57 protein-coding genes and 2 pseudogenes (1 of these 59 only partly in view) are annotated in these 56,490 nt (G+C 59.0%); 16 read left to right on the top strand and 43 right to left on the bottom strand.

What is annotated here, in order from left to right; translation table 11 throughout:
• The 8 genes from rem to GGQ66_RS15675 form a co-directional block, all read right to left on the bottom strand.
• Nucleotides 1-268: the 5' end (the start) of a transcriptional activator Rem gene (rem, locus tag GGQ66_RS15710; RefSeq protein WP_183793681.1), read on the bottom strand. 404 nt of this gene lie to the left of the window's left edge; the window shows 268 of its 672 coding nt (coding positions 1-268); it begins with the start codon at nt 266-268; its stop codon lies off the left edge, out of view.
• Nucleotides 269-550: 282 nt separating this feature from the next.
• On the bottom strand, nt 551-1,117 hold the full coding sequence (locus GGQ66_RS15705; RefSeq protein WP_370686364.1) for a transglycosylase SLT domain-containing protein: 567 nt from the start codon (nt 1,115-1,117) through the stop codon (nt 551-553).
• Complete coding sequence (gene fliK / locus GGQ66_RS15700; protein WP_183793679.1) at nt 1,053-2,579, bottom strand: flagellar hook-length control protein FliK; 1,527 nt, start codon at nt 2,577-2,579, stop codon at nt 1,053-1,055. Before fliK ends, GGQ66_RS15705 begins: the two co-directional genes overlap by 65 nt.
• Nucleotides 2,576-3,835 (bottom strand): chemotaxis protein MotC, encoded by a 1,260-nt coding sequence (gene motC, locus GGQ66_RS15695; RefSeq protein WP_183793678.1) that lies wholly within the window; start codon nt 3,833-3,835, stop codon nt 2,576-2,578. The genes fliK and motC overlap by 4 nt, the downstream gene beginning before the upstream one ends.
• A 5-nt stretch (nt 3,836-3,840) precedes the next feature.
• The gene (locus GGQ66_RS15690) at nt 3,841-5,037 is read right to left on the bottom strand and encodes a MotB family protein (protein ID WP_183793677.1); all 1,197 of its coding nucleotides are present in this window, start codon (nt 5,035-5,037) and stop codon (nt 3,841-3,843) included.
• Entirely contained in the window at nt 5,034-5,666 is a 633-nt protein-coding gene (locus GGQ66_RS15685; RefSeq protein ID WP_183793676.1) for a hypothetical protein, read from the bottom strand. The genes GGQ66_RS15690 and GGQ66_RS15685 overlap by 4 nt, the downstream gene beginning before the upstream one ends.
• Nucleotides 5,667-5,872: 206 nt before the next feature.
• Nucleotides 5,873-6,841 (bottom strand): flagellin N-terminal helical domain-containing protein, encoded by a 969-nt coding sequence (locus tag GGQ66_RS15680; protein ID WP_183793675.1) that lies wholly within the window; start codon nt 6,839-6,841, stop codon nt 5,873-5,875.
• Between the two features lie 235 nt (nt 6,842-7,076).
• Complete coding sequence (locus GGQ66_RS15675) at nt 7,077-7,952, bottom strand: flagellin N-terminal helical domain-containing protein (protein WP_183793674.1); 876 nt, start codon at nt 7,950-7,952, stop codon at nt 7,077-7,079.
• Between the two features lie 255 nt (nt 7,953-8,207).
• Here GGQ66_RS15675 and GGQ66_RS15670 point away from each other — a divergent pair, with 255 nt between their 5' ends.
• The 3 genes from GGQ66_RS15670 (at nt 8,208) to GGQ66_RS15660 (ending at nt 10,693) form a co-directional block, all read left to right on the top strand.
• Entirely contained in the window at nt 8,208-8,372 is a 165-nt protein-coding gene (locus GGQ66_RS15670; protein WP_183793673.1) for a hypothetical protein, read from the top strand.
• 261 nt (nt 8,373-8,633) lie between these two features.
• On the top strand, nt 8,634-9,515 hold the full coding sequence (locus tag GGQ66_RS15665) for a flagellin N-terminal helical domain-containing protein (RefSeq protein WP_183793672.1): 882 nt from the start codon (nt 8,634-8,636) through the stop codon (nt 9,513-9,515).
• A 296-nt stretch (nt 9,516-9,811) separates the two neighbouring features.
• Nucleotides 9,812-10,693, top strand: a complete 882-nt coding sequence (locus tag GGQ66_RS15660; RefSeq protein WP_183793671.1) for a flagellin N-terminal helical domain-containing protein — start codon at nt 9,812-9,814, stop codon at nt 10,691-10,693.
• 282 nt (nt 10,694-10,975) lie between these two features.
• Here GGQ66_RS15660 and GGQ66_RS15655 read toward each other — a convergent pair whose 3' ends face one another.
• Nucleotides 10,976-11,854 carry a flagellin N-terminal helical domain-containing protein gene (locus GGQ66_RS15655; protein WP_183793670.1) on the bottom strand — a complete coding sequence of 293 codons (879 nt, stop codon included), beginning with the start codon at nt 11,852-11,854 and terminating at the stop codon, nt 10,976-10,978.
• A gap of 342 nt (nt 11,855-12,196) precedes the next feature.
• Between GGQ66_RS15655 and GGQ66_RS15650 the strand changes: the two genes are divergently transcribed.
• The 6 genes from GGQ66_RS15650 to rfbC all read left to right on the top strand — a co-directional run bounded on the left by GGQ66_RS15650 (nt 12,197) and on the right by rfbC (nt 18,884).
• Nucleotides 12,197-14,128 carry an O-linked N-acetylglucosamine transferase, SPINDLY family protein gene (locus GGQ66_RS15650; RefSeq protein WP_237358947.1) on the top strand — a complete coding sequence of 644 codons (1,932 nt, stop codon included), beginning with the start codon at nt 12,197-12,199 and terminating at the stop codon, nt 14,126-14,128.
• Nucleotides 14,129-14,222: 94 nt separating this feature from the next.
• Nucleotides 14,223-14,990, top strand: a complete 768-nt coding sequence (rfbF, locus tag GGQ66_RS15645) for a glucose-1-phosphate cytidylyltransferase (RefSeq protein ID WP_183793669.1) — start codon at nt 14,223-14,225, stop codon at nt 14,988-14,990.
• Nucleotides 14,975-16,102, top strand: a complete 1,128-nt coding sequence (gene rfbG, locus GGQ66_RS15640; protein ID WP_370686363.1) for a CDP-glucose 4,6-dehydratase — start codon at nt 14,975-14,977, stop codon at nt 16,100-16,102. The genes rfbF and rfbG overlap by 16 nt, the downstream gene beginning before the upstream one ends.
• Nucleotides 16,090-17,451: a lipopolysaccharide biosynthesis protein RfbH gene (gene rfbH / locus GGQ66_RS15635; protein ID WP_237358946.1), complete on the top strand. Its 1,362-nt coding sequence runs from the start codon at nt 16,090-16,092 to the stop codon at nt 17,449-17,451. The genes rfbG and rfbH overlap by 13 nt, the downstream gene beginning before the upstream one ends.
• A 1-nt stretch (nt 17,452) precedes the next feature.
• Nucleotides 17,453-18,352, top strand: coding sequence for an NAD-dependent epimerase/dehydratase family protein (locus GGQ66_RS15630; protein WP_183793668.1), 900 nt, complete (start codon nt 17,453-17,455; stop codon nt 18,350-18,352).
• Nucleotides 18,345-18,884 (top strand): dTDP-4-dehydrorhamnose 3,5-epimerase, encoded by a 540-nt coding sequence (gene rfbC / locus GGQ66_RS15625; RefSeq protein WP_183793667.1) that lies wholly within the window; start codon nt 18,345-18,347, stop codon nt 18,882-18,884. Before GGQ66_RS15630 ends, rfbC begins: the two co-directional genes overlap by 8 nt.
• A 10-nt stretch (nt 18,885-18,894) precedes the next feature.
• On the opposite strand, the gene GGQ66_RS15620 is transcribed toward rfbC, so the two are convergent.
• From GGQ66_RS15620 to flgF, 16 genes and pseudogenes are all read right to left on the bottom strand, one after another.
• The gene (locus GGQ66_RS15620) at nt 18,895-19,710 is read right to left on the bottom strand and encodes a DUF4422 domain-containing protein (protein WP_183793666.1); all 816 of its coding nucleotides are present in this window, start codon (nt 19,708-19,710) and stop codon (nt 18,895-18,897) included.
• Nucleotides 19,692-20,654 carry a hypothetical protein gene (locus tag GGQ66_RS15615; RefSeq protein ID WP_183793665.1) on the bottom strand — a complete coding sequence of 321 codons (963 nt, stop codon included), beginning with the start codon at nt 20,652-20,654 and terminating at the stop codon, nt 19,692-19,694. Before GGQ66_RS15615 ends, GGQ66_RS15620 begins: the two co-directional genes overlap by 19 nt.
• 46 nt (nt 20,655-20,700) lie before the next feature.
• Nucleotides 20,701-22,215, bottom strand: a complete 1,515-nt coding sequence (locus tag GGQ66_RS15610; RefSeq protein WP_183793664.1) for a class I SAM-dependent methyltransferase — start codon at nt 22,213-22,215, stop codon at nt 20,701-20,703.
• Between the two features lie 117 nt (nt 22,216-22,332).
• The gene (gene fliP, locus GGQ66_RS15605; RefSeq protein ID WP_183793663.1) at nt 22,333-23,070 is read right to left on the bottom strand and encodes a flagellar type III secretion system pore protein FliP; all 738 of its coding nucleotides are present in this window, start codon (nt 23,068-23,070) and stop codon (nt 22,333-22,335) included.
• Entirely contained in the window at nt 23,067-23,624 is a 558-nt protein-coding gene (locus tag GGQ66_RS15600; RefSeq protein ID WP_183793662.1) for a flagellar basal body-associated FliL family protein, read from the bottom strand. Before GGQ66_RS15600 ends, fliP begins: the two co-directional genes overlap by 4 nt.
• A gap of 37 nt (nt 23,625-23,661) precedes the next feature.
• The gene (gene flgH, locus GGQ66_RS15595; RefSeq protein ID WP_183793661.1) at nt 23,662-24,384 is read right to left on the bottom strand and encodes a flagellar basal body L-ring protein FlgH; all 723 of its coding nucleotides are present in this window, start codon (nt 24,382-24,384) and stop codon (nt 23,662-23,664) included.
• Complete coding sequence (locus GGQ66_RS15590; protein WP_183793660.1) at nt 24,381-24,926, bottom strand: MotE family protein; 546 nt, start codon at nt 24,924-24,926, stop codon at nt 24,381-24,383. The genes flgH and GGQ66_RS15590 overlap by 4 nt, the downstream gene beginning before the upstream one ends.
• Entirely contained in the window at nt 24,923-26,041 is a 1,119-nt protein-coding gene (locus tag GGQ66_RS15585; protein ID WP_183793659.1) for a flagellar basal body P-ring protein FlgI, read from the bottom strand. Before GGQ66_RS15585 ends, GGQ66_RS15590 begins: the two co-directional genes overlap by 4 nt.
• Nucleotides 26,038-26,517 (bottom strand): flagellar basal body P-ring formation chaperone FlgA, encoded by a 480-nt coding sequence (gene flgA, locus GGQ66_RS15580; protein ID WP_183793658.1) that lies wholly within the window; start codon nt 26,515-26,517, stop codon nt 26,038-26,040. Before flgA ends, GGQ66_RS15585 begins: the two co-directional genes overlap by 4 nt.
• A gap of 19 nt (nt 26,518-26,536) precedes the next feature.
• Nucleotides 26,537-27,325 carry a flagellar basal-body rod protein FlgG gene (gene flgG / locus GGQ66_RS15575; RefSeq protein ID WP_183793657.1) on the bottom strand — a complete coding sequence of 263 codons (789 nt, stop codon included), beginning with the start codon at nt 27,323-27,325 and terminating at the stop codon, nt 26,537-26,539.
• A gap of 21 nt (nt 27,326-27,346) precedes the next feature.
• Nucleotides 27,347-27,691: a flagellar hook-basal body complex protein FliE gene (gene fliE / locus GGQ66_RS15570; protein WP_183793656.1), complete on the bottom strand. Its 345-nt coding sequence runs from the start codon at nt 27,689-27,691 to the stop codon at nt 27,347-27,349.
• A gap of 2 nt (nt 27,692-27,693) precedes the next feature.
• Complete coding sequence (gene flgC, locus GGQ66_RS15565) at nt 27,694-28,113, bottom strand: flagellar basal body rod protein FlgC (protein WP_183793655.1); 420 nt, start codon at nt 28,111-28,113, stop codon at nt 27,694-27,696.
• A gap of 11 nt (nt 28,114-28,124) precedes the next feature.
• Nucleotides 28,125-28,514 carry a flagellar basal body rod protein FlgB gene (gene flgB / locus GGQ66_RS15560; RefSeq protein WP_183793654.1) on the bottom strand — a complete coding sequence of 130 codons (390 nt, stop codon included), beginning with the start codon at nt 28,512-28,514 and terminating at the stop codon, nt 28,125-28,127.
• 306 nt (nt 28,515-28,820) lie between these two features.
• Nucleotides 28,821-29,384 carry a flagellar protein gene (locus GGQ66_RS15555; protein ID WP_183793760.1) on the bottom strand — a complete coding sequence of 188 codons (564 nt, stop codon included), beginning with the start codon at nt 29,382-29,384 and terminating at the stop codon, nt 28,821-28,823.
• 11 nt (nt 29,385-29,395) lie between these two features.
• Nucleotides 29,396-30,709 (bottom strand): annotated as a pseudogene (fliI, locus tag GGQ66_RS15550) (flagellar protein export ATPase FliI); the annotation flags it as partial.
• Nucleotides 30,710-30,819: 110 nt separating this feature from the next.
• Nucleotides 30,820-31,554 (bottom strand): flagellar basal-body rod protein FlgF, encoded by a 735-nt coding sequence (gene flgF, locus GGQ66_RS15545; protein ID WP_183793652.1) that lies wholly within the window; start codon nt 31,552-31,554, stop codon nt 30,820-30,822.
• A gap of 260 nt (nt 31,555-31,814) precedes the next feature.
• Between flgF and motA the strand changes: the two genes are divergently transcribed.
• From motA to GGQ66_RS15515, 6 genes are all read left to right on the top strand, one after another.
• Entirely contained in the window at nt 31,815-32,684 is an 870-nt protein-coding gene (gene motA / locus GGQ66_RS15540) for a flagellar motor stator protein MotA (protein WP_183793651.1), read from the top strand.
• 4 nt (nt 32,685-32,688) lie between these two features.
• Nucleotides 32,689-33,639 (top strand): FliM/FliN family flagellar motor switch protein, encoded by a 951-nt coding sequence (locus GGQ66_RS15535; protein ID WP_183793650.1) that lies wholly within the window; start codon nt 32,689-32,691, stop codon nt 33,637-33,639.
• A gap of 63 nt (nt 33,640-33,702) precedes the next feature.
• Nucleotides 33,703-34,254 (top strand): flagellar motor switch protein FliN, encoded by a 552-nt coding sequence (fliN, locus tag GGQ66_RS15530; protein WP_183793649.1) that lies wholly within the window; start codon nt 33,703-33,705, stop codon nt 34,252-34,254.
• A gap of 31 nt (nt 34,255-34,285) precedes the next feature.
• Complete coding sequence (gene fliG / locus GGQ66_RS15525; RefSeq protein ID WP_183793648.1) at nt 34,286-35,323, top strand: flagellar motor switch protein FliG; 1,038 nt, start codon at nt 34,286-34,288, stop codon at nt 35,321-35,323.
• Between the two features lie 171 nt (nt 35,324-35,494).
• Nucleotides 35,495-36,574, top strand: a complete 1,080-nt coding sequence (gene flhB / locus GGQ66_RS15520; protein ID WP_183793647.1) for a flagellar biosynthesis protein FlhB — start codon at nt 35,495-35,497, stop codon at nt 36,572-36,574.
• Nucleotides 36,575-36,578: 4 nt separating this feature from the next.
• Complete coding sequence (locus GGQ66_RS15515; RefSeq protein WP_183793646.1) at nt 36,579-37,043, top strand: BspJ family T4SS effector nucleomodulin; 465 nt, start codon at nt 36,579-36,581, stop codon at nt 37,041-37,043.
• 230 nt (nt 37,044-37,273) lie between these two features.
• On the opposite strand, the gene visR is transcribed toward GGQ66_RS15515, so the two are convergent.
• The 14 genes and pseudogenes from visR to GGQ66_RS15445 form a co-directional block, all read right to left on the bottom strand.
• Entirely contained in the window at nt 37,274-38,014 is a 741-nt protein-coding gene (gene visR / locus GGQ66_RS15510) for a transcriptional regulator VisR (RefSeq protein WP_183793645.1), read from the bottom strand.
• Between the two features lie 17 nt (nt 38,015-38,031).
• Entirely contained in the window at nt 38,032-38,742 is a 711-nt protein-coding gene (gene visN / locus GGQ66_RS15505; protein ID WP_237358952.1) for a transcriptional regulator VisN, read from the bottom strand.
• A gap of 382 nt (nt 38,743-39,124) precedes the next feature.
• Nucleotides 39,125-40,810, bottom strand: a complete 1,686-nt coding sequence (gene fliF, locus GGQ66_RS15500) for a flagellar basal-body MS-ring/collar protein FliF (protein WP_183793643.1) — start codon at nt 40,808-40,810, stop codon at nt 39,125-39,127.
• Nucleotides 40,811-40,924: 114 nt separating this feature from the next.
• Nucleotides 40,925-41,314, bottom strand: coding sequence for a chemotaxis protein CheT (cheT, locus tag GGQ66_RS15495; protein WP_183793642.1), 390 nt, complete (start codon nt 41,312-41,314; stop codon nt 40,925-40,927).
• Between the two features lie 122 nt (nt 41,315-41,436).
• The gene (gene cheD, locus GGQ66_RS15490) at nt 41,437-41,994 is read right to left on the bottom strand and encodes a chemoreceptor glutamine deamidase CheD (RefSeq protein WP_183793641.1); all 558 of its coding nucleotides are present in this window, start codon (nt 41,992-41,994) and stop codon (nt 41,437-41,439) included.
• Complete coding sequence (locus tag GGQ66_RS15485; RefSeq protein ID WP_183793640.1) at nt 41,991-42,380, bottom strand: response regulator; 390 nt, start codon at nt 42,378-42,380, stop codon at nt 41,991-41,993. The genes cheD and GGQ66_RS15485 overlap by 4 nt, the downstream gene beginning before the upstream one ends.
• Nucleotides 42,380-43,432, bottom strand: a complete 1,053-nt coding sequence (cheB, locus tag GGQ66_RS15480; protein WP_183793639.1) for a protein-glutamate O-methylesterase CheB — start codon at nt 43,430-43,432, stop codon at nt 42,380-42,382. Before cheB ends, GGQ66_RS15485 begins: the two co-directional genes overlap by 1 nt.
• Complete coding sequence (gene cheR, locus GGQ66_RS15475; RefSeq protein ID WP_183793638.1) at nt 43,432-44,346, bottom strand: protein-glutamate O-methyltransferase CheR; 915 nt, start codon at nt 44,344-44,346, stop codon at nt 43,432-43,434. Before cheR ends, cheB begins: the two co-directional genes overlap by 1 nt.
• Nucleotides 44,343-44,810, bottom strand: a complete 468-nt coding sequence (locus tag GGQ66_RS15470) for a chemotaxis protein CheW (protein WP_183793637.1) — start codon at nt 44,808-44,810, stop codon at nt 44,343-44,345. The genes cheR and GGQ66_RS15470 overlap by 4 nt, the downstream gene beginning before the upstream one ends.
• Nucleotides 44,811-44,819: 9 nt before the next feature.
• On the bottom strand, nt 44,820-47,129 hold the full coding sequence (locus GGQ66_RS15465) for a chemotaxis protein CheA (protein WP_183793636.1): 2,310 nt from the start codon (nt 47,127-47,129) through the stop codon (nt 44,820-44,822).
• 14 nt (nt 47,130-47,143) lie between these two features.
• Entirely contained in the window at nt 47,144-47,509 is a 366-nt protein-coding gene (gene cheY1, locus GGQ66_RS15460) for a chemotaxis response regulator CheY1 (RefSeq protein ID WP_183793635.1), read from the bottom strand.
• Nucleotides 47,509-47,802: an STAS domain-containing protein gene (locus GGQ66_RS15455; protein ID WP_183793634.1), complete on the bottom strand. Its 294-nt coding sequence runs from the start codon at nt 47,800-47,802 to the stop codon at nt 47,509-47,511. Before GGQ66_RS15455 ends, cheY1 begins: the two co-directional genes overlap by 1 nt.
• A 52-nt stretch (nt 47,803-47,854) precedes the next feature.
• On the bottom strand, nt 47,855-49,447 hold the full coding sequence (locus GGQ66_RS15450; RefSeq protein WP_183793633.1) for a globin-coupled sensor protein: 1,593 nt from the start codon (nt 49,445-49,447) through the stop codon (nt 47,855-47,857).
• A gap of 657 nt (nt 49,448-50,104) precedes the next feature.
• Nucleotides 50,105-50,293: pseudogene (locus tag GGQ66_RS15445) on the bottom strand (IS3 family transposase); the annotation flags it as partial.
• A gap of 26 nt (nt 50,294-50,319) precedes the next feature.
• On the opposite strand from GGQ66_RS15445, the gene GGQ66_RS15440 reads away from it, so the two are divergent.
• Entirely contained in the window at nt 50,320-51,201 is an 882-nt protein-coding gene (locus tag GGQ66_RS15440; RefSeq protein ID WP_183793632.1) for a tyrosine-type recombinase/integrase, read from the top strand.
• A 232-nt stretch (nt 51,202-51,433) separates the two neighbouring features.
• On the opposite strand, the gene GGQ66_RS15435 is transcribed toward GGQ66_RS15440, so the two are convergent.
• The 4 genes from GGQ66_RS15435 to GGQ66_RS15420 form a co-directional block, all read right to left on the bottom strand.
• Complete coding sequence (locus GGQ66_RS15435; RefSeq protein ID WP_183793631.1) at nt 51,434-51,916, bottom strand: DUF2442 domain-containing protein; 483 nt, start codon at nt 51,914-51,916, stop codon at nt 51,434-51,436.
• Complete coding sequence (locus GGQ66_RS15430; RefSeq protein ID WP_183793630.1) at nt 51,891-52,118, bottom strand: DUF4160 domain-containing protein; 228 nt, start codon at nt 52,116-52,118, stop codon at nt 51,891-51,893. Before GGQ66_RS15430 ends, GGQ66_RS15435 begins: the two co-directional genes overlap by 26 nt.
• A gap of 400 nt (nt 52,119-52,518) precedes the next feature.
• Complete coding sequence (locus GGQ66_RS15425) at nt 52,519-54,543, bottom strand: hypothetical protein (RefSeq protein ID WP_183793629.1); 2,025 nt, start codon at nt 54,541-54,543, stop codon at nt 52,519-52,521.
• Nucleotides 54,544-54,694: 151 nt separating this feature from the next.
• The gene (locus tag GGQ66_RS15420) at nt 54,695-56,230 is read right to left on the bottom strand and encodes an AlbA family DNA-binding domain-containing protein (RefSeq protein WP_183793628.1); all 1,536 of its coding nucleotides are present in this window, start codon (nt 56,228-56,230) and stop codon (nt 54,695-54,697) included.
• Nucleotides 56,231-56,490: the final 260 nt, after the last annotated feature.

Below are 56,490 nucleotides of genomic sequence, written 5' to 3'. Positions count from 1 at the left end.
GCGCCAGGGTAACGTCCAGCGACGGTTGATCGCTGACTGCAATCACCGGAGCCTGCGACCGGTCGCGAATGGCGCGCGGCAGCTCGAAAGCCTGCTCGCCCTGACCGATGAGGAAGGCCTCGACAGCAGCGATATCCGCATCGGCTGCCGTGTTGACCCATTCCCCGAATTCGCTCGGATCAAAACCTGTGGACGGAATGCCTTCGCGCCCAAAAAGAGAAGTGTAACCGTCTTTCACGAGCTCACGCTCATCAACCACTACGATCATTCGTCCGCCTCCGAATCAGTGTGGTGCCTCGATGTACTATGGGTACGAATCGGGGGAATCTCGAACAACTGGAGAAACTGAGTGGGAGAAATTAATAGTTGATTAACCATATTGGCATGATTTGACCTATATATAGTAGGCAAGCCCAAACATGGTCACTAAAATTTAGTGGAAAAGTTAACAGTCCGTTAACGCCGGGCTTGCGGTCACAAAATGCTCGAAATGTCGCCGTATTCGACTACAGGCGAACTTTCACAAGAATCAATAAATCAGGAGTTGCGATCAACCGCAAAAACGCGACGCGGCGGGTGTCCACTTGCCGTAACCGGTCGCCACGAGGTTGCTGATGACCCGGCAGACATACTGCTTCTGGGCAGGGTCGTTATTGGGTCCGGCGTGGTATCTTGCTACCGCCATCGTCCAGGTTTCGTGCCTGTCGTGCAGCGCTTTCAGGAAGCGCGCGGCATATTCCACGTTGCGACCGGGGTCGAACATTTCCTGAACAGACGCGAATTCGGCGCCGTGATAATGGTGGTTGATTTGCATGCAGCCGATGTCGATCAGCTTCGCTCCGCCACTACGCGCCTGGTTGAAACGCGTCATCGCCTCGCCCGGCGAGTTGGCAAACACGGTCTTGCCCTCGATGTTCATCGCAAAGGCGCTCAACGAGCCCTTGCGACCGGTCTCCGTGAGACCGACCGAGTAGAGAATACCTTCGGGGATACCGTATTTGCGCGCAGCGACTTCAATCTGCCGCTCACAGGCGCCGCTCGAAGCCTTGGCTTCAGATATAGACGTGGCCAGGGCGAGCGCTGCCAGAGCCACGGAGAACAGAGGAAACCTGCTCACTTTCATCAATACGTCCTGCTGCGACACCTGGCTGGCTGTCAGAGCCGCCTCGCGCGTTCTGCCGCGCGCCTTGGTCGCCGTTTCGGCTGCCTTCACCGGCCGCCTGCTGCATGTTCTGTTGCTGTTGTTGCTGGCTGAAACGCCCGCTGCCGTCGCCACTGTCCTGCGAAGACGCCACCGGCGCCATGCTGACGGTGACCTGATCGACGCTGAACCCCTGCGAGCGAAGCGCATCCATCATGGAATTGGAATCGCTGCTCAACTCGCGATAAGCCGCCGCCGTATGCACCGTCAGATGCACGTTGAGTTCATCACCGGACAGGCGCAGCATCGCCGTGACTGTTCCCAGGGAAATGGGGTTCAATTCCAGCTTCAACGTGTTGACCACCTGCCCGGTGCTCGACTGTTGCGCCTCATTGGCGAGCCGCGCAGAAGGGTGCATCGCACTCACCCACTCATCGTTGCCGGCCATCGCAGCCGTCAGCGAGGAGGAATTGGACGGCGCGTTGAACCCGAGATAGCGACGGGCTTCGACCACATTGACGGTTTCCGCCTGCGCGCCGGTGCCGCTACGTGTCTCGACATCGATGCGACCATTGGAATCGCTGGCAATCTTCAGGCCAACGGACTGTCCTTGCCCTTCACCGCGCACGAGACGGAACAAACGGTCCTGTTGTTGCACCTCATCGGTCGGCATCGCCTCCATGGCTTCGTCCGTCAAGGCCGTGTCACGCGTGGTGTCGCCAGTCTGCGACTTCGCCGCTACACCCTTCGTTTCGGCCGTGCGCCCATGAGCCGCGAGCGGCTTGCTTTCAACCTGGGCGGAAGCCGCGCTGGCCGTCAAAAATCCAAGGACGTCGCTCAAGGTTTCCGGCTGGATATCGGCCTGCGTCTGCGATCCGGAATCCACATCCACCTTATCATCAGCAGGCGCATCCTTGGTCACGGCAGTCTTTTCAACGTCGGGCTGCGCCGCCGCGATCTTGACCTTGCGGATGATTTCGCTGGCAACACTGCCTTCAACGGTCTTCTTGCCTTCGATTTCAACGCCCAGACCCGAAAAATCCGCGTCCTTGGTCTTTGCGGACTTTCCGATCGGCGTCTTCGTGTTCTTGAACGTTGCTTCAATACCGGCTTCGGGAGGCGTCGCCTCTAGCGACTGCGAAGCCACCTTTTCAAGGGTGGCGTCGATTGCCGTGCTGAGCGCGGCGAAAGACCGGGGCAGCACTGTCTCTTCCGCGACAGGCTCTGCTGGGGCCATCGCACCGGCTTCGGCGTCGACCTTCGCAGTTTTCGTTTCAGCGCCACGCGCCGAACCCTTGCCGCCACTCTGGTGGTCGTTCAACCCCTTCAACTCGTGAGCAAATCCCTCCTTGTCAGCGGATGTACCGCCCTTGGTGGTCTTTGCGCCTGTCGCCGTTTCGGGAGCAGGTTTTACGAGTGCGTTGAGAGCGTCCATCATTTCGACTTGCCTTCCTGCTTCAGGAGCGCGTCGATCGCTTCCAGTTGCGAACGCCCGCGTTCGACGAAGGAGCGATAGGCGCCGTCAGCCTCCTGACCGGCTTCGGCCGCGTTCGGTGCCGTCGTCGGCGCGGCGGCTGCGGTCGTCTGCTTCGTCTGTCCGGGAATTGTATTGCCAGCGTCTACTTGCGTGAGGCTTGTAGCGTCGATGGGCGCTTGCAGAATTTGCTCGGCCACGACCCGTGCTGCCTCGCGCAGCGCCTTGTCGCGGTCCGAAAGCTGGTCATCCGGGATCTGGTCGATCATCTTGACCGCAGCACCGACATCGGCGCTCGGAATGGATGCGACATTGCCGTAAAGACTGCCCAGCGCCTCGCGACCGTCCGATTTGTCAGAAGCGCGGGCATCGGCCTCGGCTGCCGCATAGCGGGCCAACTCGGCTTTGCCGGCCAGCGTCGCACGGCGTGCGATGCGCAGGAAAACCTCCCGGGCGCGTTCCTTGTCCATCAGGTCGAGCGTCGAGGCAATGTCGTCCGGTTGAACCGTGCTGCCATAATTGGTCACGACAAGTTGCACGAACAGATCGGCGAACTGGCTGGCATAGGGCGAATGCAGAAAGCGGCGCACATAACGGTTTGCCGTTGCAAGTGCGCGTGGCACGAGATTGCTCTCGACCGAAATCGTCAACGAGCGGCGCAATGCCGCTTCCTCGATGATGGTGCCCGGCGCCGTCAGCCGGGCCTGATCAAAGAAACCGAGTGCGGCATTCACATCCGAACTGAGCAGAATATTGCCGCTGACCAATGCCAGATAGGGGCCGATGCGGGCGTTCAGATATTCCGGCACCATGTCCGGCAGGCTTTTCGCCACCAGCGTTCCCTGGCCGTTGAAATACTTGCGCAGTGCATCGATGACGCGGCTGTCGAAATTGCCCTCGACATCACGCGCCACGAGATAATCCAGCGTCGCGGGGTTGCCACCGCTCATGGAGTAGATCAGGGCCGCGTCGACATTTCGCGGGTCTTCGAACACGCTCGGCTCGGCCGAACGAAGCCGCTTGTCGATGGTTTCCAGAATGAACCGCTGCATCTCGCCTGCGGAATGGTCGCCCTGGACCACCGCATCCTGAACGAATTGGAGGGAGCGCAGCACCTTGTAGGGTGCAAGGTCCTCATCCGCCTGGGCCACGCCCGGAGACAGAAGCGCACCAACCAGAAGCCATGAGTGAAGACGAAACCGCCGCTTTGTTCGCTTCATCGGCTCTAACCGTCCTGAATCAGGATTTCGATGCGTCGGTTGGCCGGATTGAGCGGATCATCCTGCACCTGAAGGCGGCGATCGGCGAAGCCGGACACCTGTTCGACCCGCTTTTCATCGAGCCCGCCACGCACCAGCATGAAATAGGCGGCATGGGCACGGTCCATCGACAGGCTCCAGTTGTCGCCCGACTTGCCGTTGAAGGGGCGCCCATCGGTATGCCCGCGAATGACGATCGATCCCTTGCGCGCCTTGAGGATGGCGCCGATTTTCTCCATCGCCAGAACCATTTCCTTCTGCGGCACAGCCGAGCCGACACCGAACATGGCATCGTTCTGCTGGTCGGATATGGTCACGAGCAAGCCGCCCTCCGAGGGCGTTACAACCAAACCTTCGGCCAGCTTGCCGGAAACGCCGGCAAGCTGCTGTTTGATCTCTTCGCTCAGCTTGTCGGCTGCTTTCTCCTGCGCGGCCTCGGCGGCGCGGTTCTTCGCATCGTCGGCCTTGGCGACGACATCATCCTTCTTGTCGACTGGCTTTTCCTTGGCAGCCTCACGGGCTGCAACGACCTGCTTGGATTCCGGCAGGGTACTATCGTCCACCTTGGACGACTGCGCCTTCGCGGACTGAACCTGACGGCTCCAGAAATCGGGATCGAAGGGGTCGCGATAGGCTTCGCCGCCGGATGCGCCAGTCGAAGGGCCGGCATTGGCCGCACCGCCCTCGCCCTTGACGCTGACATTCGCCTGCTGCCCCACTTCCTGGGCAATCTCGGCGAGAACCGCATAGGGGTTCTGGAACAGATCGGCTTCGGAATATTTACTCTGGTCGCCAGAAGTCGCGCTCAGATCCTCACCGGACATGGCGCTGCCGCCCTCTTCCGTATTGGTCTGGCTCTTCACCTTCGACTTTTCAGCGGATTGTTCGCCCTCAGCCTGTTCCGATGGCTTTTTCAGCCCCTTCTGCGCCGGCGTATCGTCGGCCAGTTTGATCGGGTTGAAATAGCTGGCGACAGAGGCCTTGGTTTCCTCGTTCGAAGCATTGACCAGCCACATCACCAGAAAGAAGGCCATCATGGCGGTCATGAAGTCGGCATAGGCGATCTTCCAAGCGCCGCCATGCGCACCGTCATGGGCGCCGCCATGTTTCTTGACGACGATGATCTCGTTTTTGCCGTGGTGGTGACTTTCGCCTTCGCTCATTCCATCACCTTTTCAAGACCGGCAGCAAACGCGCTCAGGCGCGTGACCAGAACGGCCGTGCCGATCTCCGCCGTCAAATCCATTTCAGCGCTTTCCTCGAAATCGAGCAGCGCCACCTTGTCTCCCATGCGTTCCGCCAGTCGCCGGAAGGCGCTTTCGGGACCGCGCAACCGTATGCGGCCCGCCTCACCCTCCTCGATCACGCCCTTCAGAAGAACGGCCAGATCGGCAATGGCCTTGCGGGTCACCAGTTCACCCAGGAAGGGCAGAAGAACCTGCGCCGTCGCCTCGGTGACGGACCGGGCAACCTCTTCGGTCATCACGTCCAGACGTTCGGCAATCATGGCCGTGACATGCGCCTCATAATGCTCTGCGAGGGCAGCCATCTCAGCGGCGTGACTTTCGGCAAGCGCGGCCATTTCCGTCGCGTGGCGTTCCGTCAACTCGGTGGTCGCAACCTCGTGCCCCTCGGCAAAGGCTTCGCTGCGGATCGTCTCCGGATCGGCAACGGTCTCCAGATCGACCAGAGCCGGAAAGCCGAAAGGCCCGTCTTCAACGGGCCGCTCGTCTGCGACCGGAAAGACCGGCGCACCGAAATCCTTCAGATAGCGGGCGATCATCGCGCTCATCATTCACCTCCGGAGCCGCGGGAGAACACCTGATCGATCCGAACCGCTCGTTTCGACAGTCTGTTTCTCGCCACGGGACTCCCCAACATTCGATGACATCGTTGCCCGGCAAAGGACAGTCCAACCCTCCGCCGAAAGCAATCTCTCCCCGACCCTAGGGTGCCAAACTTGTGCGAGGATGAAGGCCGATCGCCTTTTGCAACGCGTCAGCCAAAGATCAGCAGCAGCTTCTGCATGTTGGTATTGGCCAGAGACACGACCTCCGCAGCGAGATCGGCCTGCACCTTGGCGGCCGTCTGGCGCGCGCTGACTTCTTCCATATTGGCGTCGATCAACCGCGAAACGCTGGTCTCCAGCGTCTTGCTGAGTTCATCGGCAAAATCCGACTGGGTGGAAATCCGGTTCAGCATATCACCGACGCGGCTGGCAATCTTGGTAACGCTGCCCATCAGGTTGTCGACCACATACATCATGTCCTTGAGCTGCTCTTCGGTCGTCGTTTCCGAGACGGCGATTTCCGTGCCCGTGACGCCAGAGGCCGACCCCATATTCAACAGATAGTAATTGCGGGGCGTACTGGAACCGGTATTATTCAACTGCGAGGCATCAACCGCACCGGTCAGCAGACCGCGGCTGGCGTCCTGCGTATCGACCAGAACCGTATCTGCAGCCGGAATGCCCTGGGTGGTCAACTGGACCGTGCCGCTGGCCGTACGCTGAAACGAGGCAACGAAGGAATTCGTGCCGCTGAGATTCGCCTGATTGTTGAGCAGCCAATTCGTACCGCTGAACTGAGCCGATTCGATGGCCTGTTGCAGCGTCTTCTTCGTACTTTCGACGGCCGTGCTGATCTGGGAACGGTCCGCACTCGATTCCGTTGCGGTAACGAGCGATTTGCGCAAGGCGGAAAGCTGCTCGAGAACGGTGTTCAGCGCCGTGTAGGCGGTATCGACCGTTGATTCGGACAGGTTCAAAGCATCGCCGACGCTCTCAATGATGCTTTGATCGGAGCTGAGGGAATTGGATGTCGACCAATAGCCGGGATCATCCTTTGCGCTGGCAACACTGTAGCCGCTCGACAAGGTGGACAAAGTGTCTTCAAGCTGACCGTTCGAAAACAGAAGCGTCTGCAAGGAGCTGCTGACCAGATTCGGCGTGATGATGTTGTATGCCATGAGTGGGAAGTCCCTGTTCGCTCAACGGGAACATGCCGGACTGCAAACCGGCGGTGGCTTTGCGGCAATCATGCCAATGCCCCAAGGGCCAGCCACGCGCTCATCCTATACGGGAGTTGCCATCATGGTTAACCAAAAGCTAACCGGTTGGCAAGCATCCCAAGGAAAAGAAAAGGCCGCTCCCGGCGCGGTTGCGGCCTTATCCCTGATCGTCTTCGCTGAAACCGCGCGCCTGTTACTGGCGGAAGAGCGAGAGAATGTTCTGAGCGCTGGAATTGGCGATCGAGAGTGACTGGATGGCGAGCTGCTGTTGCGTCTGGAGCGCCGACAGCTTGGCCGATTCCTCTTCCATGTCCGCGTCGACCAGGCGGCTCACACCCTTTTCGATGGAGTCAGAGAGAACATTCGCGAATTCGGACTGAAGGTCGATACGCTTGGAAAGCGAACCGATCGTCGCAGCACCCTTGGTGAGGTCCTTCAGCGCTGTCTCGACGATTGCCAGTTGGGTAGCCATGTTTGATGCGCTGGTCAGCGAAATGGCCGCAATGGAGGCCAGCAGACCGGTGCTCGTATTCGCCATACCGTCGGCGCCCTTGCCGAACAGCGCAAAGCTGCCGCTGCTGACCGTTTCGGTGGCCACCAGAACCGAGCCAGAGCCCGTTCTGACAAAGGCGGTGACCACCGAGTTGGTCGTTGACGCGGAACCGATCAGCCAGTTTTCGCCGTTGAACGATGCGGAGTTCGCAATCGACTTGAGTTGAGCCTGAAGCTGGGAGATTTCATCCTGAATCTTTGTAACGTCGACACTGGTTTCCGACGCGGAAACGATCTTGTTCTTGATTTCCGTAACGATGTCGATGGCGCTTTCGATGCCGGCATAAGCCACATCAACCTTGGCGGCACCCACGCCGAGCGCATCGGCGGCGGCATTCACGGCGCCATTGTCCGAGCGCATCGTGGTAGCGATCGACCAGTAAGCGGCGTTGTCCTTGGCCTCGCTGATACGATAACCCGTAGAAACGCGGTTCTGCGCACTTTCGAGGTCGGAGTTGACGGAACGCAGCGTCTGGAGAGCTGCCATGGCGGAAACGTTGGTAATGATGCTCGTCATAAGAATACGTGCCCCTCAATGTGGTCTCGATTTCAAGGGACATTCCGGATCAGAACCGGGAACGGCGATCAGCTCACATGCCTGTCAACCCGCGATGTTGATTGGTTAACTCGCCGTTTCGATGGTCACAGAAAACACCATTATGGTTAACAAACCCTAAAGACACCGCCGGGAAATTCATTTTCTGTAAATCTCCATAAATTTTTTATAAAATCAAAGCGTTACATGTTAACAGGATGTTACTGAAAAAGCCGAATGAACGCGCATTCCAGCCTTTTCGATGCGATTTCCGGCGAAAAAATTAATGGTGCAGATACGAATATTAATGACCCTTCATCCCGGATGAAGCCGTCGTTAACGTTTGCCCCCGCGCCTCGCCGGGCCGCCCACCTGAAACCGCGCGCATGGGCACAGGCGTGACGCAGGCAGGTCATGGCGATGTCTATTATTTCAGTATCTTCAGATATTCTGACCGCCACGCGCTTTCCCGAAAAATCCGGCTCTCCAAATAAAAATCGCCAGCATTTATCCAACATTAACTATCGCGCGCTTTAATGGCCGTGCAAAGCGATGGGTTGACAAAATAGTTAACAAGTCAACAAGCATGTAGCTGTCTATCGTTCCCGGTTATATTCCGGAATGTCCCTTGTAGTAGTGCCAAGTTAAGGGGCAAGTATTAGTATGACGAGTATCAACACCAACACTTCCGCAATGGCAGCTCTCCAGACGCTGCGTTCCATCAACAGCAACCTGGAATCCACACAAGGTCGCGTGTCTTCCGGTTACAAGGTTGGTTCCGCTTCCGACAACGCCGCCTACTGGTCGATCGCAACGACCATGCGCTCCGACAACGGCGCCATCGGCGCTGCCACTGACGCTCTCGGCGTCGGTGCCGCCAAGGTCGACGTTGCCTACGCAGCCGTCGAAAGCGCCATCGACGTCGTCAACGAAATCAAGACCAAGCTGGTTTCGCTGAACGAATCCACCGTCGATGACGACAAGGTCTGGGACGAGGTCAAGCAGCTCCAGTCCCAGCTCGTTTCGATCGCCAACGCCGCTTCGTTCAACGGCGAAAACTGGATGCTGGGTGCGACGGCCACCAACTCGGTCGTGACCTCCTTCGTCCGCACCTCCGGCAGCGGCGTCACCGTCACGTCGGAAACGATCACCACCGGCTCCTTCGCCCTGTTCGGCAAGAACGCCACGACCGGCATGGCCGACACGGCCTCGGGCGTCCTGAAGGACATCGCTGCCTTCACGTCGCTGTCGCTGGCCTCCACCGCTGTTGCTGCCTCGCTCAGCACGGTTGAAACGGCCCTGAAGGCCCTGACCACCGGCGGCTCTGTCCTCGGCTCGATCTCCAAGCGTATCGACCTGCAGACGGAATTCTCCACCAAGCTTTCCGACGCCATCGAATCCGGCGTCAGCAAGCTGGTCGATGCCAACATGGAAGAAGAGTCTGCCAAGCTGTCTGCCCTGCAGACCCAGCAGCAGCTCGCGATCCAGTCCCTCTCGATCGCCAACTCTTCTTCGCAGAACATTCTCTCGCTCTTCCGCGGCTAATCGCCCGGTTAGCATCGACACACGCCGCCCCAAGGAGACCCTTGGGGCGGCTTTTTTGCGTTCTGGTGTCTGAAATTCGAAATTTCTCTCCCGGTAAGAAAATTCTTCAGAGTTTTTTATTTTCAAAATCCATGTTTATCACCTGTTAACCATAATAGTGTTTTATAAGCACATCGAAACGATGAGTTAACCTAATGATTAAATAATGGTTAACAGGCATGTAGCCGATCATCGTTCCCGGCTTTAATCTGGGATGTCCCTTGTAAAAATTTGCCAAACTAAGGGGCAATAATATTATGACCAGCATCAATACTAACACTTCCGCTATGTCCGCCCTTCAGACGCTGCGCGCGGTCAATAGCAGCCTCGAAAATACTCAGAACCGCGTTTCGTCGGGCTATCGTATTGCTGAAGCCAAGGACAACGCTGCTTACTGGTCGATCGCGACGACCATGCGCTCCGATAACGGCGCCGTGAACGCCGCTACGGATGCCCTGGGTGTCGGCGCCGCCAAGGTCGACGTTGCCTACGCCGCCATCGAAAGCGCCATAGACGTCGTCAACGAAATCAAGACCAAGCTGGTTTCGCTGAACGAATCCACCGTCGACGACGACAAGGTCTGGGACGAAGTCAAGCAGCTCCAGTCCCAGCTCGTTTCGATCGCCAACTCTGCTTCGTTCAACGGCGAAAACTGGATGCTGGGTGCAACGGGCACCAACTCGGTCGTGACAGCCTTCGTCCGTACCTCCGGCAGCGGCGTCACCGTCACGACGGAAACGGTCACCACCGGCTCCTTCGCCCTGTTCGGCAAGAACGCCACCACCGGCATGGCCGACACGGCCTCGGGCGTTCTTAAGGACATTGCTGCCTTCACGTCGGCTTCGCTGGCTTCTGGCGCTGTCGCTGCCTCGCTCAGCACGGTTGAAACGGCCCTGAAGGCCCTGACCACCGGCGGCTCTGTCCTCGGCTCGATCTCCAAGCGTATCGACCTGCAAACGGAATTCTCCAACAAGCTTTCCGACGCCATCGAATCCGGTGTCAGCAAGCTCGTCGATGCCGACATGGAAGAAGAATCGGCCAAGCTGTCTGCCCTGCAGACCCAGCAGCAGCTCGCGGTCCAGTCCCTCTCGATCGCCAACTCTTCTTCGCAGAACATTCTGTCGCTCTTCCGCAGCTAATCGCCATACTATCGAGCCTCAGACAAAGCCGGCGGATACGAATCCGTCGGCTTTTTGCGTTTTCTATTTCGAATGCACTTCCACTTGGCAGACCTTCCCTGCCATTTCTATCCATCGCTATCGTCTGCGCGCACGACGGACGGGCGAGAAGCCGCATCCCGAACGGCCTGCTCCGCAGGCTCAACCCACAAGATAAAATTTCCAGATCAAATGCAAAAGGCCGCCCCGGAAATCCGGAGCGGCCGATGTTGCAAACCTCGATCAATCGAGGCTGAACACTTCTTAGCGGAAGAGCGACAGAACGTTCTGCGAAGAAGAGTTGGCGATCGAGAGGGACTGGATCGCGAGCTGCTGCTGGGTCTGCAGGGCAGACAAGCGGGCAGACTCTTCTTCCATGTCGGCATCGACGAGCTTGCTGACACCGGATTCGATGGCGTCGGAAATCTTCGACGCGAATTCCGTCTGCAGATCGATGCGCTTGGAAACGGAACCGAGGACCGAACCGCCGGTGGTCAGGGCCTTCAGGGCCGTTTCAACCGTGCTGAGCGAGGCAGCGACAGCGCCAGAAGCCAGCGAAGCCGACGTGAAGGCAGCAATGTCCTTAAGAACGCCCGAGGCCGTGTCGGCCATGCCGGTGGAAGCGTTCTTGCCGAACAGGGCGAAGGAGCCGGTGGTGATCGTTTCCGACGTGACGGTGACGCCGCTGCCGGAGGTACGGACGAAGCCGGTCACGACCGAGTTGGTGCCCGTTGCACCCAGCATCCAGTTTTCGCCGTTGAACGAAGCGGCATTGGCGATCGAAACGAGCTGAGCCTGAAGCTGCTTGACTTCGTCCCAGACCTTGTCGTCGTCGACGGTGGATTCGTTCAGCGAAACCAGCTTGGTCTTGATTTCGTTGACGACGTCGATGGCGCTTTCGACGGCTGCGTAGGCGACATCGACCTTGGCGGCGCCAATCCCGAGAGCGTCAGATGCAGCGCCGATGGCGCCGTTGTCGGAGCGCATGGTCGTTGCGATCGACCAGTAAGCTGCGTTGTCGGAAGCAGAACCAACCTTGTAACCGGAAGACACGCGACCCTGCGTGGTTTCCAGGTTGTTGTTCACGTTGCGCAGCGTCTGGAGTGCAGCCATTGCGGAAGAATTGGTGTTGATGCTCGTCATTGGATTGTCCCCTGAAAAACGCGTGACTGATTGAGGACATACCGGACTTAAAACTGTTTACCGGCGATGACAGTACGGCTTCATGCCACTCGGTTCCTTTGAACTCTTGAGGAAACCAAACCCGTCATGTGAGGATCACACTCGCAGCCAAAACTTGCCAACACCTTAAAACGCTCCTCCGGCGGAACCCGAGAGGTTTCTATACTTAACAAACGGTAACGGTCGACCGGCACCTCCACCAGCCCTGCACACCGGCTTCAAGCAAGGTTCGAATGCCATGCTGGGAAAGCGAAATCGCTTCCAAAGACGAATTGCGAACAGGTGAACGTGGTGGAACAGACCTTGAACAACGAAATTTCCTACGCAGCGGCGTCGAAAGACTTCAAGGCAGGACGCTACATCGAGAGCATGAGTTGTCTCAACAAGATGCTCAACCCCAACACGGATGCCCGCACATACGCGCTGCTCGCACGCAATCTGGAGCAGCTCAATCTGAAATCGGAAGCGGCGTCGGCGTATCAAATCGCCTATGAGAAGTCGACCTCCAAGAATACGGATTATCTGACAGAGGCGTTTCGCCTTCACTTTGAAAGCGGAAACGACAAGCTTGCTCTGGCGCTTGGCAACAGGCTGGTTTCCCAGGCGCGCCGCGATCCGGACATCGCCTATATCATGGCAACCCTTCTGGTGCGCCACGGGGATCTGCCGCTGGCCGCTCCCTTCAAGCAGGTGCTGGCGGGCAGTGACAACTCAGAACACCTGCTCATGGCCGCGCGCCTGATCTATGGCGACTGGCAGCCCGACAGCCGCGAACATCTGGAGGCAACGCGCCGGATTCTGCAGAAAATTCCGCGCAACAATGCCGTGCGGCTTCTCTATCTGACGATCTGCCGCGAACATTCGAAATACGATGTGATCGAACGCCATCAACCGTTCATCGATGAAATCATCGAGAAAGACGAACTGGGCGTCTTCGAGTTCGACCAGCCCTTCTTCAATCTTCACTGGTGCGGTAACGAGAAAATCAATCGCCTCGCCCATCTCAGCACCGGCGTCTATGAGCAGAACAGGCGTGACGAGCGACGGGCCATGCCTCATCGCTGGGGAGACAAGATCCGCATTGGCTATGTCTCCGGTGACCTCTGGGACCAGCACGCCACCATGAAGCTTCTGCGCGGCGTCTTCGAGCAGCACGACCGCAGCCGATTCGAAATCACCCTCTTCTGCAACACGCCTCAGCAGTTTCTGGACCACAACAAGGCCGACCGCAGCAAATGGGGTGAGGTGGTCACCATCCGCACCATGTCGACCGAGGCTGCCGTCGAGGAAATCCGCAAGCATGAGATCGATCTCCTGATCGACCTCAAGGGTTACACGGTCAACAACCGGCACGAAATCTTCAATCAGGCCGCAGCGCCGGTGCATGTGGCCTGGCTGGGCTTTCCCGGCAGCACGGTGGGCATCGACCTCGACTACATCATTGGCGACCCATGGGTCCTGCGCGACAGCTCGCAGCCGTGGTACGATGAAAAATTCTGCCGACTGCCTGAATGCTACCAGCCGAATGACCCGAGCAATCGTCCGCTTGCTGTGCCGACGCCGCGTTCGGAACTGGGCTTGCCGGAGGATGCATTCGTCTTTGCGTCCTTCAATACGAACCGCAAGATTACGATCCAGATGACCACCATCTGGGCGGACATTCTCAAGCGCGCGCCGAACAGCGTGCTGTGGATCATGCACAACAACCCGGAAAGCCGCGCCAACATTATCCGCCGGTTCGAAAAACTCGGCATTTCACCGAAACGGATCTTCTTCATGGGCATGGTCGCGTTCAAGGACCACCTCAACCGTATTCCTGCCGCCGATCTCGGCCTCGACACCTACCCGGTGAACGGCCACACGACGACCTCGGAACAGTTGTGGGCCGGCCTGCCGGTGCTGACGGTCAAGGGAACGAACTTCGCTTCGCGCGTAAGCGAAAGCCTCCTGTCCAATCTCGGTGTGCCGGACCTGATTGCCGAAGACGTAGAAGCCTACAAGGCCATGGCACTGGACTTCGCCGCCAACCCGGAAAAGCTGAAGCCCTACCATAAGCGTCTCGAGGAAAACCGCTTCCTCAAGCCCCTCTTCGATACCGAACGCTTCACCCGCCATCTCGAAAAGGGTTACGAGTTGATCTACGAACGCGCCCGGGCAGGTCTGCCGCCGGACGTGATCGATGTACCTGCGCTGCCTCCCCGTGAACAACCGTTCGCGCCGGACAGGACCGCATAAGACGGTCTGATCGTCGCTTTAACCAGCCGGAAGCACGGAAAACTGACGATAAAAAGCCGGTTGCTGCAAGTGCCGGAGGCGAAGGAGATATTACATGAAGGTCGTCATACTGGCCGGGGGCCTCGGAAGCCGCCTGAGCGAAGAGACCCAAACCCGGCCCAAGCCCATGGTCGAGATCGGTGGGCATCCGATCCTCTGGCACATCATGAAAATCTACGCCCATCACGGGCTGACGGATTTCATCGTCTGCCTCGGCTACAAGGGCTACGTGATCAAGGAATACTTCGCCAACTACTTCCTGCACAACCATGACGTGACGCTAGACCTCAGCAATAACGGCATGACCCTGCATCAGGGCACATGCGAACCGTGGAAGGTAACGCTCGCCGATACCGGTGTGGACAGCATGACTGGCGGGCGTCTGCGTGCCATCGGCAAATATCTCGACGATGAAGATTTCTGCTTCACCTATGGCGACGGCGTCAGCGACGTCGATATCACTGATCTCCTGCGCTTCCACAAGGCGCACGGAAAACTTGCAACGGTCACCGCCGTTCTGCCGCAGGGCCGCTTCGGTGCGATGGAAATGAACGGGAATGCGGTCGTCGGTTTCCAGGAGAAACCGCGCGGCGATGGCGGCCTTATCAACGGTGGCTTCTTCGTTCTTTCGCCGAAGGTACTACCATTGATCGACGGTCCCGCGACGATCTGGGAACAGGAGCCGATGCAGCGGCTTGTCGAGGCGAACGAACTTCAGGCCTATCGCCACGACGGGTTCTGGCACGCGATGGATACGTTGCGGGACCGCAATGCGCTGGATGGCCTTCTGGCCAACAAGGAGGCTCCGTGGGTCAAGTGGTGACAGATGCTTTCTGGCAGGGGCGTCGGGTTTTTCTGACCGGTCACACCGGGTTCAAGGGAAGCTGGATGACACTCTGGCTTTCGAGTCTTGGCGCAGAGGTCTTCGGCTATGCTCTCCCGCCCGAAGGGGACCAGACCCTTTTCGACACGACCGGCGCGGCAGAGCTTTGCCATCATACGATCGGCGATATCCGCGATGCGGAACACCTGAGAAGGGCTCTTGCAAGCAGCCAGGCAGAAGTCGTGATCCACATGGCGGCACAGCCCCTTGTGCTGCGCTCCTACGAAGATCCGGTTGAAACCTATGCCACCAATGTCATGGGCACGGTTCATCTTCTGGAAGCCGTTCGTGCGACGCCGAGCGTAAAGTCGGTCGTGGTGATCACCACCGACAAATGCTACGAGAACCGCGAGTGGATCTGGGGTTATCGCGAGGATGACCCTATGGGCGGTTACGACCCCTACAGCAGCAGCAAGGGCTGCACGGAACTCGTGGTGTCGGCCTATCGCCGTTCCTTCCTGATGAAGCCGGGGCACGAGCGGCAGGTGGCCATCGCCTCGGCGCGCGCCGGCAATGTCATTGGCGGCGGCGACTGGGCGCGGGACCGGCTGGTACCTGACATCATGGCCGCGCTGATGGAAGGCCGACGCCCCCTCCTGCGCAGGCCCGGTTCGGTGCGCCCCTGGCAGCATGTGCTGGAACCGTTGCGCGGCTATCTGATGCTGGTGCAGGACATGGCAGAGGGAAAAGCCGACCGAGCCGGCGCCTGGAATTTCGGCCCCGGCGACGACGATCATGCACCGGTCGTGTCGGTCGCCAACCGGCTGTGCGATCTCTGGGGCCTGACAGAAGGGCCGGTTTGCCTGGAAAACAACAGCCAGCCGCACGAGGCCAGTCTTCTGAAACTGGATTGCTCCAAGGCACGCATACATCTCGGCTGGACGCCGCGCTGGGATCTCGATGCCGCGCTCGGCAACATCGTCGCCTGGTATCGGGCCTATCAGGCCGGCGAGGACATGCGCGCCGTGACGATGGCGCAGATCGCCACCTACACCAATGCCCAGGCCGCTCCGGTCTCACTCGAAAACAGGATGGTTAAATGTCTTTCATGACGATCGAAGCGGACCCGGTCGAAACATTCCTGAAGGAGGCAGATCCGGCACGCCTTCGCGACGCGATCCTCGCCATGACGCGCCGTTATGCGGAGGTCGCCCACGCGCCGGCCGCCTTCGTTCCCGACGAAAGCGTCATTCCACCATCCGGCAAGGTCTATGGTGCCTCCGAGATGGAACTTCTGGTCGATTCCGCTCTGGATTTCTGGCTAACGACGGGCCGTTTCAATCGCGAATTCGAGAAGAAGCTGTCAAAGTTCCTTGGCGTCCATCATGTGCTGACCGTGAATTCCGGCTCGTCTGCCAATCTGGTGGCCCTGTCGTCCCTCACCTCGCCGACCTTGGGACCGCGGGCGCTCAAGCCGGGTGACGAGGTGATCTCGGTGGCCGCCGGCTTCCCCACGACCATCAACCCGTTGCTGCAATACGGCCTCGTGCCTGTCTTCCTCGACATCGATATCCCGACCTACAACATCAAGGCCGAGGACATCGAAGCGGCGATTACACCGAAGACCCGTGCCATTATGCTCGCCCATACGCTGGGCAATGCCTTTAACCTGAAGGAGGTGATGCGCGTTGCCAAGGCCCATGACCTCTGGGTCGTTGAAGACTGCTGCGATGCGCTCGGCACCACCTATGACGGCAAACTGGTAGGTTCGTTCGGCGACATCTCCACCCTGAGCTTCTATCCGGCGCATCACATTACCATGGGCGAAGGCGGCGCGGTCTTCACCCGCAATTCCTTCTTGCGGCGTGTTGCGGAATCCATGCGTGACTGGGGCCGGGACTGCTGGTGCGACCCGGGCCAGGACAACACCTGCCGCAAGCGTTACAAATGGAAGCTGGGAGATTTGCCGGAAGGTTACGACCACAAGTACATTTACAGCCACGCCGGCTACAATCTGAAGATCACCGACATGCAGGCCGCTGTAGGCGTAGCTCAGCTCGACCGGGTGGAAGGCTTCATCGCCGCCCGTAAGCACAACTTCGCTGCCCTGACCGAACGGCTTTCCCGCTTCGAGGACCGCATGATCCTCCCCAGGGCAACACCGGGTAGCGATCCCTCATGGTTCGGTTTCCCGATCACGCTGCGCGAGGGACTGCCTTTCAGCCGCGAAGATCTGCTGGCCGAGCTGAACGGTCACAAGATCGGCACGCGCCTGCTGTTCGGCGGTAACATCATTCGCCAGCCCTACATGAAGAATTACAATTACCGCGTGGCGGGCGACCTGACCAACTCGGACATCGTAACGGAACGTACCTTCTGGATCGGCCTGTATCCCGGACTGAACGAAGGCCATTTCGATTTCGTCGCAGACCGCTTCGCCGCATTCTTCGCGAAATTCTGACATGGAAAGAAGCGGCGTTCTCATTACCGGCGCAACCGGTTTCATCGGGCGTAACCTCGCCCGACGGCTTCGGCAACGGGGTGAAACCGTCGCCGCCATCGTGCGCCCGGAATCCGAGATCGGCTTCCTGACCGACATGGGCGTGGCCTGCCACATCCATGACGGAACGGCGGACGGTCTCGCCGATATTCTGGCCGGTATCTGTCCGGAAACGGTGTTTCACTTGGCCTCGCGGTTCATCGCCGAGCACAAGCCGTCCGATATCGAGAGCCTAATCAGCACGAACTTGCACTTTGCCACGCAATTGGTTGATGCGATGGCGCGCACGGGTGTAAACCAACTGGTGAATACCGGCACATCCTGGGAAAGCCTTTCCGACGCCGTGGCCGAACCAGTCTGCCTCTATGCCGCGACGAAGGCTGCATTCCAGCCCATCATGGACTATTACCGCTCAGCCCACGGACTGAAGACCGTAACGCTGAAACTGTACGACACATTCGGTCCGGATGATCCTCGCCCCAAGCTAATCAGCCTCCTGCAGAAAATTTCTGCCTCCGGCGAGCTTTTCGACATGTCGGGCGGAGACCAGATCATCTGCCCGCTCTATATCGACGACGTCACGGCGGGTTTCGAACAGGCTGCCCGCGAAGTGCAGCGGCTTGCGGCCGGTGAGGGCCGCAGCTATGCCCTGCCGGGGCCGGAACGGCTGAGCCTGCGCGATTTCGTGGCGCTCTTCAGCGATGTCTTCGGTCGTCAGCCACAAATCAACTGGGGTGCCCGCCCCTACCGCGCCCGCGAAGTGATGTCACCGTGGACCGGGCCGGTTTTGCCGGACTGGCACGCAGCGATCACGCTGCGGGACGGTCTGGCATTGACGTTGAAGAGAACCGACAATGTTTGAGATTTCGAAGACGGAAATCGCCGGATTGATGCGCCTCGACCCGGTTGTCCGTAGCGATACCCGCGGACGTTTCGTGAAGACGTTCCATGCCGATTTTTTCACGGCACACGGCCTGCGCACAGACTTCGCCGAAAGCTACTACTCCCTCTCGCGCAAGGGCGTTCTGCGCGGAATGCATTTTCAGACCCCTCCCGCCCAGCACGCCAAGCTTGTCCATTGCGCGGCAGGCCGCATTCTGGATGTCGTCGTCGACCTGCGCCGGAGTGAACCCAGCTACGGCCAGTTTGTCTCGTTCGAGCTCAATGCCGACAAGGGCACCCTGCTTTACATACCCGAAGGCTGTGCCCATGGCTTTCTGGCGCTAAGCGAAGATGCCATGACCGTTTATAATGTCACTAGTGTCTACACCCCGGCCGAGGACAGCGGCATATTATGGTCAAGCTTCGGTTTCGAATGGCCGGTACGTGAGCCGCTTCTGTCTGACCGCGACCTTGGGTTCCTGCCACTCTCGCGGTTCGACAGCCCTTTCTGAGGTCGGGGCCTCATGCGATCATCAGATGCGGGCGATAGACGACCTGCAAGCCGCGCGATGCCACCCACCAGTTGAACAGCCGCTCGGCCTGGTATGAGAAGACGCGGCACTGATAGTCGTCTTCACTCGGCACGATGCGCATTTCCAGATGGAAAAGGAACGGGAAGAGCCATTCGCAAAAAGCTTCGAAATGCGGTCGCTTGGTCATGAACAGGCAGGCCGGGTGAATCGATGCCTGAGTATCGAAGAATTTCTGAATGGCCGGCGCCTCGTCCGGATAGAAGTCGTAAAGCGCGCGCATCATCTCTAGCCAGTCTTCCTGCCGGTGGAAACGGCAATATTGCGCGGCAATGCTGCCGCCCAGCTGTATATGGCGCGGGAGGATGATGTCCGAGAAAGCCAACTCATAGTTGAATATAGTACCGGCGGGGTCGACGCTCAGGATCGTCTGGGCGGAATCGCGCGTCACCTCCACCATATACTGGCTTTCGGGAAAGAGGATCGGAGAGAAATAACGCCGATAATGACACCAGCCAACCGCTTCCACTTGGGTGTTCTTCCACACCCAGTAGAGACCGGTGTGCTCGCCGAAGTAACGGTTCTTTCCGGTGATATTATCGCCGCTATCATCATGCAGGAAGTTATCCCAATGTTGCTTGGAGCCTGCACCCGTCTGAATTTGCGCCGTGTAACTCAGGTTCAGAGGCGGGAGGGGAACATGGCAGGCAACGTAGCTCTGAAGCATTGGAAACTCCTTGGCGGCGGCAAAAGCCTCCGGGCTGTAAGAAAGAGGCGGGAATTGGCTGGTCAGCGCCGCGCGACCCATCCGGGCGGGTCATCCCCGAAGATGACGATATGCGGTTCGCGTAGAACAGGCAGCCTAAGCTCCTGCCAGGCTTCGAACGCTCCCTGATCGCCGAGACCCAGGAAAACCTCCTTCCACGACAGGATCTTCTTGAGCTTGCCGCCGACACGCGGCCCGAACTTCCACTCGAAATCAGCCAGTGTCGGCACATGACGCGCAACTTTGAGCCCCTGCGGTGCGGCAATCTCAAGATAGATGCCCAACAGACGTTCGATAACGAAAGGGCGCATCCGAGCGGTGTTGTCTCTCGAATAATGACCCGTGCCGCCATAGATCAGCCCGGCGGCCGTGCCGTGCTCATATTGTTCCTGCAACGCGCTCAGCACTTTTTCGCAAAAATCGAAATAGCCGTTCCAGAAGCGCCGGTTGCCACAGACGTAATTGCAGAAGAAGAAGCGATCGACCCCCTGCACGTTATTCACCGGCAGGCCGGCCGCATCGAGGAACTCGACAATCTTGTCCATACCGGGATGATCGCCCTGCTCCCAGACATTGGCATAGATCGCGGCATTGCCGATCATCGGGTTGAAGGCGTAGCAATCGAAGCCCTCGGCCTGCGCCCGCTGCGCCTCGGCGAGAAAATAACGAAACGGCCGGGCAGCCTTCCACTCGAAACGCGGTGAAATGAGTCCCCAGAATGCGCTTTCATCAAGGCCAATCCGGTTATGAAAGCCATGAAGAACGGCAAACAGCTCGTATTCCCGTGTATCCGGTGCCGTATTGAAGGAAATATCGAAGGGAATGGCTTCAGGATTGAGTATCTGTCGCTGTGCCTCGCCAATATAGGGCTGGTAAAGCACGACCGAGTCGTTTGCCGCAGCCTGCAGAATAACCTCTTCCCGGGGCGGAAAGTGAATTTGTGCGGCAACTTTTGCAATCATGTCCGAAAGCGTATTGGCGGTCATTCGATGCCCCCAAGGACTGAAGAAGGATTGGTACTTCTGGAGATCGTCATGCGCGACCATCCATCAGAACCTTGAGGTAAGCAGCCTGAGAGCGGGCCGCCATTGCGGCAAACCCCTTTTTCGCCAGTGCGCGACGACGCGGTTCGTCCTCGACGAGGGCCTTGCAACGGGCCACGATCTCTTCGAAGGGGGCGACTTCCAACCCGTCGCGGAACGGTTCGATCGCCGGGTCGTCCGCTCTACCCTCTGTGACGACACAAACCCGGTTTGCCAGCAGGTAGGATACACGAACGATTTCGAACACGCCGTCATCGAAGCTGTTGATGTTGAGAACGATCTTGGCACGCGCAATGGCTTCGTCCCGCTTCTCCCCGTAAACGCCAAAGAGGTGCAGCACCTTCAGGCCTTCGGCCTTCAGCGCGTCGAGAATCTTGATGCGACGTTCGCAAAGAGAACCGTAGAACAGGACGTCGACATCCTGAACAGGAGCGGGTGCGATGCGCGTCAATGGCGCGGCATAGCCGATCTCCATCGATTGCGCATGCGTAATGCCGCGTTGCACAAGTGCCGCCCGGTTCAAGTCGCTGTAGTCTATCAGTGGCAGGGCCTTGAGGATGGCGATATATTTATCGCTCAACCAGTCACTGCCGGTCACGATCTGCTCGAGATTGACCAGAACGCTGTCTTCGGGAAGAACATCAATGATATCCTGCGGCAGGAGATTACCGCCGTAGATGATCGGGGCACGATCCTTCCAACCAGCAATGTCAGTGACGATCGGCGCCGAGCCACCCAGTTCCTCGAAGGCGCATTGCAATGTAAACGCCACTTCGGAAAAGGCCTGACTGTGGACAAAGCCCGGCGGCGTAACGATCCAGATACAATGGCGATCCTTGTGGCCTTCCCAGCCGCGAGGAAAGGGAACGAGCGGACTCGTATCCTGAGGTGTATTGAAAGCGGGAACGGCAGCGGATGCGGTCGAGTTTGCTGGTGTTGTCCGCACCTCCACCTTTTTGGGCACGACCTTGATCAAGACAGCCGAAAGCGCGTCAATGGTTCGCGGCATACCGGCAATTTCCTGCCCCGAGAGACCGCGCTCGCTTAATTCCTTGCCGATAGCGCTCGGGACATAATTAAGGTTCGAAACTTCGAAATGGCTTTCGCTCCAGCCGCTCCGCCCCTCACCCTCGCTCAGCGTCTGAAAGGTTTGCTCGTTGAACGCGCGAACATTCGCCGGATCGGCCCAGGCTCCGAAGGAGAGATCGTAAGGCACCACAATATCGAGTACCCCGTCAGCTTTCAGGAGATAGCGGCAGACATCCAGAAGGCGCTCAAGATCCCGGGCCTGTTGAAGCACATTGTGGGCAATGATCGTGTCGAAGCTGCCTTCCGTAAGGGAGACGCGGCCAAAGCGCACCGTGTCGAGCGTCAATGTACGACCGGGCACAAAAGTTTCTAGATCGAGAACGGCGTCAACCGCGCATAGCGGGTTACGATCGATATTGAAGGCATCCTGGCGGAAGTCTTTTCCACAGCCGAGGTTGAGGAGGCGGGGTAACATACCCCGCGGCACGGCACTGTTCATATATGCTCTCGTATCGATAGCCCGCTTCCGGTCGGATGCGTTTCAGCTTTGCCTACCACGCTAGTGGTTGAAGCCTGTGGCAAGCTTGCGCTGTCAGACGAACGATCTTACCAGCGAACCGACCAGCAGGTTCCAGCCATCGATCAGCACGAAAAAGAGAATCTTGAACGGCAGCGAGATCGAGGTCGGGGGCAGCATCATCATACCCATGGCCATGGTGATGGCGGCGACGACCATGTCGATGACCAGGAACGGCAGCAGGATAAGGAAGCCGATTTCGAAGCCTCGGCGGATTTCCGACAGCATGAAGGCCGGAATGAGCACACGGTACTCGGTCGCCTCGCCCAACTGGATCGTCTGACCCTTTTCACGCGCGATGTCCACGAACAGCGCCAGATCCTTGTCGCGCGTATTGGCGATCATGAACTTGCGGAAGGGTTCGGCAATCAGCCCGACGGCCTGTTGCTCGGTCACCTGGTTCTGGAGAAGCGGCTGGACGCCTTCCTGCCACGACCGCTCCAGCGTCGGCGACATGACGTAGAATGTCATGAACAACGCCAGGGATGACAGGATCATGTTCGAGGGTGTCGAACCGATGCCCATGCCCGATCGCAGGATGGAAAAGACGATGATGAAGCGCGGAAAACTCGTCACCATGACGAGAATGCCCGGCGCAACCGACAGGATGGTCAGAAGCCCGAAGGTGCGGACAATCCAGGCAGCAGCGGAGCCTTCCAGCGGCGCGTTGAATAGCTCCGTCGGCAATTGCTGGGCGTATGCCAGTTGCGGTACCGCCAGAAGCGCGGCGATGAGCAGGAGCTTCCGAATCATTCGATCACAAAGGTTCTGAACAGAACCTTGGATACCCGTCCTTGCGAGCGCAGGTCAACACGTTCCTGAAGGTCTTCCCGGAGATATTGAAAGCCCCGCGGCCCCTGAATCTGCTGGAGCGAAACCGTCTTCAGATAGGCAAGTATGTCCTGGTGAATGGTTTCGGCCAGCGGCGCATCGGGGGCGCCGTTGAACATCAGCGCGACCTCCAGCCGGACCCAGCTTTCCGTGGGATAGGCAAGATTGGCCATGATGGGCTCGAGAAGCACGGTGCCGTTCGCAGCCGTCGCAACGCGCGGCAGGCCGGCATCTTCCTTCTTCTCACCGCCGCCATGCTCGCCACCGGCAGTGGGCGCGGCCGCATGTTCTGCCGCCGCCGCCTTGTCCTTTTCCGCCTGCGCCTCGGAAACGGAAGGCGCAAGCATGCCGCCGACGAACCAGCCGCCGCCTGCCCCAACCAACGTGAGGACGAGAACCCCGACGATGGTCATCACCAGACCCGACTTCTTCTTTTTCGGGGCTTCTTCGCCTACCGGCACCAATTCGTCGGCCATGCCTAAGCGTTCCTTCCACTCAAAATGCGGGGCTTCATCAGATCGGCGAATAGATATCGACGATCTGCTGACCCACCGGCGGCTGCTGCACTTCCATCAGGCGACCACGGCCACCGTAGGAGATGCGGGCTTCGGCGATCCGGTCATAGGAGATCGTGTTGTCGGCGTTGACGTCCTGCGGACGCACGATACCGGCAACGTTGAGGATGCGGATTTCGTGGTTCACGCGCACTTCCTGCGAGCCGCTGATGACCAGATTGCCGTTTTCCATGATACCGGTCACGACCGCCGCGACGAGCAGCGTCAGCTTCTCGGAACGGCTGATCGAACCCTTGCCCTTGCTCTGGCTGTCGGAATCGAAGCCGAGGTTGGAATCGGCCTTGGGCTTCCAGCCGAGAATTTCGGCGGCGGCCTTCCAGTTCGTTTCCTTGCTGTTCTTGCGGCTGCGGTCAGTGGTGTTATCGAACGACGCCTTGTCGTTGATGGAAATGTTGACCGTCAGGATATCGCCGACATTCAGCGCGCGCGCATCCTTGAAGAGCGCGGCCTGGCTGTCGCTCCACAGCGAGTAGCCGCTTGCCATGTGGCGCGGCTGCTTCGGATACTGCGCCATTTGCGGCGTCTGGCCGAAGGCAAGACCGGAGCCGATGGGGCTCATGGACGGGGCATTGCCGATTTCACGAAGAGTCTGGTTTTTTTCGACCGACTGGCAACCCGCAAGGATTGTCGCCGCCAGAAAGACGAGGGTAAGCTTTTTCATGACGGGTCCTTCGACGTCAACGGATCGGCGGCGCTTGCCATGATCGCGGCAATGACGCCCGCTTTCTTCGGGTCCATTTCGGCCATGATCAGGCCGGATTGCTTGGCCGGCAGCTTCATGATGATGGCGGCGGCCAGAATGGGATTGGTTTCCTGCAATTGCGGCGCAGCGGAATCGGCCTTCATGGTCTTGTAGATATCAACGAGGCCGGCCTCGGCCTGTTTCATGAAGTCGTTGCGCTTCTTCAGCCAGTCCTCGTATTCCGTCTTGCGCTTTTCAAGCACCGTAATGCGGTCGTTGACCTCCGTCTGGAGCTTGTCGAGATCCTGCTTCTGGAGCAGGTAGCGCTGATCGCGGGCGGCATCCGCGATGTTTGTGCAGAACTGCTTGATCTCATCCTGCGAGCCACCTGCGAGCGGCGGCGGCGCGGCTGTTTCCTGCGCCTGCGCGCCGGTGAGCGCCACGAGAACGAAGCCGAGGGAGAGAAGGCGACCCGGGGTGACATGGGCCATCAGACGGGAAAGGCTCTTGTTGGCAATCATTGCAGGACAAGCTCCGCTTGGAGGGCGCCGGCCGACTTGATCCCCTGGAGGATCGCGATAATGCCGTCGGGCTTGACGCCGATATTATTGAGGCCGGCTACGAGGGTCTTGAGATCCGGGCCTTCGATCACTGCGACCGGTCCACCGGTCTTCTGCGCCGCGATATCCGTCTGCGGCTGGACCATGGTCTGACCGTTGGAGAAGGGCAGCGGCTGGACGACCTGCGGGCTTTCCGTAACCTGAACCGTGAGCGTGCCATAGCTGACGGCAACACGGGAGACGCGCACATCCGCACCGATGACGATGGTGCCGGTGCGCTCGTTGATGACCACCTTGGCCGGCGTATCGGTTTCTACCAGAAGGTTCTCAATATCGGCCATCAGTCGGGTCAGGTCGGCGGAGGCGGGCTTTGCAACTGCGACTTCCTGGGAATCGCGCGCTTCGGCAATGCCGCCGCCATAGGTCTTGCGGCCATAGGCATTCACGACATCGGCAATGCGAACAGCGGTCGAGAAATCCGGATTGCGCAGTTGCAGAACCAGATTGACCGAATCCTTGAACTTCGAGGGCAACTCGCGTTCGATGATGGCACCACCCGGCACGCGGCCTGCGGTGACGACACCTTCGTTGAGCGAAGCGGCCTGACCCTGCGCGCTGAAGCCGGACACGATGACCGCCCCCTGCGCCACCGCGTAGATCTGGCCATCGGCACCGGAAAGCGAGGTCATGACGAGCGTGCCGCCGCGCAGCGACGAAGCATCACCCAGCGAGGAGACGTTGACATCGATGCGGCTGCCGGGGCTGGCAAAGGGTGGCAGGTTGGTGGTGACCATGACGGCGGCGACGTTCTTCGCGCTCGACTGGCCGCCCTGTGTGGAGATGCCGAGGTTCTGCAGCATGGCGCGCATGGACTGCTCGGTGAACGGCGAGGAACGAAGGCTGTCGCCCGTGCCCTGCAGACCGACCACGAGACCATAGCCGATCAACTGGTTGTCGCGGCCCGACTGGAGCGAGGCGATATCCTTGATACGCGAGACCGTGGTGCCGGTGGCAAAAGCGCCTGTGGCGAGGGCAAATGCCGTGACCAGAGCGGTCAGGAACAGACTCAGTCTCATTTCTTCATCACCTCCACGGTGCCATCCGCCATAACCGTGCCGGAAACGGTGACACCGGAATCGAGATTGCGGACGCGGATGACATCACCGGTCATCGCATCCGCGAGCGGCGTGCCAGACGCCGAAATGGAAAGCGTGCCCATGCGGGCAATCAGACGGATCGGGGTGCCGCGCTGAACGGTAAAGGGTTCACGCAGCACGGCCATCGGAATGGTCCGCCCGGCCACCAGCGTGCGCTTGGCAATCCGGCCAACCACATCCTCCACCGCGCTGGCATAGCCGGGCGCGATGTTGGGGTTCGTGACCTCGACCGATTTCACCCGGCTTTCCGTGATCGTTTCACCCGGGAAAATGGTCATGACCGGTACGATGGCGAATTCGCCATCGGCAGAGGCCGAACCGGCCATGGACAGGAAGGAGGCCGCCGCCACGGCGAGCGCGCGGCCCATGATTGCGTATTGACGGCGAAACCTCATGCTTGCCCACCCTTTCGGATTACTTCAGGTTCTTGCTGACGATCGAAGCCATTTCATCGGCCGTCGTGATGACCTTGGAATTCATTTCGTAGGCGCGCTGCGCCGAGATCAGGTCCGTGATTTCCTTGACCGGATCGACGTTGGACGATTCCAGATAGCCCTGCTTGACGTAGCCGTACCCGGTTTCCTGCGGATTGGAGATCACCGCCTCACCGGAGGCTTCCGTCTGCATGAACAGATTGTCGCCGAGCGGCTTCAGACCGGCTTCGTTGGCAAAGTTGGCAAGCTGGAGCTGGCCGACCTGCGTGAAGTTCGAGTCATTGCCGATCCGCACGTTGACGGTCCCGTCCTGGCCGATCTGGATTTCGGTCACGTCCTGCGGAATGGTGATTTGCGGCAGAACGGTGTAGCCGTCCACCGTCACCAGATTGCCCTGCGCATCCTTGTTGAAGGCGCCGGCGCGGCTGTAGAGCGTCGAACCGTCGGAAGCCTGAACCGTGAACCAGCCACGGCCGACAATCGCGAGGTCGAGGTCGTTGCTCGTCTGCGTCAGTTCACCCTGCATATGCAGCTTGCGCACGGCGGAGGTCTGCACGCCGAGACCGATATTCGCGCCTTCCGGCACGACCGACTGGTTGGCGCGGTTGGCAACGCCACCGGCCCGTTCCGTCTGGTAAAGAAGGTCGGTGAACTCGGCGCGGCTGCGCTTGTAGCCGGTCGTGTTGATGTTGGCGATGTTGTTGGCGATGACTTCCAGGTTTGTCTGCTGGGCGTCCATGCCGGTAGCTGCGATGGCGAGTGCTCTCATCTTACCGTTCCTTCCGAACCGTCAGATCTGCATTTTCGTGATTTCGAGATAGGCGTTGACGACCTTGTCGCGAATGGCGATGGCGGTCTTCAGCGACTGGTCGGCCTGCAGCATGGCATCGACGACCTCACGGGTGGAGGCCGTACCCTGAATGCCAGCGAAGGCCGCACCTTCGCTCTTTTTCAGCGTGTTGACCGTTTCGTTCGCCATGTTGCCGAGCACCGACGCGAAGGTTGGGCCGACGACCGTGCTGGCAGCGGCGCTGACCGCAGTGCCGAGAAGCGAGTTTTCCGTCTTGTCGCTGGCCTTTGCCGCACCGGCGGCCGAGGTGAACAGGGACGAGGTGGCCTGAATTTTGTCGATCATGACTAGCCTTTCAGAAGGTCGATCGTCGCGCTGATGAGATCGCGCGTCTGCCGGATGGTCTGGAGATTTGCGTCGTAGGTGCGGTTTGCTTCGCGCATGTCCGCCATCTCGATCAGCATGTTGACATTAGGCATCTTGACGATGCCGCGGCTGTCGGCTGCCGGATTGCTCGGATCGTATTCCTCGGTGAACTTGCCGCGATCCGTGCCGAGCTTCTTGACGCCCACCAGCGTGGCACCGGAAGCCTTGTCGACCTCCGCGCCGAAGGTGATCGTCTTGCGGCGATAGGGCTCCGCTCCGGGCGTGTCGCCGGTGGTGCGGGAGTTCGCGATATTTTCCGAAACGATACGCAAGCGGGTCGACTGGGCTTCCAGGCCGCTACCGGCGATCTTCAGGGATGCAGACAGGGGATCTACGATCATTCGATTTGCCTTTACCGGGCGACGACAGTCATCATCATGGAATGGAAGCTCTTGACGAGCTGGGTGTTCAGATCGTGCTGGCGCTTGATCTCGCCGGTCTTGGCAAGTTCGGTGGCCAGCGCGACGGTATTGCCGGATTCCTGAATGCCGATTTCCTGGTTCAGGCCTTCCTCCTCGATACCGACCTTGTCGGAGCCGAGCGTGTCGCCGGTCAGATGCGCGGGATTGGTGCGCGCCATCGGCGTATAGCTCGACTTCAGCACGGTTTCGAACGGCGTCACGTCCCGGGCGCGGTATTCCGGCGTATTGGCGTTGGCGATGTTGGTCGCGACCACCTTCTGGCGAACCGAAAGCCATTCGGCCTGCTTCGATGCGACTTCAAAGAGCTGAATCGGCTGCATGAACAATTCTCCGTCTACTCATTGACGGTGAAACTAGTCCTGTAAACTTGCGTGGGACTTACGGGAAAACGCTTGTTTCGTCCGGCTACCGGCACGAGGCGACCGGCGGGCGCGTCAAGGGACGAACGACCGGCAAAACCGCGTCCGGGCAGAGCCGGCGCGGCGAACAGGGACCAGTCATTGGTTTGCCGGATCATCCCGGCAGAGGGCGAACAGGAAAACGGGAGCACAAGGCACTCCATTCCTGTCTCAACGGGTGCGGAAGAGCACCCGGCCGCCGGTCAGCCGGCAGCCCGTCACGACACATCAGTTCGGCGCGGTGTAAACTTCCCCGGAAGAGGTAACGATCACCCACTTGCCGCCGCGTTTCTCGACCGTTGCCAGCCGGGTTTCATCGGGCAGGATCGAACCGACCTGCACCATATACATGCCGTTGTCATCCTCGATGAGGGCACGGCCATTGGCGACATGCAGAAGCCGGAAGCCGCTGCGACCCGGCATGGGCTGCGACTCCTGCATCGGCGGCGCCTTTTCCTTTTCCTTGCCCAGATTGGAAACCGTCGCCGTCACCATGTTATCAACCTGATTGGGTTCCATGGAACGGTTCTCAGGCGCGGGCATGGCCGTGGAAACGGCGAAGGGCCGGCGGGCAGCCGAATCCGCCGGCAGATTGTCGAGCTGCTCCCATCCGGCAATGCGGATGCCGAACTTTTCCTCGTTGAAGAAGACATACCACGGGAACGCTGCCGCAGCCGCAGCCAGGCCGATGCCGGTGAGGGCAAGAATCTTGTCCGTTCTCCGAGCCTGACGCTTGGGCCGTGCTTTCGGGTTGAGCGGCGCGACCGGTTCGTCCGCGTCGAAGTCGTTCATGCTGATGCCCTTCATCGCATTGCTCCCTGCATCGGACGACCCGGTTGCCCGCCGGATGCGGCAACGCGCAAGGCGCCGGCAAGATCGGCATAGGCATCGGCGGCGGGCTTGTCGGACGGTGACTGTTTCAGGATTTCGTAGATGACCGGCACCTGCTTGACGGCCATGTCGAGATCGGGATCGGCACCGGGCCGGTAGCCGCCGATGAGACGCAGATCGCGGGTTTCTTCGAAGCGGTTGATCAGCGCCTTCAGACGCGAAACGAGCTTTTCCTGATCCGGCGTCCAGGCCTTGCGGGCGAGACGCGAAATCGAGGATAGCGGATTGACCGGCGGATAACGTCCTTCATCGGCCAGTGCGCGATCGAGCACGATATGGCCATCCAGAATACCGCGCGTCGAATCCGCGATGGGATCGTTATGATTGTCGCCATCGACAAGGATCGAGATGATGGCGGTGATGGTGCCCGTGCCTTCCGCACCGGGACCGGCCCGTTCGAGAAGGCGCGGGAGTTCGGTGAAGACGGAGGCCGGATAACCACGCGCGATGGGCGGTTCGCCCGCGGCCATCGCCACCTCGCGGATGGCATGGGCAAAACGGGTCACGCTATCGGCGATGAACAGGACGTTTTCGCCCTTGTCACGAAAATGTTCGGCAATCGTCATGGCAACCAGCGGCGCCATCTTGCGCAGCATCGGGCTTTCATCGCTGGTCGCAACCACCGCGATGGACTTCTGCATGTTGTCGCCGAGCGTATCTTCGATGAACTCGCGTACCTCACGGCCGCGTTCCCCCACCAGCGCGATCACCACCTTGTCGAAGGCATCCGCGCGCGCCAGCATGGACAGTGTGGTGGACTTGCCGACGCCTGAGCCGGCAAACACGCCAAGACGCTGGCCAAGGCACAGCGGCGTGAAGATGTCGACGGCGCGGACACCGGTGCGGAAGCCCTGTTCCACGCGGCGGCGCAACATCGAGGGCGGTGCGTTGGCGATGATCGAGCGGCGGTCGTCGCCCTGCGTGAGAACAGGTCCGCCATCGATCGGCTCACCCAGCGCGTTGATCGCGCGGCCACACCAGCTGTCGTCGGGCGCAAGACGGAATTCGCCCTTGCGCAACACGACATCGTGAATACCGATGGGTTCGCCCGGCTGGATGGGGCAGACATAGACGAGATCCGGCTCAACCCGGACCACCTCGCCCAACTGGTCGCCCGTCACGCCGCGGTGGGTGACGAAATCGCCGAGGCGAACATGGCGGGAAAGCCCGCTGACCGTGTAATAGCCCGAAGAAATCGTGCGGACCCGGCCGCCATGCGCGACCGTGGCCGCCGCATCGGCAAACTGCCGGCCAAGAACCGACATGCGGTCGAGGCGTTCGGTCGAAACGGAATGAGCGGGCGCAGCATCCTGCATGGTTTACCGATCTCCGGGTATCAACGGCTGCCGCCGAGGGTCTTGATAGCTTCGCCGAAGCTCGACTCGCTATCGCGCATCAAGGAGGAAACGCCTTCGAACGCACGATTGACCTGAATGAGCTGTGTCATTTCGCCGATTGCGTTGACGTTCGACTGTTCGATATAGCCCTGCACGACGCCGACCCCGGCATCGTCGACAACCGGCTGGGCCGCCCCGCTGGGGATGACACCGCTGTTGTCATAGCGCAGGTAACCCTGGGTGACATCGGCGGTGAAAAGGCCGAGCGAACCGACGACACGGCCGTTCTGGGTGATGCGGCCATCGGCGCCCACATTCGGTGCGCCAGCCGTCGGATCGAGCTGGATGGGCGAACCGCCGGCATCGAGAACCGGATAGCCGCGCGTGGACAGAAGCTCGCCGTTCTGGGACATGGTGAAGCGGCCGTCCCGCGTCAGCACCTGGCCTGCCGGGGTCTGAATGGCGAACCACGCATCGCCACGAATGGCGAAATCGAGCGGATTGCCGGTCTGGTTGAACTGGCCGGTCTGGGTGTTCAGATAGTCATTGCCCTGCGAGACGAAGGAAATCTTGGCGTTCAGGTCATTGCCCGTCCGCGACATGATCTCATCGAACTTCACTTCCGTCGAGCGAAAGCCCGCCGTATTCATATTGGCGATGTTATCCGAAATCGTCGTCAGGCGCTTCTCAAGCGCGATCTGCGAGGAAATGGCGACGTAAAGACCGGATTGCATCGAGTTCTTCTCCCTGGAGACGCCCGTTCGCAAGACAAAGGGCGCACGGCTGGAACAAGGGCGGGATCGCCCGTTAACCATTCGTTAAGGATAAAGGCTTGCGCGAAGCTGACAGCGTGCGCTGCAATATCACCCCCCAGAAAAGCATGGGCATAATCATGGGTCGGTCCTTGCGGGGAAAATCCGGTTCGGGCCAGCCTCACGCAAGGCAGGCCCCTTATCGCTGATGCTCGAACATTCATGTGGGTTGCGAGCTAACAATGATTATTATTATCGGATTCGTGATCACCGTCGGCTGTATCCTCGGTGGCTTCATGGCGATGGGCGGTCACGTCGATGCACTGATCCAGCCTTTCGAGCTGGTGATCATCGGCGGCGCCGGCGTCGGTGTCTTCATCATGGGTAACCCGATGAAGGTCATCAAGGACTCCGGCAAGGCGATCGGTGAAGCCTTCGCTTACAAGGTGCCGAAGGAACGCGAATATCTCGATGTTCTGGGCGTGCTCTATTCCCTGATGCGCGACCTGCGCACGAAGTCGCGCAACGAAATCGAAGCGCATATCGACAACCCGGAAGAATCCTCGATCTTCCAGTCGGCCCCGACCGTGCTGAAGAACAAGGACCTGACCACCTTCATCTGCGACTATGTTCGCCTCATCATCATCGGCAATGCCCGCAGCCACGAAATCGAGGCGCTGATGGATGAGGAAATGGAAACGATGCTGGCGGACAAGCTGAAGCCGTATCACTCGATCACGGCGGTGGGTGACAGCTTCCCAGCCATCGGTATCGTCGCGGCCGTTCTCGGCGTTATCAAGGCCATGGCCAAGATCAACGAACCGCCGGCGGTCCTCGGCGGCCTTATCGGCGCCGCCCTCGTCGGCACCATGCTCGGGATTTTCCTCTCCTACTGCCTCTGCAACCCGATCATCCAGCAGATCAAGATCGTGCGCACCAAGCAGCACCGCCTCTACATCGTCGTCAAGCAAACCCTGCTTGCCTACATGAACGGCTCCGTGCCGCAGGTGGCCCTGGAATACGGCCGCAAGACGATCTCTGGCTATGAGCGTCCGTCGATCGATGCTGTCGAGCAGGAAATGATGAACCCCGGCGGAGAGAAGGCGGCTTGAGATCATGACGGATCTGGCGCGAACCACCGAACAGACCATGGACCCCATCGTTCTCGCCCGGCTGACGGGCGGGCTCGGCGATGTGAAGTTGCTGAACCGTATCGGCGCCGAGATCGGTGCGCTATACACCGACTTCCTGCCCGATGTCTTCGAAAGCGAAACCGGTCTTCCGATCACGGTTTCCTATGTCGGCTGCGAATCCGGACCTTTCGGCGAACTCGTTTCGCGCATTGGTCCGAATTTCACGACGGTCGATGTCAGCCAGCGCAACTGGTGTCCGCATTTCGTGATTGCCTCGGGCAACGGTCTGGCGATTTCGCTGATGGCGAATATGCTCGGCGCGCTCCCGGAGGACATTGCCGATCCGGAAGAGCGCCCCCTGTCGAAGATCGAACTCGACGCCGCAACGATCATTCTGTCGAAAGCGGCCGGTGTGCTGCGTTCGGCGATCACCGTTCCCGGCGGCTTCGAACCCGCTCTCTCTTCGCCCGTCAACCGGCCTGACCGGGTGGCCCATGAGGAAGAGCGCGATGGCGTGTTCGCACTGGCGGTCCGACTGGCCGTGACACTGTCGCCGGTCGAATCGGAAGTCATTCTCGTCGTTCCGCAGACACCGCTTCTCAAGACCCGGATTACGCCGCCGAAAAGCGGCGCACCCGCCAGCAAGGCCAGCAAGGATTGGGCCGATCACTTGACCGAACAGGTCCGTCGCTCGCATGTCACGCTCGAAGCGCGGATCAAGCTGACGGAACTGACGCTCGGCACCATCGCCCGGCTGATGCCCGGCGATGTCATTCCCTTTTTCGACGAAGAGGATGTCCATGTGGAGGTCAACGCTAACGGCAAGGAACTCTACGCCTGCGAGTTCGGTCGCTCCGGCCAGAGTTACACGGTCAGGATCAAGGACAACACGACGTCCGACGAGGAATTGCTTCGGCACCTCCTGAAAGGATGAGATTTTTTGACGCCTGACAGGTTCGGGCAGCTTCAGACAAGTTTCGACAGGAATAATGACGTCATGGCAAAGAAAACGACTCCCATCAGCGAAGACGACGCCCTGCCCGTACCGGCGGGCGACGACGCTCTCGACAGTGCAATCGACAATCTGCGCGGCGTTCTGAAAAGCGACGCGGAGGGCGACGTCTCCTTCGGCGGCGGCCTTGGCCTGGATGACGCCCCCTCCTTCGGTGGTGGCGATTTCGGCGGCGGAGACTTTGGCGGCGGCGGCGATTTCGGCGGTGGTGACTTCGGCGGCAGCTCCTTCTCCGACAACGCGGCCTCTTCCGGCGCGGTCAAGGCGCCAGGCAGCGCGCTGACGGCCAACCACGATCTGATCATGGACATCCCGATTGATGTCCAGATCGTGCTCGGCACCAGCCGCATGCAGGTTTCAAGCTTGATGGGGCTGGAAGAAGGGGCCATCATCGGCCTGGATAAACGAATCGGCGAGCCGGTCGATATCATGGTGAACGGTCGCCGGATTGCCCGCGGCGAGATCACGATCCTGGAAGGTGACGACACACGTTTCGGCGTGAAGCTGCTTGAAGTTCTCGGCACGAGAAAAGCCTGATCCCTGACCGGGACAGACAAGGTGGAAGACCATGATGGACTTTGACAATTTCGGCACAAACCTGCCAGGTTCCCCACTCTCCCGGGCGGAGAAGGCAGCGGCCGTGCTTCTGGCCATGGGCACACCGGTGGCCGGGAAACTGCTGAAATATTTCACGCAGAGCGAACTGCAAGTCATCATCTCATCTGCACAGACCCTTCGTTCCATTCCGCCGGACGAGTTGACCATGCTGGTCAATGAATTCGAGGACCTGTTTACGGAAGGCACGGGTCTCATGGACAATGCGAAGGCCATCGAGAACATTCTCGATGCCGGCCTGACGCCCGAGGAGGTCGATGGCCTTCTGGGTCGGCGCACCGCTTTCCAGGCCTACGAGGAATCCGGCTGGGATCGCCTCCAGGATGCCGATCCGGCCTTCATCTGCCGTTATCTGATGCGCGAGCATCCCCAGACCATTGCCTATATCCTGTCCATGCTGCCTTCCTCCTTCGGCGCAAAGGTGCTGCTGCAACTGCCCGAGGCGCTGCGCGCCGACGTCATGAAGCGCACCGTCAACATGAAGGAAGTTTCGCCCAAGGCCGCGCAAATCATCGAGAACCGCGTGATGGAACTCATCCGCGACATCGAGGCCGAACGCAACTCGACCGGCTCGGCGAAGGTCGCAGACCTCATGAACGAGCTGGAAAAGCCGCAGGTCGATACTCTGCTCAACTCGCTGGAGCAGGTCAGCCTCGAGGCCGTCAATAAGGTGCGCCCGAAGATCTTCCTCTTCGAAGACCTCCTGCAGATGCCGCAGCGCAGCCGCGTCATGCTTCTCAACGACATCGCCGGCGACATTCTCACGATGGCGCTGCGCGGGGCTGCAGCGGACATCCGCGAATGCGTGCTGGCCTCAATCAGTCCGCGCCAGCGCCGCATGATCGAGTCGGATCTGTCCACTGGCGTTGCCGGTATCAATCCGCGCGAAATCGCAATCGCACGTCGCGCCGTGGCGCAGGAGGCCATCCGCCTCGCCAATTCCGGCCAGATCGAACTAAAGGACAAGGAAGGCGGCCAGGAGGCCGCCTGATCCGCCCGCCCCTACCCCGGCATTTTCCGGGGACTTTTTCCCGAACCATGTTGATAAGCACCGCTGCCCGTTCGCCATCCATTGAAGCGGACGGGCAGCGGCTATACGTTATGTCGCTCAGGGCCCCTGCTTGAACGACCGTTACGATGCGCCCTGCTCAGGGAGCGCGCGGTGTCGGACGAAGACAAGGACAGTAAAACAGAAGCCCCGACAGACAAGAAGATGCGCGACGCCGCAGAGAAGGGTAATCTTCCCTCATCGCGCGAAGTGTCCATTTTCGCCTCTGCTCTCGCCTTCTATATGTATCTCCTCTTCTTCCTGCCCGATGGCCTGGTGCGCATAAGCGAGGCGCTGAAGGACATTTTCGAGCAGCCCGAACAGTGGCGTTTGACAACCAGCCACGATGTCGTGTCGCTTTTCGTGCATCTTGCCAAGGAGTGTGCGCTTCTGCTGCTGCCGGCGGCCATCATGTTCGTCGTGTTCAGCATCATCGCCTCCGTGGCGCAGAACCTTCCCAGCTTCGTTCTGGAGCGAATCAGGCCGCAGATTTCCCGCCTTTCACCAATCTCCGGCTTCGGGCGGATTTACAGCCTGCCGGGCATGGTCGAGTTCGGCAAGTCAATGTTCAAGATCCTCGTCGTTTCGGCGATCATGTATTTCGTGCTGCGCAACGATTTCTTCCGCTCGCTCGACGCCATGTTTTCCGAGCCGGAAACGATCTTCGCGCGGCTGTTTTCCGTCGTCAGCAAATCGATGATCGTCATCCTGTTCGCAACCGGCGCGCTCTCCATCGTCGATGTCTTCTGGACGCGTCACAAGTGGTTCACCGACCTGAAAATGACGAAGCAGGAAATCAAGGACGAAATGAAGCAGTCGCAGGGCGACCCGATCGTCAAGGCCCGCCAGCGCTCGGTTGCGCGCGACCGTGCGCGGCGGCGCATGATCGATGCCGTGCCGCGGGCCACGCTCGTCATCACGAACCCGACCCACTACGCCATCGCGCTGCGCTACGCACAGGAGGAGAACGATGCGCCGGTCGTCGTGGCCAAGGGTCAGGACCTGATCGCGCTCAAGATTCGAGAAATTGCCGAGAAAAATGACATCCCAATTTTCGAGGATCCGCCACTCGCCCGCTCCATGTTTGCGCAAGTCTCGGTGGATAGTGTCATCCCGTCAGTCTTCTACAAGGCTGTGGCGGAACTGATCCACCGGGTATACGCCACCAGCCCGAAAAACAAACGGGTCACATAACCTGATGAAAAAATGCCCTTTTTCCGAAAAACGCGAAGCCATTCTCGCCGAGGCCATCAGCCCGGTGGCAGCGGAGCTGAGATTGCTTGATGCAGCGGACCTGATTTCGCTTCTCAGGTTCGAACGCCATGGCAACCTGGCGGATCTCGTTTCATCCGCAGCAGAGCTGTATTTTCTTCCCGGTACCGTGAATTTCGGTCTGGGCGGCGATTTCAGGCTCGATTGGGATACCCATCCGTCGATCACGCTCGACCTGGAAATCAAGCCCCGCGGCGTGACCATCTACGCGCAGCTTGCGCTCGAGGCTGATCAGGCGGGCATCGCCATCAACCACATCGCGTTCCAGAGCCCTTCCGAAGACCCGGAAGAAAACACGGCTTTCCTCGTCGAGAGCCTGCGCGAAGCTTCCTTCATCAAGGACTTCAAATGCCTGACTGGCCCTGTTTTCCAGGAAAACCGCGCCGCCTGACGGACTGAACAGGCGCTTCAAGCCTGTGGCCAAAATCCTGGGTCCATGACGGGCTTCGGGTCTATCCCCTCCCCCCTTTCCCCTGCAATCGAAATGCCAGGCATTACGGGCCACTCGTCCGGGTGATCGCCGGCACGTTTTCACGTCGTGTCGCGGCCCTGCACGCGCAAAAGAAAACGCGCCGAAAAGGCGCGTCGCTGCATCTTCACCAAGGGCAATCGATCACATCGTCAATGGATATAGCCAAGCCGGATCGCCTTGGCGATCGCCTGAATGCGGTTGACGGAATCGAGCTTGATCGCCGCGGAGCCCAGATAGGCATTGACCGTGTGGACCGAAAGTCCGAGCTTTTCGGCAATTTCTTCACTGATCCGTCCGTCGCCGGCCAGTTGGAGACAGGCAACCTCGCGCTCGCTGAGCGCCTCGGCATGGCCGGTCCGGCGTTCATCCAGCGTCAGAAGGTCCGCCATCAGACGGCAGCTTCTGACATGCTGATCGATAATGTCATCACTGGCGAGATCGAGCGAAGCGGCCGTGAAAATGACGTAACCATTGCCCGTGGTGCCAAGACGAACCGGAAACGCAATACCGGCATAGGGCAGCAGGCCCGCCGACAGGCGCACCGTCAGAGAGGCGAATTCCGGCGCCTCCGCAAAGCTGGCCTCACCCACACCACCCCACATCAAGGGCAGCAGCGATTTGTCCAGATGCTCGATCAGGGTCGTGCCGTACACCTCGAGAAAGCGATCACAGGTTTCCAGTGCTGAGGCACCGAAATTCTCAAGCTCGCAGACCAGCTTGCGACGGTTCGGCATGCCGCCGCCCGCCATGCGGAAAACTGCAAAATTACGCGCCTTCAGCTTCTTCTGCATCGCAACGAATTGCGGAAAGAGATCCGACCGGCTGGAGACCCGCTTCAGTAGCGACGTCTCCGTCGCCGAAGGGCCCAAAGGATCGGTTGGCTGAGGCATGATCACAGTTCCCCGTCTCATACGAGATTGTTCCGTACAGCGTAGGCGATCGCCTCGGAGCGTGTCTTCGTCGCCGTCTTACGCATGACGCTTGTGATGTAATTATTGATTGTATTGCGCGAAATACCGAGAATGACCGCGATTTCATCGCTGGTCTTGCCTTCGGCAATCCAGAACAGGCATTCAACTTCGCGCTCGGTCAGTTCGAAATCGCGGTCATTGCGCTGACCGTGCCCTTCCACGAAGCTCGCGCCATAGGCGGCCAGCAACGCCGCCTCCCGCAGCCGTTCCTGCGACAGGATCATCTGATCCTCAAACAGCAGCAGCAGGGCAAAACGCACGCGACCGACGCAGAAGAGCAGCGAACAATATTGCTGCGACATGCCGGGCGGTGCGCGGCACTCCGCCGGCAGCCGCTCGAACGACGGCTGCAGCAGCGTGACGCATTTTTCGAGTTCCGTCGTGCGGGAGTAGTTATCGGACAGGGCGGTACTGATGCGCCGCACAAGATCGAAAGGCCAGTTGGAAGTGACGATGAAGTTGAGGCCCTGCTCCTGGAGCAGATCGTAGCGGGCGAGGAGAAAGCGAGCAGCGCCGACATATTCCGTCAGACAACGCATGGCCTCGTCGATATTCCCGACGCCTGCAAGCTGGGTCAGCCTGCGGATGAGCTGCTCACGCGGCAGGGTATGAACCACGCCGGAGACAGCCAGCGGTGCGCCATTCATCGAGCCCGCAAGACTTTCTGCTTCCATTCCGCATACCCCACGGGCGAGCATTTCGCCGGCCACAAGTCCCGCCTTCGAAGTCTCTTCGTCCCCTTCCTTCTGGCGAACGGCTATCATCTGCCCCAAGGATACCCCCACGAATCGTTAGCATTGTAGAAGTCTGCCACAAGAATGCCATCATTCAGGCCGGACTTCCCATCAAATTTCACAGGCTGCGGGCAAATGGTAAGGGCTCATGAACAGGGGTAACCCTATTGCAACGCTAACCTTCCCATCAACGAACATCAACGGTACTTTTGTTTGCTCTCATCTCCGCCACACTTATGGCAGAGATGAGTCGCCGCTTAATTGACCAAGATCAATTCGCGCGCGGCATTTTCTGTCAGGCGGCCTTTTCGGTAGCCCATTTCCGAAGGATTTTCGCGGCGCGTTCTTCGCTGATCTCGACCATGCGGGCGAGGCGACGTTCCGGACCTTCCTTGACGCGACGGTTGAAGCCACCTTCCTCGTCGCCACCGGTAAGCAGGTCGTCGGTGCTGTCGAAGCCGAAGTCGGCGCCGAAACCTTCCATGAGTGCCGGGTTGTCGCCACCGAGCTCCGGCGGCGCGAAGTCCGGCAATTCCAGACCGCCGCTGCCAACTTCGCCTGCGCCGGCGGCGCCGGTCTTGCCGGAGATTTCGCGGATCAGCGGGCGGATACCCATCCAGACCACCAGGAAGGCGACGGCGACAAAGGCCAGCGCGTTGATGATACCACCGATGTTGCGGCTCAGGTTCTCCATGATGGACGGACCGGCTGCAGCCTCATCGAGGAGCTGATTTTCGAGGAATTCCATAGCGGTGACGGTGACCACATCGCCACGCTCTGTATTCAGGCCCGCGGCTGAGGCGACGATCTTCTGCATTTCGGCCAGATAGGCATCGATCTTGGCCTGATCCATCGGCTCGCCGACCATCTTGGCAATGCGACCGCGGTTCACGACGACAGCGACGGAGACCTTCTCGATCTGGTAGCTGTTGCGGGTAGTCGCGGTGACGCGGCTGTTGATTTCGTAGTTGGTCTGCTCTTCCTTCTTGTCCGACTGATCGGAGGAAGCGGGACCGCCTGCGCCGCCCTGGGGGGCGGCCTGCGGCACGTTCTGTTCGACGGTTGCAGCCGAATCCTGCTGACGCGATTCAGACTTCTGCGCTTCCTTCGTCGTACGAACGGAGCGCTCGACGCGCGATTCCGGATCGTAAACCGTTTCCTGGATCTGCTGGCTGTCGGTGTTGATGGCGGCGGTGACGCTCGAACGGAAATTGTCCATGCCGAGGAACGGTGCCAGCGCCTTGTCGATACTGGATTCGATTTCCTGCTGAACCGACTGGACGACACCGAGCGACCGGGCGAGCGAGGTATTGCCGCCTTCATCACCGGAAGCGAGAAGCTGGCCGGCCGAGTCAAGAATGGTTACGTCGGCGACATCAAGGCCGGGAACGGCCGAGGCAACGAGGTGGCGGATGGAGGGCGCGGACTTGCGACCGACACTGGAAGACGCACGGATCATGACCGACGCGGTCGGCTTCTGCTCGCCGCGGCGGAAGTTGCCGGCATCGGGCATCACGATATGAACGCGGGCGGCTGCAATGCCGCCGATCTGCTGGATGGTGCGGCCGATTTCGCCCTCAAGGGCACGGACGCGAGTGACTTCCTGCATGAAGGATGTCAGACCGAGGGAGCCAACCTTGTCGAAGAGTTCGTAGCCCGCATTGGCGCTATCGGGCAGGCCACGTTCGGCAAGCAGCAATCGTGCGCGGCCCGTTTCACCGACCGGCACCTTGATACTCGTCCCGTCCGTCCCGACCTGGAAGTTCACGCCGGTTTCCGCCAGCGCAACGCTTACCTTGTTCAGATCGGTGACTTCGAGACCGACATAAAGCGTCTCGTAACCGGGCTTGTTCACATACATTGCCGCAGCGGCGACAAGCCCCAGCGATACAACAGCCGCCCCTACCAGGATGGCGAGTCGCTTCTGACCAAGACCAAGCAGGTTCTGGTAAAGCTTAACTAATTGATTTGACAGATTCATTCTGTTCTCGCGCCGTCAAACAAACCGTGGACATCTTTTGTCCCTGTCGCACGGTAGGAAACGAAACTTGTGCGAGCGTTTCGCTTCGGCGCTTTTCAGCCTTTTGAGCCGAAATCAGAAGAAGTCGAAATCTCCTGCCGCTTTGGTCAGTGGCTGGGAATGACCATGACGCACACCCGTTGCAAGCGCGCGTTGCATGTCGGCCAGTTTGATAAGGCTAAGCGCCGTCGACAGATCGATCTGCCATTCCGCCGGAATGGAGGCCGTGATGGTGTCGATGAACTCTGCCAGACCGCGCACTTTCTGAACCGTCAGGTCAATGCCCTGCAGGACCTTCATGCTGTCCGGTGAAGCCGCTACGGCATCCTCGCCCATGACTTCAAGAAGCTGGGGCTCGATCCGTTCGATAAGGTAAGCCACGTCATGCAGTTCGGAAACGACCCGCATCAGAACGTCAGGAAGCGCCTCTTCGACGGGCTCTTCTCGCGTCTTTCCCAATTCCATAACAGCTCCGATCCTCATCACGGCCGGCATTTCGCCTGCCCTCGGTCCTCGCGTGGCCATCCGGATGCGGACGGCCGTCTGCATTGCCTGCATCGGTTCCAGCCGACGCGCCGAAGCGCGCCTCAGAAGAACTCGATGGAACTTTCGACCGGCTTGAGCGCCGGAGCAGGACGCGCCTGTTCCATCGCCACGGTCTTGGTGGTTTCCGCACCCGTCAGCGGATACTGCCGAGCCCGCCCGGAGGCCGGCCAGTATTCCAGCTTGCGGCCGAATTCTCCCCCGGTGGAGGAACCAACCACCGGAATACCTTCGTCCTTGAGGAACTTCATGGCGAAGGCGGCATTCTGTTCGCCAACATTCGAGAAGGTCGCGATGGTTTTCGCACCCCCGAACACCTTGGCTTCCAGCCTGTCGCGCCGCGCGCCTTCCTTCAGGAGTCCGTTGATCAGGAGTTCCATCAGGTGCACGCCGTAGCGCGTCGCATCACCGCCCGATTTCGCCGTGTCGGCTGACCCCGGCAACAGGAAGTGATTAATGCCCCCAACACCTGCGACCGGGTCGCGAATGCAGGCTGCAACACAGGAGCCGAGAATGGTAGTGAGGACCACATTCGGATCCCGCACCACCTTGAACTCGCCCTGAATCACATGCACGCGCCTGGCCGCATCGTGTTCCGTCATTTCAGCGCTCCAAACACGGCCTCAATGGCTGCCTTCATCTTTTCGATGGTGAACGGCTTGGCCAGCACGTTGTTCGCGCCAAGCGCCGCCGCCTTCTGCACGAGGGCACGGTCGCCCTGGGCCGTCAGGATGATGAAGGCCGCCTTCTTGGTGTTCGGGTTGGTCCGAACAGCCTGAAGGAAGCCGAGGCCATCCATCTTCGGCATGTTGAAGTCCGAGATCACGAGATGATGCGGCTGTTCCTGCATGATCTTGTAACCCTGCTCGCCGTCACCGGCGGCCGTGATCTGCTTGAAGCCGAGCTGCTGGAGCGCATCCCCCAGAAGCAGACGGCTCGTGACCTGATCGTCCACAATCAGAACTTTGATTTTTTCAGCAAGCGACATTATTCTACACCTTCTTTCCGGGCGGCAGTAAGCTTCAGTATTTCCTCGCCAATGGAGCCGAGCGGGAGTTGCTGTTCGACAGCACCCAGCTCATAGGCGACACGCGGCATGCCGTAGACCACGCACGTTTTCTCGTTTTGACCGATGGTTTTGGCGCCAGCATTGCGCATCTTGAGCAAGCCGGACGCGCCATCGCGTCCCATGCCCGTCAGTATGACGCCCACGGCCCGGCGGCCGGCAAGCTCGGCGACCGAATCAAAAAGGACATCAACAGAGGGCCTATGCCCGTTCACGGGTTCTCGTTCAAGCAGACGGCACGACGGGGCGGAAGGATTGACCACCTGAAGATGCCGGTCTCCACCGGGGGCAAGATAAACCTTGCCGATTTCCAGCCGCGCGCCATCCGTAGCCTCTTCCACAATGGGGGCGCAAAGCCGGTTCAAACGTTCCGCGAAGCTTTTGGTGAAGCTCGGCGGCATGTGCTGGGTAATGACGGTCGGCGGGCAATTTGCCGGAAACTTCTGCAGAACCGTGATCAACGCCTCGACCCCACCGGTTGACGAGCCGATTGCAACAACCTTGTGGCCGACGCGATAGTCGGACACTGCCGGCGGAACGGGTACGGGGGCCGCATGGCCACCAGCCGGCCGCGCCACCCGCGGGCGCTGGGAGCGGGCCGCCGCCTTCACTTTCTCCGCAAGGTCGCCAAACGGACGGGCCTCGCCCGGACGCGGCTTGCCGACACAATCGAAGGCGCCGATTTCCAATGCAGCCAGTGTCGCACCCGCGCCGTGATGGGTGAGGCTGGACACCATGATGACCGGCATCGGGCGCAGCGTCATGATCTTCTCGAGGAATTCGAGACCGTTCATGTTCGGCATCTCGACGTCCAGCGTCACGACATCGGGATTAAGTTCCTTGATGGCGGCGCGCGCCTCCATGGCGCTGCCAACCTGCCCAACAACACTGACTTCCGGATCGGAGTTCAGGACTGCGGTGATCAGGCCCCGCATGGTGGCGGAGTCATCGACAACGAGAACACGCGCGGTCATCACTGCCCTCCCTTGGCCGTCGCCCGGCCGCCGGTGTAGCGGTAGGTCGTGATGCCGGTATTGTCGAACACGTTCTTCGCATCGCCGGAAACCCGCTCCGAATGACCGATGTAGAGCGTGCCGCCCGGCGCCAGCATGCCGGCAAAGCGCGACCACACCTTCATCTGCGTCGGCTCGTCGAAGTAGATCACCACATTGCGACAGAAGATGACATCGAACGGACCCTTGAACGGCCAGTTGGCCATGAGGTTCAGCTCGTTGAACGTGATGAGGCGCTTGACGCGATCGTCAACGCGGTGCTTGCGCCGCCCCTGGACCTCGACATCCTGGAACCACTGCTTGCGCAGCGGCGGTGCGACCGTTTCCAGCGCCGTATCGTCATAGACACCGGCGCGGGCCGCGGCGAGAATCTTCGGATCGATATCGGTCGCCAGGATCTTGAAGTCGTAATCGGCAACATTGGGCATGGCGCCCAGCACCGTCAGTGCAATCGAATAGGGCTCCTGCCCATCCGAGCAGGCCGCAGACCAGATGCGCACGCGGCCACCCTGACGGGCGCGCTCGATGAGCCCCGGAAGCACCTGATCGCGCAAATGTTCGAAATGGTGGTTCTCACGGAAGAACTTGGTGAAGTTCGTCGTCAGATGCGACAGCATTTCACGGCGAACATCAGCGCCCTCCGGCGAGGAGACCAGGGCGCAATAGCTGCGAAACCCGTCCAGACCAAGATTACGGATGTGCTTGGACAAACGTGAATAGACCAGCGAGGCCTTGGAATCGTTGAGATAGATTCCGGCATCGGCATAGATCATCGCGGCGATTTCGTTGAGATCACGCCGGCTGAGCGGGTACTCGCCGCTCGCCAGGATCTCGTCGCCCCCATGGCTCAGACTTTTCAGCCCCGAAAGGGTCATGCAGCCTCGCTTTCCATATCAGGAAACAGTGCGTCCAGCTCGATCATGCAGATCATTCGTTTATCGATTGCGAATATTCCGCGCGCATATTGACGTTCCAGATCGGAAGATACCTCCGGCACCGGCTGAATATTCTCGTCCGTGACAGTCAGAATGTCCGAAACGGCGTCGACCAGAAGGCCGGCGACCTGGTTCTTGAACTGCGCCACGATGATGACGTGGCGGGCAGACGGTTCGGCCGGCTTCATGCCGAGGCGGGCCGAAAGGTCGATGATCGGCAGCACGGCACCGCGCAGGTTGATGACGCCGAGAACATAGGCCGGCGAATGCGGCATCGCTGTCGCCGGCGTCCAGCCGCGAATTTCCCGAACGGACATGATGTTCACGCAGAATTCCTGGTCACCGATGCGGAAAGCGATCAGCTCCCGGTCCCCTGCGGTCAGATTTCTGGCTGTGTACGACATGACTCAAACTTACCCTGCGAGTGCGATTTCCGGTTTCAACGACTGGCCGCGCGAGGCGGCAACGACGGCATCCACGTCAAGAATGAGCGCAACGCGGCCATCCCCGAGGATTGTGGCGGCGGCGATACCCGGTACGTGGGTATAATTCGCCTCGAGACTCTTGATCACCACCTGGCGCTGACCCTGGATGGCATCGACCATGAGGGCGCGCTGGCCACCACCTTCGGATTCCACCAGCAGCGCGACACCTTCGACCGGGTTCGCCTGCGTGGCGCGGAAGTCGAGGATGCGGCCGACATCCACCAGCGGGCAGAAGCTGTTGCGGATCGAGATGAGCCGCTGCGATGCACCGAACGAATGGATGGAGGAGGCTTCCGGCTGAAGTGTTTCCACGATGGCCGTGAGCGGCACGACGAGCGTCTGGCCGGCCACCGTCACCACCATGCCGTCGAGCACGGCGAGCGTGAGCGGCAGGCTCATGACGAAGGTGGAACCCTGCCCCGGACGCGACTGGATGGAGATGCGACCGCCGAGCGCCTGAATGGAGCGCTTCACGACATCCATGCCCACGCCGCGACCGGAAATATCCGAGATCTTGTCCGCCGTCGAGAAGCCCGGCGCGAAGATGAGGTTGTCGATTTCCTCGTCGCTCAGGTTGGCATCGGCGGTGATCAGGTCGTTGTCGATCGCTTTCTGGCGCACACGCTCGCGGTTGATGCCCGCGCCGTCGTCGGCAAGCTCGATGATGATGCGGCCCGAGCGATGCTTGGCCGAAAGACGAACCGTACCTTCCGGGTTCTTGCCCTTCGCTTCGCGCTTCTCCGGCGTTTCGATGCCGTGGTCCACGGCATTGCGGATCATGTGTGTCAGCGGCTCGGCCAGCTTGTCGATGACCGTCTTGTCCACTTCGGTGTTTTCACCCTCGGTGATCAGGCGGATGGACTTGCCGGTCATATCGGCGACTTCGCGCACGATACGCGACATGCGCTGGAAGACGGGCTTCACCGGCTGGGCGCGGATGGCCATGACCGAATCCTGGATCTCGCGGGTGAGCTGCTGAAGCTCTTCGAGGCCCATATTGATTGAGGACGTACCATTGCTGTCGTTTTCGACAACGCTCTGGGAGAGCATCGCCTGGTTGATGACAAGCTCGCCAACGAGGTTGATCAGGCGGTCGACACGGTCAAGATCGACGCGGATCGTCTGGCCGGCCTGGTTGGCGGCGTTGTTGGCCTGCGCGGCGGCGGCGGCAGCGGCAGCAGCCGGGGCTGCTGCAGCGGCGCGGGCCGTCTGGCTGACGGCGGCAGCCGTCTGAGCGGCACTGACAGCCTCGGCGGCAGCGGCAGCCACGGGCGCGTCAGCGGGTGCTGCTTCGTGATGATCGCCCATTTGGTCATGGTCGTGATCATGCTCTTCGGCGGTCATGGCACCATCGCCGTCGAGAATGGCGAGATCGAAGGGAACCGGAATCATCGGCAGTTCCGCCTCTTCGTTCTCCTCAAGGCCACGCACATCGATGTCGCAATCCCATTCGGCGAATTCGAAGACCGAACGGATACCTTCCTCGCCCTTTGACGTGCGGACGGTCGCGACCCAGTGGAAATAGGCTTCTTCCGGGTTAAGCGCTTCCAGCGGCGGCAGGGCATCCATGTTGCAGTTGACGGTCATTTCGCCGAGACGGGCGAGATCGCGCAACAGGAGAGCGGCTTCGTTACCCTTGGCGTAGAGATCGCTGCGAGGTTTGAAGGTCACTTCGAAGACCGGATCGGCTGCGGGTGCGGCCGGCTCGTCGCCGAAATCATCGAAGGTGAACGGGATCGGCTGGAAGCCGCTTTCATCCGTCGGCGCGGGCTTTGCCGCAACAGCAACGGGAGCCGGTGCAGCCGCGGCAGGCTTGGCGGGTGCGACTTCCGGTGCGCCGGAGGCCGACGGCATTTCACCGCGGGCCAGCGCTTCCAGTTCCTTCACCAGTCCCCGGGTGCGGCTTTCATCGACGCTTGCCCCGTCGCGGGCGGCATTGGTCAGGTCGGCCAGAACGTCGGCGGACTTGAGCATCACCTTCAGAACGTCCTGATTGGGCTCCAGCTTGTTGGAGCGAACGCAATCGAGCGTCGTTTCGAAGACGTGAGCGAACGAAACCAGATCGTCCAGACCGAACGCCCCGGCACCACCCTTAATCGAATGTACGGCGCGGAAAACGGCGTTCACCGTTTCAGGGTCGCGGTCACCGTCATTGAGCTTCAGAAGACCGGACTCCAGTTCTGCGAGCTGCTCCTCGCATTCCTGGAAAAAGATCTCTTTGATTTCGTTCATATCCATCGGAAGAATTCCCGTCAGGCGGTTACACGCTCGATCGCATCAATCAGTTTCGCAGGATCGAAGGGCTTGACGATCCAACCCGTCGCACCGGCCTGGCGGGCGCGGTTCTTCTTCTCCGCGTCGCTCTCGGTCGTCAGAACGAGGATCGGAATGGCGCGATACTTCTCGTTGCGGCGCACGCCTTCGATGAAACCGAAGCCGTCGAGGCGGGGCATGTTGATATCGGTGACGATCACGTCCGGTTGGGACGTTTCCAGCACTTCCAGTCCCTCGACGCCGTCTTCAGCCTGAATGGTTTCGAAGCCGGCATTGTTGAGTGTGACCAGGAGCATGTTCCTGATCGTTCTGGAGTCGTCGACAGTAAGGACTCGCTTCTTCATCAGTGGCTCTCCTTGGCAAGCAGATGATCGATGTTCACGCCCACGAGGCTCAGGGTTTTCTGAAAGGCCTCGGAGATGGCGGTAATGGTGAAGGTACGCGTATCGGCTTCCCACGCGCGCGCCGCCGCAACCAGAACCTGGATGCAGGGTACGCCCGCGCGCTCGACGCCCGAGGCATCGAGCGTGATGTTCTTGCCGCGCGCATCGAGAAAGGCACGGTGAAGCACGGTGGCCTCATTGAGATCGAGCACCGCTGCAAGTTTCATGGTGGTCGCGTTCTTCTTCGCCGCCATCAGTTGGTTCCTTCCGCTTCAAGCCGGAGACACAGTTCCACAAGCATTTTTCTTAACCCCTCCCCGCCTGGCCGTAGGCGATCGCCCGCTGAACCGGGGCGCGCTGGACTTCAGGGCGTCGTTCGTAAACCGGCTCTTCCTCCGCCCATCCGTCATGCTGCCGACGGGCCATGCGGAACTCGCGAACGGTATTGCCAAGCTCGAGAATGACCGTCTGCAGGTCGCCGGCAGCACCCGAGGTGCGCTCCGCTTCAGCGCGCGTCTGGCCGAGATCGGAGCCGATGGCGGCAAGCCGTTCGCCAGCCGCCTTGATTTCGACGGCCTGTTCGCCGCTTTCGCGAGCGATGCCGGAAAGCGCCGTATTGATATCGCCGACCTGACGCATGATCTCGCCTATCGCCTGACGGGTCTGACCGACCATGTCCACGCCAGCCTCGACCTGCCCGCGCGTGGTGGCGACGAGCGTCTTGATGGAACGCGCCGCCTCTGCCGAGCGCTGGGCAAGGGCGCGGACTTCCTGCGCCACAACCGCGAAACCGCGACCGCTGTCGCCGGCCCGCGCCGCCTCGATACCGGCATTGAGCGCCAGAAGATTGGTCTGGAAGGCAATTTCATCGATCACGCCGATGATGCGGCCGATTTCTTCGGCCGAATTCTCGATATCGGCCATGGCGTTCAGCGCGCGGGCGGCAATCGCGCCGCTTTCCTCAACGCTGCGGCCAGCACCGGTGGCAACCTGAGCAGCCGCACCCGTGCTTTCGACCGCGCGATGCTGACGGACGGCAAGCTCGGACAACAAGCTCGCAGTGACAGAGACGGTCTCCGTCTGCTGTCCAGCCAGTGTAACCAACCGGTTGGCCCCTTCGCGCATTTCGACCGTGCGGGCAACAGCATCCTCGCTGGCCTCGGTGACCGAGACAAGGCTGGCAGCAATTTTTTCAAGGCCAGCATTCAACCGTGCGATGGTTTCGCCATAGGCTTCCGGCATGTCTTCCGGCAGCTTGTGGCCAACGCCGCCCGCTTCCAGCGCATCGGCGACAGCCGTAAGAAGGCGGATGGCCTCGGCGTCGTGACCGGCACTGCGCGCCTTCAGTTCCGCATCGTGGCGCATGCGTTCGCCATTGAAGCGCAGCGACAGCGCAATCTCGGCATCGACCATGACCAGACGAATGAGGGCGGAGACCAGTGCACGCGCTTCTTCCGCCTTGCGCTTCGATGACGGCAGGAACGGCGCAGGGGTCATTTCCGTGAGAATGCCGGATACGAGGTGTTCGAGCACGACCGCATGACCGGCCATGTTCCAGCGCGGGTCGAGCCCCATGCGTTCCTCGGTATCGGCAACGAGCTTGGCGCGCTCGGCGTAAAGGCCATCGAAACGCGCGTCCGTCAGCACGTTCCAATGCGAAAGCTGCAAATCGTGAAGGCGATCGACCTGGTTTTCGCTGGCGAACTGGCGCGCGGCGTCCGGAGAGGTCTGGTAACGCTGGAAGAGATCGCGTAGCGCCTGCCCGGTGTGTTTTTCGAGCATCGGGCGATGACGGCGCAGCAGTTCGGTTCCGGCAGCATCGAGCCCGGCAAAACGCAGGCGCTCGCGCAGACCGCCGGCCTGCCCTTTCCCCGCCGTTTCCGTTTCGTGCCGAACCATGTCCCCTCTTCGCCACCGGACTTTTTTGCCGGCAATGCCTGCCTGAATGACCGGACCGATGACGGTTTCTAAGCGGCATTACCGCTCGTCAGCGCAAAACCCGCGCGACCTGCATCGGCCTTGATAATCAAGTGATTGTTTTTATTGAAATACCGGATCGACCGGTACGGGAGGGGCGGCATCATGCCAGGAGGGGAGGCCCATTGCGGGCATCCCATTCCCCCGTGTCTCACAATCTTTATGGTTAATTCCTTGCCCGAAGGTTAAGAAAGTCTGGCCAAACACTCACGGTCATTTCTTGGTGCCCGCCATGGTGGATTTAAAACCCGTTTGACGCGCAAGCCACGGGCAAGTTCGACGGTGCATTCTCCTTCTCGCAGAGCCCGTATGACCATGATGTTCAGGTAGGACGACAATGACTGTTCTCGTAATCGGTGCCTTTTTCATCCCCACACTGACGCTTCTCGCCTTCGCGCTTCTGGGCACGTTCCAGTCGACAACGCAAAAGGCATACCGCCCGATCTTCTGATCGCCTGGCAAACAGCCTTCCCCATGCGAAACGCCGCCCGGAAGGTTCCGGGCGGCGTTTTTGCCGATGGCCATCGATCAACCAGGCGCTGAACCGCGCCGGATTTACCGGAGACTGTTTGGTTTAATTTATGCGACCATGGCCGGCTCGTCCAGCATGGCGTAATATGGTTCTTCGGCCTCGGCTGGCGGAATGTTCCCTATGGACTCCAGAAGGCGGCGATTGTTGAACCAGTCGACCCATTCCAGCGTAGCGAAATCCACGGCTTCGAAGTTTCGCCACGGTCCGCGCCGATGGATGACCTCGGCCTTGTGAACAGGAGGCGAAGCCGGGCACGCTCGGCATGCTCATCAAAAAGTATCGTGCCAGCCCGCGATTTCAGAATGAGTTGGCCGATAGAACCCGTGCCGATTACCAGAAGGTCTTTAATTACCTGAAAGCGATCGAGGACACTCCCCTCGCCCGCTTCAATCCGCCTTTGGTGGCCAAAATCAGGGACAAAGCTCTTGCAAAGCACAAATTCCGGTTTGCGAACTACGTGCGCACGGTGATCGCCGTCATCTTCGATTGGGGGCTTGAATACGGCTATACGAAGGAAAACCCAACGAAGGGCGTGAAGGTTGCTCAGCGCCCGAAAAATTTGCCTGACGCGAATCGCCCATGGACTGATGCGGAGAGGGAGACGGTTCTTGCTGCCCTTCCTTCTCACATGACCCTGCCGATGGTGTTGATGATGTACTATGCGCTCGATCCGCAGGACGCACTTGGACTGCCAAAGACTGCCATCAGCGCTACAGGAATCGACACGCGGCGCGGCAAAACGGGGCAGGCTTTCTACCTTTCGATCATGGAGCCATTGGCGGAAGCGTTGTCGCAGGCACCGACGCACGACGCCATCACGCTATGCGCCAACTCACACGGCAAGCCATGGACCTACAACGGCTTCAGTACGAACTGGGCGAAGATCAAGGGGAAGTTGGAGCAGGAGGGAAAGGTCCAACCGGGCCTGACCCTGAAGGGCCTACGGCACACCGTGGCAAGCATTCTACGCGAAATGGGGAAAGACTACGGAACCATCCAACTCGTGCTTGGGCACGCTACTGAGGCGATGGCCCGGCACTATTCACGGCGGGCTGACATGACGCGGCAAGCGACCGCCACCGTGACTGACTTCGAAGCCGAGATGAACAAACGGAAAACTAAAATTGTCAAACCCGGAGATTAATTTTGTCAAACCCAACGTGTCACGAAAGGTAGAAGACGTGAAAGAAAATAACGATACCAAGGGTTTGGAATGGTGCCCGGAGGCGGATTTGAACCACCGACACGCGGATTTTCAATTGAAAATGCATCTCACAAGCTACTGATTTATAAATGCATCATCCTTTATGCGCTAGATATGTGCTAACTCATGCGTATCTTTAGTTTCGTGCAGCATCCCCACCCAACCGCATGGTTCATTGGCTTGGCGCGTGCTCCACGAGATAGCGTGTGGCAAGACCGATGTGACGGGGAATGCGCTTGTCCTTACGATAGTCAGCGATAAGGCGGCGCGAAACTTCCAGTGCCTCAGCCATTCCGTCAAGCGTCATGCCCATCCGGTCCATCGCAACGCGGAACTCCTCGTTTGAAAACTCGGCCTCCGGCAAAGCGTCCAACCAGACAGCAGAGAAATCAAGGTTGTCGCTCCATTCAATCGCGTTGCGATATTCACTGACCCGGAACGAACGAAACAACACGTCATCGCCGCGCAACGGCTTATAAAAGCGTCGGCTTTCCAATGCCGGGGCAAGATCCACTGTTTTTTCGCGACCGTCTTCAAAGCGCACATGCAGCTTGCGGCCATCGAGAGGAACGACGGAAGCAAGACGCGGCAGAGCGGAGCCGGCCGAGATGATGTCATCATCATTGATGTCAGGGATTGAGGCGATACCACTCATGTTCCAGACGCTCCTTGTTGCTCGATGCCCATTCGACCGCCAGCTTATATTCACGCCCCGAGAGCGCGCCGGCGATAACAGCGAAATCTGCGATACGGATCAAAGCTTCTCGATCCGGTGACACGACATGGAAATGGGGAGGGTTATGGTCGCCCGCGAAAACCTGAATCTTCAGATTTCCGAGCATGACAAGAGTTGGCATCCCGATCTCCTATGACTACATGAAATTAGTGCATAAGGCGCACTTTTTCAAGGGCCGTAGTCTGGAAGACCGATTGCTACCTGACACCCTTTACAAAGTATGAAACCGTCAGGTTTTTAGATATTATGAGTGTATTCGGGCCGCAAACAGTCAATCAGCGATGGTATTGACAACGAAAGAAGCGAACAAGAGTATACCATCCACGAATAAATCGGAACTTCAATGGTGACGCTGGAGGGAGCGCCCACCATCGCTTAAAAGCCTTAGAAACCGAGCTCTCAAGGATGGTTAGGGGGACACAATGTCCCCCTTCTGTGTCTCTGCATCGCACAGGATCAGGAGGCACGCAACAGACATAGGCAGCCGATGTGTCGGCTTGCGATCGAGCTGAGACGCAAGTTTACCCGATTGCCTTCTCGATAAAGGCGATCGTCTTGGCCTGAAAGTTTTTTGTGACGCAGTCCGCATAAGTTGCGCCTGTTTCACTTCCGAGCCTGTCTGGATCAAGGTAGTACATCGTGCCGTCGGTGGCGATTATTTCGTGCTTCACCAGATAGTCGAGGACTGCCTGACCGGTGCCTTTTGTCATTCTTTCGTGGTCAAGCTTATCCTTAAGACGAGCCAAGCTTCCCTTGCTGTGCGACCGAAACGCTATTACGAATTTGCGGAACCGCCTCAGCGCTTCCTCAATCCGTGCATCTTTTGCCACGCGCACTTCGCTCGCGAAGTTTGTCCAAGGATGACTGCGAGCGCCCGGCCAGATTACAGATAGCGTCGTCTCGTTGCGCACTGCGGGTACTGATACAATTCCACCTTGGTAGTTGTCCGCAACCAGCGACACCGAGCCAAAGCGGTGACCCACCGGCCCCTCTACGACGAGCTTGCTGGCGTTGATTACAAGGTTCCCGCACTCTATATCGACCGGTGCAACAAGTGTTGCTTCTGTGCCAGCGCCGATCTCAACCCGAGAAAGTGGCGCAGTCATTAAGACATCTTCGATATGTGACCCTAGGTAGAACGTGCCCACTTGATCGGTAGAAAACTGGATCAGTTGGCCCTTCACCAATCCCTTCTTCACTACCGATATTTCTACATCCGCCTTCAATGCCTCTTCCTCAGAAGCACTCTCGTCAACTTCGACCGTCAAATTAGCCGTTTCACCAATTGCGAGACGAGCACGAATTGACGAATAAACTATTCCAAGGTGCTCCGGGGGAACATTACGAGAACCGTCACGTGTGATAGCATCATAGTAAAAATCGGCTAAGAACGGGTTAGCCGCTGCGCCTCGTGCCAATTGAGTTTTTACAGCTGTCTCAGAGGTGGTTCCGCTGAGTAAAGCAGTGACCAAAATCATAGCTTCAAAGACAGCAGAGGACGGTTGATCCCGTCCATTCAAAAAGGGATGCTCGGGCACCCATGTCGATAGTGCAGCGTCGTATTTTTTAGCGTCACTGGAGCTCATAGCCATTGATGAGGGCTGGTTTCCACCGATAACCCGCGCGACCAGCCGCAACAATTGTTCGTCCGGCGTGTAGAGTTGGTTGTTCAAAGCTGGGTCATCAAAAGTGATGCTTGATAGCTTGCTACGCTCTCGCTCAAGTATGGCAGCAACTACGGTCTGCAAAGTTACTGGTTTCTCGCCTTTTTCCACCGAAGCAATCAAAGCGCTAGGATTGGGTTCTTTGGCAACCCGCTCTGCTACGGCTTGTAGTACCGGTGCGTAGCCCGAGAATGTCGTGCCGTCACTCTTCGTCTCGTCACGCAATTTTTCGAGCAATAACGCAATAGCATTTCGTTCTGCTTCTGGGTGACTGCTTCCTTCACGCGTATTTTCCAACTGTGCGCATGTAAAGTCGATGGCTGTGTCGAGATCATAATATCCAATTTCTAACACCGACACCGACACCAGACTTTCCATTACAAGCCATGCGTCTTGTACCGCACCCGTTCGTCCAAACATTATCACGGGTAAGTGGCGATCTATGCACAGAGACGCGACGTCACGCAAAAATGCTTCGAATGCCTCCTGTGTTACCCTCAGGCGTGCTTCATCCAATCCGTCTATAAGGAGTGTCGTCCTTTGTTCGGACCAATCATTGAACAGTCCTGATTTCGCAAGGCCGCCGCTGATGGTATTCGCTCCAACAGCGTCAGCTATTGCCAAGTCAATATATACCACACCGGTCCGTGCGGCGATTTCTTTAGCGAGAGTTGACTTGCCGACTGCTCCCGGCGCGGAAATCAGAAGAACTTTTGCTTCCCGGGCGTCATGTCCGTTTGTGAGTTCGTCATTCAGCGCGAGAGGCGCTTCCACAAACGTGCTTAACGCAGGGATTTTCGCGAACCATCCTGTAACTTCCTTGAGTGGAGAAGCCGTAGCGTTCCCCAACAGCGGCAGCCAGAAATTCTCTAATGTAAGCAAGGAGGCTCTCCCCATAAGTGAACAAGATCAGTTATTAAATCGACGCAATGATTGCGTATCTGCACCGATATTGGTTTGACAAGCTAGCTCTACCGTTACCTGCGCAAGGATTTGCATTGTTGGGCTGCACTGAATATATCCATATCGCCGGTTATTTTCTTCTCACTAAATGCGAAAACTCAAGTTCATCGAGCCTGCAAGCTGCTCGGTATACCATGCTGCGAGCAAGCTTGTGTTGGTCGGTGGTTTCGTTTGTTTGGTCGTATGCAGCCAAAAGAATATTCTTCAGCCAGCCATAATCTACTGTTTTCGCCGGTGGTATCGCTTGTATAGCCTGTGCCACAATTGCAACCTCACTTACATGTACCGGCGCTGCAATCTCGCCGTTCAACAGTGATAGTAGCGTCGACTGCACTTTTCCGACTGCGCGGTTCAATGCACTTGGCCCAGTACCGTTAAGACGAGCGACAGCCGCGTCGCGCCGCTGTTTGTATGTTGCGCGCTCCGCTAGTAACGTCGAGACGACATCTTCAACTGTCATTTTTGAAGCTTCAACATAGTAGAATAAAGGCAACCACGCCCGCGCCGTATGCGCAGAGTGAACGACGTACTGAAGCGGCTGAGCCACAGGGGTGACCTTTAAGAAATTAAGTAGAACAGCTTCACTCGTAACATTGCTACGTATCGTCTCACGCTCACCTGATTTGATTGGACTGACGTCTCCGATCAATCGCAGTGCTGGTGCGCCTGCCTCTTCACTGAACTGACCTTGTCTCAAAAATTGAATTTTAGGTAATAGCTGTTCGTCAATCAGAAAACTTCCTTGCTTTCCTTCAACCTTTCCGGTGTCGAGATCGAGTGTCGCCGCTGATCCGACGGCAATACGTGCCATCCTCCTCGAAAACTCGGCTACCGCCTTCTGTTCGCGGTACGATATTATCTGCTGTAATTCTCCTGGTTTTATAACACGTGTTTCCCCCACATAGCGATAATATATTGCTCCTTCCTTGATCTCTGTGTTGATATTCTTGATTGCCATGACGGGAGGGTGATCATGTTTTTCAACGTGAATGACACCAACTTCTGCCTCCCCTACCGTGATTGTGAGCGTTGTGAATGTAGGTACTGGATGCAACGCACCTGCCAAGCATCGGTTGATTTCCGCTGGGTCTGTCTGCTGGAAGGACTTGTTCGTAAGTCCTGTCGCTTGTAGCATCCCGTCGGGTAGTTCGGTGACGCCAAAAAAGATAAATCCGCCCGCATTGTTTGCTAGTCCTGCAATCGATCTTAAGGGATCAGCAAAACGGGCCTCTGGTCGCAGGCAAAACGTCTCCTTGCATTCAATTCGGTCAGTCTCATGGCTGGTTAGCATCCAGCCTACTCGGCCTTTGGCGAACAGAGCAAGCGCTCTCTCGCTCAGCGTTGGCTCTCGCGGAGGTAAAATCTCGCCCACAACTGCGCCGATGTCGGCAGGCTTGAAGGAAGAGAGAAATGCATTCAAGTCCTGTTCCGATGCGGTCGGAACTTCCGGTCCGTATGTCCCATCCCTTATCTGGGTAATTCGCCCGGAGTTTACCGCCCTATCCTGTCTATTGAAATAAAACTGAATATCTTTGTTTTTCATCGGACGTAGCAGCATCGCTTTTATAAGACCGATCTCGACGTCCGTTATGCTGCGCTTGCCCACTAGTTCACCCGGTATGCTTCTCCATCGAAGCTAAACCATAGCAGCACCGTCAGACAATGCTACCGTATTGGTTGTACAGAACTCCAAATTAGGAAATTTTTACGACGAGGTATTCAAGCTGTTTGATGCAGCCACGTCCCCCATTGGGTGCTTTCGGTTGGGCTGCTGTTGATTGCCACTGAGAACTGACCCGGCGTTTCCACCGAGAATTGACCCGCGTGTTAGGTATGTTTCGGGTCTGCGGTCGTGGTCAAGTTCCT

Origin of the sequence: Allorhizobium borbori, assembly GCF_014196535.1 — a bacterium.
GTDB lineage: Bacteria > Pseudomonadota > Alphaproteobacteria > Rhizobiales > Rhizobiaceae > Ectorhizobium > Ectorhizobium borbori.
Note: the sequence above shows the minus strand (reverse complement) of the source record. Positions and strands in the feature narration are given on the sequence as shown.

Bases quoted from the DNA above. Each gene is read 5' to 3' on its own strand.
- GGQ66_RS15610 (WP_183793664.1), bottom strand. From the start codon at position 22,215: ATGTTACCCCGCCTCCTCAACCTCGGCTGTGGAAAAGACTTCCGCCAG.
- GGQ66_RS15615 (WP_183793665.1), bottom strand. From the start codon at position 20,654: ATGACCGCCAATACGCTTTCGGACATGATTGCAAAAGTTGCCGCACAA.
- GGQ66_RS15675 (WP_183793674.1), bottom strand. From the start codon at position 7,952: ATGACGAGCATCATTACCAACGTTTCCGCCATGGCAGCTCTCCAGACG.
- flgB (WP_183793654.1), bottom strand. From the start codon at position 28,514: ATGCAGCCGATTCAGCTCTTTGAAGTCGCATCGAAGCAGGCCGAATGG.
- flgG (WP_183793657.1), bottom strand. From the start codon at position 27,325: ATGAGAGCACTCGCCATCGCAGCTACCGGCATGGACGCCCAGCAGACA.
- cheR (WP_183793638.1), bottom strand. From the start codon at position 44,346: ATGACCCTTTCGGGGCTGAAAAGTCTGAGCCATGGGGGCGACGAGATC.
- GGQ66_RS15455 (WP_183793634.1), bottom strand. From the start codon at position 47,802: ATGGCGGCGAAGAAGAACGCGACCACCATGAAACTTGCAGCGGTGCTC.
- cheT (WP_183793642.1), bottom strand. From the start codon at position 41,314: ATGGAATTGGGAAAGACGCGAGAAGAGCCCGTCGAAGAGGCGCTTCCT.
- GGQ66_RS15680 (WP_183793675.1), bottom strand. From the start codon at position 6,841: ATGGCATACAACATCATCACGCCGAATCTGGTCAGCAGCTCCTTGCAG.
- visR (WP_183793645.1), bottom strand. From the start codon at position 38,014: ATGCCTCAGCCAACCGATCCTTTGGGCCCTTCGGCGACGGAGACGTCG.
- visN (WP_237358952.1), bottom strand. From the start codon at position 38,742: ATGAATGGCGCACCGCTGGCTGTCTCCGGCGTGGTTCATACCCTGCCG.
- GGQ66_RS15470 (WP_183793637.1), bottom strand. From the start codon at position 44,810: ATGTCGTACACAGCCAGAAATCTGACCGCAGGGGACCGGGAGCTGATC.
- GGQ66_RS15620 (WP_183793666.1), bottom strand. From the start codon at position 19,710: ATGGGTCGCGCGGCGCTGACCAGCCAATTCCCGCCTCTTTCTTACAGC.
- fliN (WP_183793649.1), top strand. From the start codon at position 33,703: ATGGCAAAGAAAACGACTCCCATCAGCGAAGACGACGCCCTGCCCGTA.
- motC (WP_183793678.1), bottom strand. From the start codon at position 3,835: ATGAAGCGAACAAAGCGGCGGTTTCGTCTTCACTCATGGCTTCTGGTT.
- GGQ66_RS15670 (WP_183793673.1), top strand. From the start codon at position 8,208: ATGAACGCGCATTCCAGCCTTTTCGATGCGATTTCCGGCGAAAAAATT.
- GGQ66_RS15450 (WP_183793633.1), bottom strand. From the start codon at position 49,447: ATGGTTCGGCACGAAACGGAAACGGCGGGGAAAGGGCAGGCCGGCGGT.
- flgC (WP_183793655.1), bottom strand. From the start codon at position 28,113: ATGATCGTAGATCCCCTGTCTGCATCCCTGAAGATCGCCGGTAGCGGC.
- GGQ66_RS15585 (WP_183793659.1), bottom strand. From the start codon at position 26,041: ATGAGACTGAGTCTGTTCCTGACCGCTCTGGTCACGGCATTTGCCCTC.
- GGQ66_RS15430 (WP_183793630.1), bottom strand. From the start codon at position 52,118: ATGCCAACTCTTGTCATGCTCGGAAATCTGAAGATTCAGGTTTTCGCG.
- GGQ66_RS15655 (WP_183793670.1), bottom strand. From the start codon at position 11,854: ATGACGAGCATCAACACCAATTCTTCCGCAATGGCTGCACTCCAGACG.
- flgA (WP_183793658.1), bottom strand. From the start codon at position 26,517: ATGAGGTTTCGCCGTCAATACGCAATCATGGGCCGCGCGCTCGCCGTG.
- cheB (WP_183793639.1), bottom strand. From the start codon at position 43,432: ATGACCGCGCGTGTTCTCGTTGTCGATGACTCCGCCACCATGCGGGGC.
- GGQ66_RS15600 (WP_183793662.1), bottom strand. From the start codon at position 23,624: ATGGCCGACGAATTGGTGCCGGTAGGCGAAGAAGCCCCGAAAAAGAAG.
- GGQ66_RS15685 (WP_183793676.1), bottom strand. From the start codon at position 5,666: ATGAGCGCGATGATCGCCCGCTATCTGAAGGATTTCGGTGCGCCGGTC.
- GGQ66_RS15660 (WP_183793671.1), top strand. From the start codon at position 9,812: ATGACCAGCATCAATACTAACACTTCCGCTATGTCCGCCCTTCAGACG.
- GGQ66_RS15690 (WP_183793677.1), bottom strand. From the start codon at position 5,037: ATGAGCGAAGGCGAAAGTCACCACCACGGCAAAAACGAGATCATCGTC.
- flgH (WP_183793661.1), bottom strand. From the start codon at position 24,384: ATGAAAAAGCTTACCCTCGTCTTTCTGGCGGCGACAATCCTTGCGGGT.
- GGQ66_RS15590 (WP_183793660.1), bottom strand. From the start codon at position 24,926: ATGATTGCCAACAAGAGCCTTTCCCGTCTGATGGCCCATGTCACCCCG.
- fliK (WP_183793679.1), bottom strand. From the start codon at position 2,579: ATGATGGACGCTCTCAACGCACTCGTAAAACCTGCTCCCGAAACGGCG.
- GGQ66_RS15515 (WP_183793646.1), top strand. From the start codon at position 36,579: ATGAAAAAATGCCCTTTTTCCGAAAAACGCGAAGCCATTCTCGCCGAG.
- GGQ66_RS15535 (WP_183793650.1), top strand. From the start codon at position 32,689: ATGACGGATCTGGCGCGAACCACCGAACAGACCATGGACCCCATCGTT.
- GGQ66_RS15665 (WP_183793672.1), top strand. From the start codon at position 8,634: ATGACGAGTATCAACACCAACACTTCCGCAATGGCAGCTCTCCAGACG.
- GGQ66_RS15435 (WP_183793631.1), bottom strand. From the start codon at position 51,916: ATGAGTGGTATCGCCTCAATCCCTGACATCAATGATGATGACATCATC.
- cheD (WP_183793641.1), bottom strand. From the start codon at position 41,994: ATGACGGAACACGATGCGGCCAGGCGCGTGCATGTGATTCAGGGCGAG.
- GGQ66_RS15485 (WP_183793640.1), bottom strand. From the start codon at position 42,380: ATGTCGCTTGCTGAAAAAATCAAAGTTCTGATTGTGGACGATCAGGTC.
- GGQ66_RS15555 (WP_183793760.1), bottom strand. From the start codon at position 29,384: ATGAACGACTTCGACGCGGACGAACCGGTCGCGCCGCTCAACCCGAAA.
- cheY1 (WP_183793635.1), bottom strand. From the start codon at position 47,509: ATGAAGAAGCGAGTCCTTACTGTCGACGACTCCAGAACGATCAGGAAC.
- rfbC (WP_183793667.1), top strand. From the start codon at position 18,345: ATGTTTGAGATTTCGAAGACGGAAATCGCCGGATTGATGCGCCTCGAC.
- fliE (WP_183793656.1), bottom strand. From the start codon at position 27,691: ATGATCGACAAAATTCAGGCCACCTCGTCCCTGTTCACCTCGGCCGCC.
- fliP (WP_183793663.1), bottom strand. From the start codon at position 23,070: ATGATTCGGAAGCTCCTGCTCATCGCCGCGCTTCTGGCGGTACCGCAA.
- flgF (WP_183793652.1), bottom strand. From the start codon at position 31,554: ATGCAATCCGGTCTTTACGTCGCCATTTCCTCGCAGATCGCGCTTGAG.
- rfbF (WP_183793669.1), top strand. From the start codon at position 14,223: ATGAAGGTCGTCATACTGGCCGGGGGCCTCGGAAGCCGCCTGAGCGAA.
- fliF (WP_183793643.1), bottom strand. From the start codon at position 40,810: ATGAATCTGTCAAATCAATTAGTTAAGCTTTACCAGAACCTGCTTGGT.
- motA (WP_183793651.1), top strand. From the start codon at position 31,815: ATGATTATTATTATCGGATTCGTGATCACCGTCGGCTGTATCCTCGGT.
- GGQ66_RS15630 (WP_183793668.1), top strand. From the start codon at position 17,453: ATGGAAAGAAGCGGCGTTCTCATTACCGGCGCAACCGGTTTCATCGGG.
- GGQ66_RS15440 (WP_183793632.1), top strand. From the start codon at position 50,320: ATGCTCATCAAAAAGTATCGTGCCAGCCCGCGATTTCAGAATGAGTTG.
- GGQ66_RS15465 (WP_183793636.1), bottom strand. From the start codon at position 47,129: ATGGATATGAACGAAATCAAAGAGATCTTTTTCCAGGAATGCGAGGAG.
- rfbH (WP_237358946.1), top strand. From the start codon at position 16,090: ATGTCTTTCATGACGATCGAAGCGGACCCGGTCGAAACATTCCTGAAG.
- fliG (WP_183793648.1), top strand. From the start codon at position 34,286: ATGATGGACTTTGACAATTTCGGCACAAACCTGCCAGGTTCCCCACTC.